Below are 57,671 nucleotides of genomic sequence, written 5' to 3'. Positions count from 1 at the left end.
AAAGAAAGTCCGATACAATTTCTGTATTCGTTTCAATGAGGAGAGGTTTTGTTTCATCGAGTTTTGTTTCCGACCAAGTAGGGGACGTTATGATAAGAATCAGAAATAAAAAACTAAGGACTTTGATTTGCAAAAATGTTTTGGAATGTTTCACGAAATCTTCTCCCTCCTTCTTTTCGAATCGGATCGAGGAGGATTGTTTCCGAATTTCCATTGGAAGTTAGGATAACCTTATATTCTTTTTTGTATAAAAACACATGTACATATTGTGCAAATGCTTCTGCATAGGTATCATCTGCATTTGTTGCTGCATATAACGAAACAAACCCAGTATTGGTTAGTTTTTTATAAATTAGTTTTCCTTCTGGAAATAAGGAAAGAGTTGGAGAACTTTGGTAAAATTTGATTTTGTTTCTTTCGGGAAAAAAAGTGGCTTCGTAGGGAGACTCAGTTTCCGACCACCATATTCCATCGAAGAGAGGAAATTTTCTAAAATCTCTTTGTGCTTCTGAAAAATCGGGGAGTTGTTTATAAACGATGGATAAAATATGGCCTAACTCATGTAAGATGATGAATCGAAGTGCAATTTCTTTGGAATTAGAATCATCTAAGTGGACTTGGATGGAATGTTCCTTAGAAGGTAAAAAAGCTGTAGATTCTTTTTTTGTGGCCCAGTCATTACAACCTTGGATGAGGAGACCCGAATCTAAAAATAAGATCCCACCGATTGGTTTTCCCTGCTCATCTCTGACAATCCCTGTGAGTCCTGTGGAACCTAAGTCTGTGACAAAAAATATTCCGTAAACATAAGAATCCAAAAGCCTACTGAGTTCTTTTGGCATGGATTGATTCATTTGGCCTAGTTCTTTTTTCCAGGGAGATAAATCCTTAGTGGGTTTGGGAACGTCTGCAATTCCATCGATGGCATTGATGTTTGTGAGAGTGTCCAACCGTTTGGAATCCAAAGGATAAACTCTTGTATTCCAACTGCCTTGGATCTGCGGAAGATTCTTTGATTGTAATCCAATATTATTTTTTGCCCAACTGGCATACGGGTTTTCGGGAAGGGAAAATGAATTGGGTGTGCAGACCCAAAAAAGAAAAGGAAAGAGGGATATGATGTAAGGATTCGTTCGCATTTGCCGATTGTATTTCTATATGAAAGGATTTGTTGGTCTATGCTTTTTTTTACCCGGAATCCTTTTCGCTGAAATCAATCCGTGGAATTTACGACCTGATGTTCGGATTTTAACTAGAAAAGAAGTCTCTCATATTGTAATGGAAAGGAGGCCCGACCATTACCGGGTGACACTCATTGTTTCCGAACGATTCCCCTACAATTATAAGGCCCTGTCTCACCCTTTTTTCTTCCGAATGGAAGATGAGAAAAAAGCGTTCGAACTTGCGAATCAAATGGACAAGTATTTGGATTCCGGAAAACCTTTCACCATCACCTTGAATGGATCAGAGATCCAAACTTTGGTATGGGGAGAACCCTGATTGACACGTTCGTTTTATTTATACTTTAAAGAAATCTTTCGTAAACCTACTAAATCAGAATGGGAGATTTTAAAGTTAGTAGAAGCCCGCTATGATAAAGAATATACCTTTTATATTTTTATCACTCATATCATTGTTTATTCCTTATTAATTGCACCTCCGTTTTCCGAAATCCAAATGCGAATTTTGCCGTATCTTCTTGGTGTATCGATCGCTCGGCTGATTCTACTATTACAGTTTTATACAAAAAATATTCCGATCCAAAGAGTCATTTACTTCAGTGGGTTTGTAGGAGATGGTCTTGTATATGTAGTTTTTATGTTGGGAATCCATTCCTTCCCATCCCTTGGGAGTTTTTATTTATTAAACTCCTATCTCATGTCTTTTATTTTTCCCATTCTTTTGTATAGCACAAGGCTTGATCCCAAGGCATGTATCCTGAGCGCTTTTTATTTTTCTATATTACATATTGTTTATATATTTAATTTACCTTCTTCTGTTTCTGATCAGTTTTCTTTTTTTAGTAAATACTTTTTGATTTTAGTGTATTGGGGGAGTGCGACTCTCGGAACTGTTTTTGTTTTAAACAAACGAAAAGACACAACAGACATGTACAATCTTTCGGAAGAAAGAAGGTTTATGTTACACGAGTTAGAACTTGCAAAAAAAGTACAAGATGCACTCTTCCCTGGTAATATCAAAATTCCTAGTCTTGCTTTTACTTATTATCGAAAAAGTCCCAATGTCATCGGTGGTGACTTCTTTGATTTTGTACAACTCCGGGAAGGAAACGTTGGAGTTTTTTTAACCGATGTGGCAGGTCATGGAATTTCTTCTGCGATGGTTGCATCCATCATGAAAGTCCTTGTATCCACCATTCCTTATCGTTTTAAAACAGCTCCAGCCAAACTCATGGATTATTTAGATGATCGTTTGGCTCATGACTTAAACAAATACCATGCCTCTGCTATTTATTTATTTTTTGATTTTATCGAAAAAAAATTAACCCTGGGAAATGCAGGCCATCCCTATTTGATTTTGGCACACAAAGGGGAAGACTTTCAGGAATTGGAAACCCAAGGTGCGATTCTTGGGTTCAATATTAAAATCCCTCCAATTTCCGAAAAAACAATGCCCATTGCTTCAGGTGATCGTTTTTTTATTTATACGGATGGTCTCATTGAATCGACAGATCCAGAAGGAAATTCCTTGGGAACTGAAGGCCTACTGGCACTTCTCAATCGACACAGACAAAGTTCTAATATCAAAGAACTGGAACTTAGGTTACTCACCGAATTAAAAACCAACTACGGACTCGATAGTTTTTCTGATGACACCATGTTTCTCATATTGGAAGTAGAAGAATAAGGAGAATTCATTTGTCTTTTTTAGATATCCAAATTAAATCCAATTTTGCTCTTGTTACCATCAAAAGGCCAGAGGCCTTAAATGCACTGAACGACGTAGTCATCACACAGATCGGTGAGATGGTGGAAGAATTGGAATCCAATCCAGCCGTAAGAGGGTTCATTCTGACTGGAGAGGGAAAAGCTTTTGTGGCTGGGGCAGACATTGCTAAAATGAAAGAGTTTAATGTTCGGGAAGGACAGGCTTTTTCTGAACTTGGACAAACTGTTTTTAGAAAAATGGAATTATCAAATCTTATCTCTATTGCTGCTATCAATGGATTTTGTTTGGGTGGAGGAATGGAGTTGGCTATGGCATGTGATATCCGTTATGCGGTAGCTTCTGCCAAATTAGGTTTACCTGAAGTGACACTTGGTTTACTTCCAGGATTTGGTGGTTCCCAAAGACTTCCTCGACTCATTGGAGTGGGAAGAGCTACAGAACTCATTCTATCCGGGGATATGATTTCTGCGGACGAAGGATATAGACTTGGCCTGATCAATAAGGTTGTCGACCCAGCAGAGTTATTAAACGAATCCGAAAAAACACTTTCTACTATTTTGTCTCGTGGACCTAACGCGATTAAGGCGGCAAAAACTGCTATTCGCCAAGGTTTAGAAACCAATATGGATCGTGGATTGGATTGGGAAAAACAACTTTTTGGTGGAAGGTTTGCCGACGAAGAAACGAAAGAAGGTCTTTCTGCTTTCCTCGAAAAAAGAAAACCAAACTTCAAAGGTTAATCTATGAAAACACGGATTGGAATTCTACTCGTTTTACTTATTCTTTCTGTTTGTAAACAGGCAGAATCCTTTCCGTCACAAACCAATACTCCCGAGGTTCTTTTCGGGAGTGTAGCTGACCGTGTTTTGAAATTAGAAATTGCCAACACTCCTTCTACGAGAGCCACAGGTCTTATGTATCGTACGAAACTCGGAGAGGATGAAGGAATGCTTTTTGTTTTTCCTCGTTCCGATTTTTTAAGTTTTTGGATGAAGAACACCCTTATCCCTTTGTCGATTGGTTATTTTTCAGAAGATATGCGACTTTTAGAATCATTCGATATGAAACCCAACCAAACCGAAGAAGTTTATAATGCAAGAAAACCGGCGATGTATGCTTTGGAAGTCAACCAAGGTTGGTTCGCCAAACATAAAATCGGGAAAGATGCAGTACTTACTTTGGAACGAAAGGTCAGCGCTCGCGATTAAAAATTTTCTTTTTACTTGAATCTCTTTCTCGGGTTCTTTACCATCCTTTAGCATGGTTGTCAACAATCCTCGTTTAATTACCCTTTTATCAGAAGAACAAAAAGCCGACTTGGCTTCGATGGAAAAACAATTTGCCCACCATTTGGAATATACCATTGGCAAAAACAGATTCAATCTTAAAAACGAAGATATATACAAAGCACTTGGACATACCATCAGAGACTTTTTAATCGATCGTTTGAATGTCACTCACGAACGTTATCGTAATGAAAATCCCAAACGAGTGTTTTATTTTTCATTAGAATTTTTAATGGGCCGCACTCTTATGAATGCTCTCATCAATCTGGGGTTATACGAAACCATCCAAGTGATGCTTCGAGGGATTGGTTTTGAACTAACGGATGTTTTAGAATTTGAAACCGATGCAGGACTTGGTAACGGTGGCCTTGGCCGGCTTGCGGCTTGTTTTTTAGATTCAATGGCCACACTGAATGTCCCTGGGTTTGGGTATGGAATTCGATATGATTATGGAATTTTTAACCAAATCATTGCCAATGGAAGCCAATTGGAAATGCCCGACCACTGGGATGCAGACGGGGTTCCTTATGAAGTGGTAAGGTCAGATATTTCCTTTTCTGTTGGTTTTTTTGGTCATACAGAAACAAGGGTTTCGGGGAAAGGAAAAATCCAACATGATTGGGTTCCTGATGAAACGGTTCTTGCTTCTGCACATGATTATCCCATCCCTGGATTTAACACGAGTACGGTGAACTATTTAAGGCTCTGGGCCGCCAAATCTTCAGAAGAATTTAATTTGGATTATTTTAACCACGGTGATTATATGAAAGCCGTACAAGATAAATCTATTTCCGAAAATATTTCCAAAGTATTGTATCCCAATGACACCACCGAACAAGGAAAGGTGCTAAGACTCAAACAACAATACTTTATGGTTTGTGCTTCTCTCCAAGATATTTTAATTCAGTATCGTGAATCGAATCAAAATCTGAAAGAACTTCCTAACTTTGTAGCCATCCAATTGAATGATACCCATCCAAGCATTGGGATTGCAGAACTAATGCGAATTTTTCTCGACAATGAAGAGATGGATTGGGAGCCAGCTTGGGAGATCGTCACTAAAGTTTTTTCTTATACCAACCATACGGTTTTGCCAGAAGCTTTGGAAACATGGCGAGTGGAACTTTTTGAAAAACTCCTTCCAAGACATTTAGAAATCATTTATGAAATCAACCACCGGTTTTTGACTGAGGTTCGGAACAAAGGGATTTTGTCCGATGAGGAAATCCAAAGAGTCAGCATCATAGAAGAAGGAAATGAAAAAAGGATTCGTATGGCAAACTTGGCTGTCATTGGATCTTATCGGGTCAATGGGGTTGCCGAACTTCATTCGGAACTTATCAAAAAAACCATTTTCCAGGCCTTTACCAAAGTTTTCCCTGAAAAATTTAATAACAAAACCAATGGGATCACCCCACGTCGTTGGTTACTCCAATCAAACCCAAGTTTGGCGAACCTAATCTCCAAACGAATTGGAAACGGATTTACGACTGATCTTTCGAAATTAAAAGAATTAGAATCCTTTGTAGATGAAGCCGATTTCCAAAATGATTGGCGAATGGTAAAACAGACTGCAAAAGATGAATTGTCGAAACTCATCAAAAGTGAAACAGGAATCACCATCGATCCAAAATCACTCATCGACGTACAAATCAAACGGTTTCATGAATACAAACGCCAACTACTCAATATTTTGAGAGTGATTGCTTTGTATAGGAGGATCAAAGAAAATCCATCTCGTGAAATGACACCACGAACCGTAATTTTTGGTGGTAAGGCTGCCCCTGGTTATTATATGGCCAAACTCATCATCAAACTCATCAATAACGTGGCATGGGTCATCAATCGTGATCCCGATGTGGCGGAAAGATTGAAAGTGGTTTTTTTACCAAACTACAGAGTGAGTTTAGCAGAAAAAATCATTCCAGGCAGCAATCTATCTGAACAAATATCAACTGCAGGAACCGAAGCCTCTGGAACCAGTAACATGAAATTTATGTTAAACGGTGCATTGACCATTGGAACTTTGGATGGGGCCAATGTGGAAATTCTTGAGGAAGTGGGGCCTGAAAATATTTACATCTTCGGACTCCATACAGAAGAAGTGTTTCGTTTGAAAGAAGCAGGATACCAACCAGCGGATTACATACGCAAAAACGATGAACTGCACCGGGTACTTCTCATGATCCGGGAGAATTTCTTCTCTATGGGTGAACCAGGAATTTTTGGACCCATTTATGATAGTTTGTATTATACTGACAATTATCTACTGATGGCTGATTTTAATGCCTATGACGAAACCCAAAACTTGGTGGCGAGAGATTATCTGGACGAAACCACTTGGACAAAAAAATCCATTTTGAATGTAGCCAGGTCAGGTAAGTTTTCTTCTGACAGGACGATTCGGGAGTATGCCAAGGATATCTGGAGGGTCCCTCTTCTTGACACAGTTCCACCAAAAACTATCTACAAATTGCCACAAAACTGAATCGACATAAAAGAACTAGGGTTGTATTGTTCCAAGGAAAGGGTCCCAAATGAGTAAAGGTTATATTATATGTGTCGATGATGAAGTATCGGTATTGGAAACGCTTGCAGAACAACTTCTGGCTCGATTTGGCGAATCCCATATCATCGAGACTGCCGGCAGTGCCGAAGAAGCACTTTCCCTCATCGACGAAATCATCAGTAGCAACGACATCGTAGAGTTGATTGTTTCTGACCAAGTGATGCCTGGAATGAAAGGGGATCGATTTTTGGAGCAGGTGCACCACCGTCTTCCTGATGCGATCAAAATCCTACTGACAGGCCAGGCGGGACTAGATTCTGCAATTTACGCCATTAATAACGGGGGACTTAGTCGGTATGTCGAAAAACCTTGGAACATTGAAGAACTCTCCAAAGACATCAAAGACCTACTTGATAAGTTCAGGCAAAACTTGGAAAACCAACATCTCATCCAAGCCCTCAACCGTCGCATCATCGAATTGGAATCTCAGCAGCAGTAAAAAAAATCTCTTCTTAATTTTATTGGCCTTTTTTTCTCTTTCCTCTGTTTGGGGGAAGGAGAAAGAACTCAGTCCAGAACAAATCACCAAAAAAAAAGATGTCCTTTCCAAAATGGTTCGTTATGGAACAAGCCAAGAAAGAAAACAAGCATTAGGTGAGCTCACTCGTTTTCCCAAAGAAAGTGCAGGTGAACTTTATACCTTAGTTGGTGAACAATTAAAAACAGAAAAAGACATGGGGATGAAAATTGTTCTCTTAAAAACCATTGGTGATTTGGATCTAAAAGAAAACAAAGACAGCATCATTGGTTTGTTTGAAGATGTAAATGAAGACGTTGCCAAACAAGCTGTCACTTCTGCTAAAAAAATGAAATTAGCGGAAGCCACAAACCCCTTACTCGAAAAAGTAAAAAAGGAAGATTTTACAAAAAATTCCAATTCACTGAGCCTCTACATCAGTGCTTTAGGGGAATTGCCAGAGGGAAAAACCGCTGCTCCTTTTTTGGAAACCAAGTTTCGTGAAAAATTTAATAACGCCGACATGCGTGGTCAAATTGCTTTGTATTTTGGATCAGTGCTTTATTCTGATGCAGAATCCGCTCTAATGGAAGTTGCATTTGATGAAATCCAACCGACTACTTTGCGATGTTATTCGATGAATACATTGGGGAAATTAAAATCAGAGACAGCAAAACCAAAGTTATATGAACTACTTGACTCTCTTAAAAAAACAGCAGGTAAGTTGGATGCAAAAAAAGCCCAATCCTTAAAAATTTATGCGATTGGCGCTCTTGTGACCATGGGTGACAAAGAAGTATTTCAGGAACTAAATGAATTTGCTCGTGATGATGATAGTATGGTGCGACTACGTGCCATCGAGTTTATGGGAAATCTAAAAGATCCCAAAGCTTTAGAATTATTGGAATACAAAAGAGACCGGGACCCAAGCCCGAAAGTGCAGAAGGCTGCCAAAAAAGCCATTGACCAAATCAATGGGAAAGAAACCGTTCCCGATGAAGAAAAACCATCGGAAGAAAAATCGGAAGAAGAACCCAAATGAATTGGAGAGTGTTCACTTCTTTACTGATTTTCCTTTTTGCATTTTCGGGAATTTCTATTGATGCAGAAGATGACGGTCGTTATACGGGGCCAATTTCCCGTTCTGAAAAAAGAATTTTGGATGGAAAATCAGAGTTCCAAAAATCGGGGACTTTTCCCTTGGAATGGAAATTGTTTTATAAGGGTAAACAAGGGGATTTTGTTGTTTTTTATGACTTAAACGGGGATGAAATTCATTACCGATACAGACGGAATAAATTCGATTTGGATGCTGAATTTTTTGTGAAGGATTTGTTTTTTGGCAATCCTTACCGAGTGAAAGGGGAATGGATCGGATATTATTTTTATTCAGTAGATGAAAGAGGAAGACGTTCTTCTCTGCCCACACCTAAAAAACTCCCCGCAGAACCAAAAGAATTTGCCGACAGACAATCGGTTCCTATCTTTAAGCTTATTGAATATATAGAAGTTAGAACCGATGATCTTCTCTATTAAAGATCAATTTTATGTAATAACTGAAAGTTGATAAATAAAATGGGATTGGGGTCATTTTCTTTTTCCGAATAACTCACGTTTAGTGAAATAAACGGACTCACCCATTTGAGTTTGATGATTTCTTGTCTATCGGTTAAGTTGATATTAAAATCAGTAGCATAAGTCCAGTTTTCAAACCATGCTCTAGTTTTTGGTTGCCCTTCTCTGAAAATACCACTGAACTCAAGTAAGTTACTAGTTCCAAAAGGAATCGCTAGTTTTCCTTCCCACTGGCCTCCATTCTCTCTCGATTCAAATCCAAAGGAAAGTACCGCTTTTTCCTTTCTCCATTCATAAAATGCAGCTCTTCCAATTTCATTCCAATGGTAGTTCCCTGACTCATTGTATTCCCGATACCGATAAATTAGGTTTCCCCATTCGCTTACGAAAAATGGAAAAAATCCTGACCTTCCATTTTCATACCGATGTCCTTCCATGGAACCTAAAAACTCTGATCCAACTAAATGTTTGAAACTCATTCTTGAGTAACCTAGGTTTTGTGGGATTTGTGGCCTCACTTCATCGGGTGATACCATTCCATAAAGAAGGGGTGAGTCCCTATACACGGTAGCATCAAGGAAGAATTTGGACTCAAGGAACTCTGATTTTAAATAAACAAACCCAACGGATTCTTGTTTGTTGTATATGGATTCGGATTGGATTCGGTGAGTACCGCAGTCTTTGGAATTCCAAACATCATTGATGTAGAAACTGGATTTGTTATCTCCGGCTGACCAAACACCCGAATAGGATTTGTTTGGTGATACAAAATAAAGTCCAGGATAAGATGAAAATGCATTTGCATGATAAATCCCAAGTTCATATTCTTTTGTATCTAATAATAACCGGTACCCGAAGAAATTAGAAAGTGTAATGGGTTGGGGGAGAGGAGAACCAGTTCGTTCCAATTGAGAATAAAAGTTTGGATCTTTTGCAAAGTAAAAGTGGGGAATTGGTTTATAACGATTCCCCGATGTGAATCGAAATGTTTGGTATGTTAGGTTGACTCCGTAAGAAAATTCTTCATCTCGTTTTTCCAAAATCCAAATTTGTCCTTTCCCTCGTCCGCCGAGAAACACGGAGGAATGATTTTTTTCTTTTCTTGGTAGATACCTTACATCTAAATTTTGGTAACTCATTCCAAAAAAAATTTCATAAGTAGGATCGAACCCTTCTTTGGTTTTTGTATTGTCTTCTTTCGAGAGGGAACTTTTGTTCTTTTTGAATGTTTTGTTACCAGCAAACTTTTGTTTGTTGTCGTAAAGTGTAATTTTTTGTTCTTTCCATACCTTGGAAACAAGGGCTGCCTCCTTTCCTTTGAGCGATTTTTTCCATTCTAAAAATTTTTCCGGGGGTTGTTTGGACTTTTCTTTCCAAGCAGCGGCCAAATGGGGTGGGAACCCTGCTTTTAAAAGTTGTGGGATGGTGACTTGGTCCGGCTTTTTTTCTACGCCAGACAAAGTCTGTACGAAAGAAATCCACAAAATTATCCCAATTTTCTGCCAATCCACCAGGATTGGGGTCTGAATTTTCCATTTTTTGCCCGAAGTCCGATTGCTTTTTTCTAAAAAGGGACATATTCTTAACCTCCCAGTGAAAAAAAATCAAACAAGGGCGGGTTTTGTCCCAGGGGAATGCTAAATTTATATATAGAAACCGATAAAGACGTGAAAAAAATATTGACTTAACTTTCCAAATGTTAAGTAGTGTAAACAAGCGTTTAGTATATTATTGGTATTATTTTTTAGTTTTATGTCGTCTAACATGATGACGGGGAGGAAAAACCTATGATCGTTCGATCCATCCAACAACCCGCTTACAACCGCCACAAGGACCAAGGCCTCGCAGGCCAGGGCCCGAAAAAGGGATTTTCCCAGAACCAAACTGGGAAGACCTTTGAAGAGTATTTACTGGAAGCTTTCCAAGGGGAAGTGGTTCAAAATGGAGAATGGGTGTCCCCATCTCTCTCCACTCTTGGCCAAAAGAACCTGAAAAGGATGTAGGACCAAAAACAGGCTTCCCGTTCTAGAACTGGGGGCCTATGGCCGACAATCAAAGTATGGAGAAAGTTTCCATACTTTGGGCTCTCGTTCGACGAGACTACGCACTGCAGTATGCAGGATCCTTTTTAGGAATCTCCTGGATGTTTTTGCAGAACCTAGTACTCATTAGTTTGTACGCACTGGTTTTTTTGGTGCTCAACTTAAAAACCCCCTCCACACAAGAAGATTTCACTGCTTATCTTTTAACAGGGCTCCTCTATTGGATCCCCATCCAAGAACTTTTGGTTCGTGGTACAGGGATTCTCACTGATAACCGAAGTTTACTCAAACGTTCCAGTCTTGGAATCGATTTGTTTTTATGGATTCCTTATGTTCAGTTTCTCATCCACAGTTTAGTCACTTCCATTCCAGTATTTTTATATCTGGCTTATTCTGGTAAACTAAACCTGTCTGGAATTTTTTTTGGGTATACCATTCTTGTTTTTGCCGGGTTGTATTTGATGTTACTTCTCCATTATCTTTCAAGGTTAAATATTTTGTTAAAAGATATATCACCTCTTATCCGTTTGGTGAGTCAGTTGATATTCTGGGGAATCCCGGTTTTATATTATCCTACTGGGTATTTAAAAGAATGGAATCGTTTTAATCCCTTTACCATTCCTTTGGATATCTTTCGAACCTCTGTCATTTCGGGTTACACTCCACAATTTGATTGGATTCAAATTTTACCTTTTCTCTTCTTTTTCCTTCTCGTATATTTACTTGCGAAACGTAAATTTCAGTCGGTCATTTTGGACCATCTTTGATCTATGCCTTCTGTTGTTTTAGAAAATCTAACTAAGGACTACCATGGATTTTCAAGACCTTGGAAACGAATATTAGCAGGAATCAGTTTCGGATATTTCGGCATTGATTTAAATTTTACCGCCATACGATCGTTAAATCTTCGTGTTGGTTCTGGCGAAATCTTAGGAATCATCGGAAAAAATGGAGCAGGCAAATCAACACTCTTAAAATTAATTACGGGTGTTATCAGTAAAGATAAAGGAAATCTGGTTGTGAATGGCTCGGTTCGGGCTCTCCTCGAACTCAGTGTTGGATTCAATCCAGAACTTTCTGGTGAAGAAAATGTATATTACAACGGCCTTGTTTGGGGATATAAACCATCTGAGATCAAAGAACTAATCGATTCTATTTTTGAATTTGCTGAGTTGAAAGAATTTCGAAATTCCCCTTTAAAGAATTATAGTTCCGGAATGGCTATGCGTCTTGGTTTTAGTCTCGCAACTGCAAAACGCCCAGACATCTTAATTGTGGACGAAGCCTTAGCCGTTGGTGATGCAAGTTTCCAACAAAAATGTTTGAAACGAATCAAAGAGTTTTCTAATCTTGGGTCTTGTATTTTGGTTGTGAGCCATGATCTTGGACTCATCTCTTATTTTTGTACAAGAGCAATCCTTCTGGACCATGGCAGTTTGTTGTTTGATGGAAGTCCAAGACTTGCCATCGAAGAATATATGCATGTCTTGGCCAAAAAAGCAGAACCTTCCTCAGTTCCAAATTCGGAATCGATCCAAAATGTTTTGGTTTCACTCCGGAATGATAAGGGATTGGACACAAACCATCACTTCCTGGGAGCCACAGCCACTCTGCGAATAGAATTCCAAACAACAAAAACGATAAGCGATGCTACCATTGGATTCCATATCGATAGTGAAAAGGGGATCCGTATCTTTGGAACCAATTCATACCACTTGGGCAAACGAAATGTGAAGATCCAAGAGTTGGAACGTATTGTTGTCGAATTCCAATTCCCCATCCAATTTAGTGATGGGAAATACAGTTTGGGAGTTTCCATCCATAAAGGAGAGACCCATATGGAAGGCAGCTATTTTTGGGCCGAATCCATTTTGGACTTTGAGGTAGAACGAGGAAAAATCGAAAAATTCGTAGGCCTTTGCCATTTACCTACGGAATTCCAAATCCAAACCGTTTCCAAATCGGAATAGAAAAACGGTTTCCCTCAAAGGAAAAACCTAAATTCTGGAAATCCTATGAAAGTTTGTGTGGTCGGAACCGGATATGTGGGCCTCGTAGCAGGTACCTGTTTTGCAGAGTATGGCAATGACGTCATTTGTATTGATAAAGATGAAAAGAAAATCAATGACCTAAAACAAGGGATCATTCCCATTTACGAACCTGGTCTCTCCGAACTTGTGGAACGCAACCACAAAGAAGGAAGGTTACATTTTTCCACTTCCTTGAAGGATGGAGTTGAGTCTTCGGAATTTGTATTCATCGCTGTTGGAACACCAACCTCTGACAACGGTTCTGCTGATTTGCGATTTGTTTTTGCCGTCGCAGAAGAAGTCGGTAAAACAATGAACGGATATAAAATCATTGTAGATAAATCAACGGTTCCTGTTGGAACTGCAGACCAAGTGAAAGCAATTGTTGCAAAAAACACAAAACACCCGTTTGATGTTGTGTCTAATCCAGAATTCTTAAAAGAAGGTGCTGCGATTGATGACTTTATGCGACCGGAAAGAGTTGTGATCGGCGCTGAATCAGAAAAAGCAGCCAAAAAAATGAGCGAATTGTATTCTCCATTTGTTCTTAACGGCAACCCAATCATTACAATGAGTATTCGTTCCGCAGAACTTACAAAATATGCATGTAACGCCTTCCTCGCCACAAAGATTTCATTCGTAAATGAGATTGCAAATTTATGTGATGCGTTAGGTGCAAACTATGATGATGTAAGAAAGGGAATGGGAACTGACTCAAGAATTGGACGTCAGTTTTTATACGCGGGGATTGGTTATGGTGGATCTTGTTTTCCTAAAGATGTGAGAGCCTTACTTCGAACCGCAGAAGAAGTAAAAGCACCTATGCATATCATTCAATCAGTGGAAGATGTAAACGAAAAACAAAAAACTCGTTTGACCGATAAAATTTTCGAACACTTTAAATCAACTGATATGAAAGGAAAAACGTTTGGTATTTGGGGATTGGCTTTTAAGCCAGGAACCGATGATATGCGGGAAGCACCTTCCATTCCTCTCATTTATGAATTACATAAAAATGGAGCAAAAATCCAAGTATTCGATCCAGCTGCTGCCGAAACATCAAAGTATTATTTTGATGGAAAAGTAGAATATAAAAAAGACGCATATTCTGCACTCCAAGGTGCGGATGCGATGCTTTTATTAACAGAATGGAGAGAATTTAGAGAACCTGATTTTAATAAAATAAAATCGCTTCTAAAAACTCCTCTTGTATTTGATGGAAGAAACCAATACAAACCAACTCTTATGAATGAGTTGGGTTTTACTTATTATTCAATCGGTAACCGATAAACTTTTAGTCCAACCAAGTTTAGTTTTGGTTGGACTAAAATCCTCTTTCTATTTCCGACAAAGCCTCGTTACACATAGTTTTATCTGTTTCTGAAACCAATTGTGGTTTTATCTCTGTAAGAATTGACTTTGCTAGTTTAGATTCACCTGCATCTTTTAACGTAAGTCCATAGTAAAGTTTAGCGGTCATTTTGCGGGATGAAGCTGGATATAATTCTAAATATTCTTTCCATGATTTAACGGCTGAGTCTTTAGGCCCATGGATGGATTTTACCAGGTTAAGGTTAAAATGTGCATTTTCTTTGAGAACTGGTAAAGATTTGGATTTTTGAATGGATTCAGTAAATTGTAATTCCGCTTTTTCGAATTCTTTGTTTTGAAAATACAGTAGGCCCAACCTAAAATGAATGTCGGGGCTGTTCTGATTTTTTCTCAGTTCTGTTTTGAGATAGGATTCCAAACTCGGTTCTTGGAGGATCCTTTTGGAAACGACCAGTATATCCTCTTTCGTGGCAAGTCCAGAAATCTTTGTGACGTAGTTCCCATCTCCGTCAATGAATAGGATCGTGGGATAACCTTCTATATTGTATTTTTTTCGAAGGTTTGGAAACTCTTCTCCATCTAACCGAACCCTAACGAATTGATCCAATACTTTGCTTACTTCTGGATCGGGGAAAATTTCCTTTTCCAAAACCAAACAGTATGTACACCAATCTGCAAATACATCAACTATAATGAACTTTTTGTCTTGTTTTGCTATTTCGAATCCCTTTTGGATTGAACTTCCCCAATTGGAATCTGCAAACAAGGAGCTTGAGAAAAGAAAGAAAAAAATTGGCAGAATCTTACGAACCATCAACTGAATTCTATTGTTTTCCCATTTGTTTGAACAGTCAATTTTCGCTTTTTCGAAATGGAATGGGCAGTTTCTATGGTCGCTAGAAGGTCGAAATATGGATTTTTTACTGAAATTGGAAGAACTACTCCGTAAACGTAAGGAAGAATTGCCTGAAAAGTCTTATACGGCAGAACTTTTCCGTGATGGAGTTGACCGTATTCTCAAAAAAATTGGGGAAGAGGCAGGTGAGGTGATCATCGCCGCAAAGAATCCTAATGAAAAAGAATTGATTCATGAAATTGCAGATTTGATTTTTCATTTAGAAGTGCTTATGGTAGAAAAGGGAATTAGTCTCTCTACCATTGCGAAAGAATTGGAAAAACGGCACAGCTAACGATTGTTTCCTGTTGGGAACACAATGAAAATATTCCTGTATCTACTCTATCCCTTTAGTTTGTTTTACCGATTTTTATTTTGGAGGCAACAAAAGGGGATTACATCCTTTCATTTGCCTAATGCGCTTGTTATCAGTGTTGGAAACATCACTGTCGGGGGAACAGGCAAAACTCCTTTCGTTCAATATTTGGTTCATTTTTTTAAAGAAACATACCCGAGTTATGCGATTACAATTTTATCTCGCGGGTATAAAGCAGAAAAAAGTAGGGAAGGAGCCATTCTTCAGATTGAATCAAATCCAAGACTTTATGGTGATGAACCAAGCCAACATAAAGAAACATTTCCAGACGTGCAGGTTATCATTGGCCGAGATCGAAAGAAAGCCTTTTTAAATTTCAACAAATTCCAATCTCCGAAACATATTGTGATTTTGGATGACGGGTTCCAACATAAAGCACTGCACCGTGATTTTGATTTTGTCTTATTGGATGCAAATTCTCCTTTTGGAAATGGTTTTACAATCCCTATTGGTTTTTTAAGAGAACCAGTCCATCATCTCAAAAGAGCCGATGCGATTGTGTTCACAAAACTAACTTCTAATAATCGAGAGAAGTTAGAGAAATATAAGAATTTACTAAACCACGTAGGCATCGAAACTCCCGTTTTTCATTCTAATTTTACAGCTTCTATAAAGGAAGTGATCTTTGGTCGAAGTTTTTTGCTGAAATCCTACGAGTCCAATCAAGATAAAAAATACTTTTTAGTGACTGGTGTTGGCAATCCAAACCATGTTTTTGAGACGGCTAAGTTGTCTTTGCAATCCGATTCTATTCGAAAAAAGTTTTTCCCTGATCACTTTGAATTCCACTCCGGTTCATTAGAATCCTTAATAGATGAAATCCAAGAAGGAGAAATCTTGGTAACTACTGAAAAAGACTGGGTTAAGATGCGATCGAATCTTCAATTTGTTCAAACATTGGAAAAAAAGAAGATTCGATTGTTGTTGATTTTGATTCAAGTAACTGTGGATGAAGATCAAGAAATAAAATCTATGTTAGCTGCTCTCGTTTCCACATACGAAGCAAAAATCGATCAGGTTTCAAAGATTTAGAAATAGATTCTGTAGTTACCTTCTGATCTTCAATCATTTCAGAAACCAAAATCTCCGCAGCAAATAATGCATGAGTGAGCCCTCTTGACCCAAGGCCATTTAGAATCCCTACAGATTTGTAATAAGGGATATCCATTTGTTTTTTCCCATTCCGCAATACGTTTTGGTATTTCACAGATAGATCCAGTTTTGACATATTGGGCAATTTCCCCACAACCGGGTGCCTATCTTGTGATTGGGTACGGTAACTGACTCTTGTTGGAAACAAACTTGGGTTTTGTGGTCCCCAAGGTTCTGAAAGATTTGGTAGCATTTTTGTTAGTTTTTGCCAAAGTAAAATTGATTCTTCAGGTCTTGGGTTTTCCTCAAGTTTGTATTCGTCGAATGTTGCACCTAATACTTGATAACCGTCGATTGCTGAAGTGATATAATCGCCATAGAGAATTCCATGAGTATTTGTTGGTTTTTTTTCAGGGAACTTTAGAATTTGTCCTCTCACCTTTTGTAAAGGTAACCAGTTTGAATGTGGATCGTTTGCAAATTGGTATCCTTGACTTAGAAATAAGTAGTCGCATTGGATTTCTCCATCTGAAGTTTGGCAAATGACTTTCTCTTCGTTTTCTGTTTCTTCCCAACTATGTAATTTACAAGAATACTTGGTTTCTGGATTGGAAATGGTTAGTATTTGTTTTGTTAGGTCCACAGGAGAAACAGATTTTCCGTTAGGGAAAAAAATTGCGGGCAAACTAGAGAACGGTTCGATTTTTTCACTTGCGACATTGTCTGGAATTTGATGAGATTTGATTGCGTTCGAATAACGATCGTAAGCTGTATCGGTGTCCATAAGAAAATAAATACCATCTGCATGAGGGACAAGTGATTTTAAATGGAAATCTTCCCAAATCGAAAGAAAATATTGAAAGGCTGCAAGCGAGAATTCTGATTCGGCTAGTTTGTGTTTTGTGAGGAAGGGATATACGACACCGATTGGATTTCCACTTGCATGTTGGGCAGGCCCCGATTCAGCATCGAGGAGAATGGTTTGGATATTTCTTTTTTTTAACGCAAAACAAATACTTGCCCCTGAAATTCCAGCTCCTACTACTACGGCTTTCTTCACGTTTGCGTTCATTTAGTTGATTCCAAATATCCTGAAATCATTTCTCGTTTGCGTCCAAATCCTTTTTTCTTTTCTACAACAAATCCAAGTTCGGCGAGACCTCTTCTCAGAAATCCAGCCGAGGAGAATGTTGCAAAACTAGTTCCTGGAATAGACTTTGTTTTTAACAATCGTAAGGATTCTTGGGACCACATATCTGGATTTTTTCCTGGCGAAAATCCATCCATATACCAAACATCAATTTCTGGGAATTGAGGAAGGCAATGTTTTATATCACCAAAAAATACTTTTAAATCAAAATGACTTCGAAGATTGGAATGTTCCCACCTATAAGTCCAGAGATTTCGGGAGTTATCGATTTGCCAAATTTCCAAAGCTTTCTCATAGGATAGGATCAATTCATCAAACCAAAGCTCCTTTTTCGGGTAACTATTGTTTAGCGATAAGAGAATTTCTTTTGGCAAAGGGTAACCTTCTAAACTAATGAACTCAGTTGGTCTAGGGTGATCTAACGACTTCCATATTTCTAGAGTTACGAACAAATTTAGCCCTGAACCAAATCCTAATTCTCCAATTCGAAATTTGGATTTTTCCGTTTTTTCTAGTTTTGCAGTAACTCTGTTCCCTTCGAGGAATACATAATTAGATTCTTCCCAACCACCTTCTTTGGAAAAATAGACATCATCAAATAACAAGGATACGGGGACTCCATCTTTGAACTCGATGGGGTTTTTTAGATTATTTCTGGGATTGACTGGTTCCATCAGGGGTCGGGGTCTATCCCATCTTCCTCAGTCCCGGTTGCATTGGAAACCGAATCTTTTTTTACCATTCCTGTAAAAGGTAACTCACTTACTTTTTGCAGTCGGTTTCTTTGGAAATTCACTAACAAAGGAAAATCGATACCTTTCGAAACTCAGTTTCAAAAGAAAGTGCCTTCCCAAAATGGCACTATGGAATCGACTTCTCTTTGTTGTTTCCCTTCAAAAGAAAATTCAACCCCTTGCACTAGACAAACCCACACTCCTTTGAAACCACTTTCCTTTGGAACCCATTCTCCAAAGAAAGTTAATTTCCCTTTGCCCTCCCTTTCTTTCGAAACTCACTTTCCCTTTCCTACTCTTTCCTGCCATTTTCAAACCTCATCCATCCTTCACACCGAAAACAAGTTCCCGGCTTCAAAGTTCCATTCGCTGCCGTCACCATACCCAACCCTGGGTTCTCTGAATTTATTATGTCTCATAAAAAAGGCTTTTCAAAAGGAGGGTACTCTTCATATTTTTCCCAGGTTCGGGGGATATTCTATGGATTTTGTAAAAATCCGAGGCAAAGACTTACAAGACTGCATCATGCAGATGAAAATGAAATACGGTCCAGAGGCACATCTCTATGACCAAAGGGTGATCACAGAAGGTGGGCTTTTTGGTACAGGGCTTATGGCCCAACGGATGTACGAAATTGATGTAGGTGTTCCCGAAAAACAAAATTCCAAAGAGAGAATTGAACGTAAGTTAAAGGATCTCAAAGAACTCATCAAACAAAAGCAGAAAACAGAATCCCTTCCTGAATCAAGTCTTGTTGGAATTGGATCGAACCAATCTTCTGCTGGAAATCTCCATCTTCGCAAAAAAAATATCGATGCCGTTCGTCCTTTTTCTGAGCGCCGTCGTAGACAAAATCCTCCTGTTTACGAAATTGAAGCGGAAGAAGAAAGACCAGTTGGTTTATCCATTTCGGAAGCAAAAGATTCCATACTTGAGGTGGCGACCCCATCAAAACCAAGGTCACCGGAAAGACACCCTCATATCCAAAGACTCATTGATCGTTTGTTAAACGAAGGGATGTCTTCCAATTTTTTAGATGAAATGGCGATCGCTTTAGAACGTAGGTTATCAGCAGTGGATCTCACTCGTTATGCGAATGTGACTGAGAAGGCTGTGACCTATCTAGAGGAAAGAATCCAAATCGACTCTGATTTGTTTAGCGGGACCCCTCGTGGAAAACGAAAAGTGATATTTTTTGTAGGACCGACTGGATCAGGAAAAACAACATCCATTGCAAAACTAGCAGCAAAGTACAGTTTGCACATGGGTAAAAAAGTTTCCCTGTATACGACTGACAACTATCGGATTGCGGCCATCGACCAACTTAAGTTTTATGCAGATGCGATGGGACTGCCGTTTTATGCAGCCAAAGATTTACGCAAATGGAAGGAGACCATTGTGCGCGATGGATCGGAACTGATCCTTGTCGACACTGCTGGTTATTCCCACAGGAAGTCTGAAAACCTAGAAAAACTTCAGGAATTCTACCAAGTTTTTGGGGAAAAGGATTATATTGAAACAGTCTTAGTGCTTTCCTCCACCGTCTCAAAAGACAATGCGCTCGCAGTTGCGAATGCCTATGAATCGGTCGGGTATAAAAGAATTTTATTAACGAAGCTGGATGAAGCAGAATTTTTAGGTTCTGTAGTGGAATTGGCCGATACTATTCACAGGGAATTCGCATTTTTAAGTGTGGGCCAGGATGTTCCTTTTGATATCCTAAATGCCTCGAAAAAACTTCTTGCCGAATGTGTGATTTTTCCGGAAAAATTGAAAGGGATAGCGGGGGAGGTCTTCGAGAAGACCGTGTAACCAACTTCGTTATCCTTAAGACCTAGGGGTAACGATGGACCAAGCTGCAAATCTTAGAAAGCTCACTGAATCTGGTGCTGGATTAAAACTTGTTCAACCCCAGGACACAGTGAAAAAAACCAAAATCATTGCGGTGGCATCTGGAAAAGGTGGTGTAGGAAAGAGTACAGTTTCTGTTAACCTCGCCATCTCTATTGCCAAGACAGGACTCAAAGTTTTAATTTTTGATGGTGACTTAGGTCTTGCGAACGTAAACGTCCTACTTGGCATCATTCCTAAATACAATTTATACCATGTGGTGAAAGGCCATAAGTCTTTAAAAGACATCGTCATCTCCACTCCAGAAGGGGTAGACATCATTGCAGGTGCCTCTGGGTATTCTCAACTTGCCAATCTCAACGAAACACAAAGAAACAATTTAATCAAAGGATTCGCAGAACTTGATCGTTACGACGTCATGATCATTGACACTGGTGCTGGAATTTCTGCCAATGTGATTGGGCTTGTGATGCCGGCAGATGAAGTTGTTGTGGTCACAACACCAGAGCCAACTTCCATTACCGATTCTTATGGCCTGATCAAATCCATTGTTTCCCAATCCAAAGACAAAAATCTAAAAATCATCGTCAACCGGGTTCGTTCTGCGATAGAAGGGAAAAAAGTTGCCGACCGTGTCATTGATATCTCTGGTCAATTTTTAGAAGTACAAGTGGAAAACTTGGGATTTATCTTCCAAGATGAAGAAGTAGAAAAATCGATCCGGGAACAAAAACCATTCATTATCGGAGCTCCTCGCTCTAAAGCAGCAGCTTGCCTGACTCGAGTCACTCACACCCTCTTACAAACCGAAGGTGGGTTTTCCGATGAAGAAGGACTCACAGGGTTCTTTAAAAAATTCTTTAGCTTTGTTGATTTCAAAGAAAAGGAAATGGATGAGAAGATGGAGGAAGACAACTAAGTGCTCATCGGATTTGTCCTGGGATTTGCGATTCTCGGAGCCATCATCAGTTCGGTTTGTGGGTTTCTTGTCGGGAATCGTCTCGGTTATATCTTCTTTGTCTCTCTTATCTCCACGTTTGCCTTTGGTGGTTTGGGATTTGGAGTTTTCAGTATCTTACAAAAGAAAGTCCCTGAATTTTTAGAGTTCCTTTCTGCCTTCTCTATAGGAGGATTTGGTGGGGAAAGCCACTCAGATGACCTAGACCACGAACACGGTGGGATGGAATCGTCACGTTCTGAATCGATGGGCTCAGATGACTTTGGAGTCCAACAGGTGGGGGATGCGGCCATGGATGCAAAACTTGCGATGGCCAAGTCTGGAAAATTTGGAGATCACATCATCGTGGACAAAATTGCGATCAAAAACGAGCCAAAACTCATGGCGGAGGCCATTCGCACCATGATGGCGAAGGATGACCCGCAAGAGGGTTGAAAAATTACTGTTTTTAGAGGACATAAGAAAAAATCCTCTTGTAATTTCCTCTTCTTTACGATTTTTTCTATAAAGTAAAGAGATTCCGTACTTCGGTTCCCTATGTCAAGATTGCTAGACAAATACAATCAGTTTGATGAGACAGATCTTTGGAAAAAATACCGTGTCACTAAGGATGCGGAGATCCGAAGTTACCTTGTTGAAAAATATTCACCTCTCGTCAAACACGTGGCAGGGCGGATTGCAATTGGTATGCCTCAAAATGTCGAGTTTGAAGACCTCGTCAGTTATGGCGTCTTTGGTCTGTTAGATGCCATTGAAAAATTCGACCCTTCCAGAGAAATTAAATTTAAAACATATGCGATGACCCGTATCCGTGGGTCCATCTTTGACGAACTTAGAAGTGTGGATTGGATTCCGCGTTCCATTCGTCAAAAAGCAAAACAACTTGAAAACATCATTGCCATGCTTGAAAACAAGGAAGGCAAAAAAGTGGATGATGAAGAGATCGCAAAAGAACTCGGCGTCTCCATGGAAGAATACAATTCACTCCTAGCAAAACTTTCTGGAACCTCTCTTGTGTCTCTCAATGATATTTGGTTTCTCGGTGATGAGAACGATGAAGTTTCCTTTATGGAAACTCTCGAGTCTCCGATGAATATGAACCCTGACAATATCATCGAAAAAGAAGAAATCAAAAACGTAATTGTAGAAGCCATTCAATCGCTTCCGGAAAAAGAAAAGAAAGTCATTGTACTCTATTATTATGAAGACCTCACTCTCAAAGAAATTGGTGAGGTTTTGGAAGTTACGGAATCAAGAATTTCCCAACTTCATACAAAAGCAGTCGCAAGGCTTCGTAGCAAACTCTCCAAAGTAAAATCCGCGATCCAGAAAAGGTAAACAGATATGTCTCTCTCTGAATTTCTTACAGAGGAACTGAAAGAGTTCGACCGTAAGGAAAAAGAACAAGTAGAAGTCATTGCTGATACCATCGAAGAGTGTCTAGCAATTGCATCGCAGCACTTGGGTCGTAAGGTTCACGAAATTGATTATACAGTTTTAAAAAGAGGAAAAAAATCCCTTTTCTTTTCTGAACCTTATCATATCCGAGCCTCCATCATTCCTGATGATTTATTATTAGATGAATTAAGTCTACTTGATGAACATCTAACGGGTGGTAGTGGGAAATTAGTATCCAAAGACTTAAAAGAACTTGTGACTCCTAAAAATAAAGATGGTCGAGTCACAGTAAAAATATATAGAACTGGCGTATTTTTAACGGTTTATCCTCCTACTGGGGAAGGGTTGGAAATGACCATGACAGATGTTTCCAAAAAACTTTCCTTTCGTGGTATTGCCGGTGTTGACCAAACATTGATCAATAAAATCCTCAAAGAAAAAAAAGGGGAACCTGCTCTTATCTCCAATCAAAAACCAAAGGCCGGAAACGATTCCAGTTGCAACGTAGAAATCGCTCAGGAAAATATGCGAGCTTTTGTAACTGTGTTTCCACCAAGGCCTGGTGGACGCGATTTAGAAGTCTCTGACATTGTTGCGGCTCTCAAAGGAATGGGCGTGGCGTATGGACTGAAAGAAGATGAAATTCGTAAAAATCTAGATGAAGATGTTGTGAACAAACCTTTTATTGGGGCCGAAGGTGATTTCCCTGTGAACGGTAAAAATGCGGAAATCAAATACTATGTTCGCACAGAAAAGAAAATCAACTTCAAGGAAGATCAATCAGGTCGAGTCGATTACAAAGATTTAGATATGATTGAAAACGTTGTCGTGGGACAATTGTTAGCCGAAAAGCTTCCTGCAGAAAAAGGGAAGTTTGGTCGCAATTTATTTGGAATGGTTTTGCCTGCCAAAGATGGTTTGGATACAGAACTCAAACAAGGAAAAGGAACCATCTTGTCGGAAGACAAAATGCGTCTCACTGCCGAGGTCAACGGACAAGTGTTATACGCTGCTGGCCGATTATCTGTGGAAACCGTTTACCGAATCAATGGAGACGTGGGAGTTCGTACTGGAAATGTTACCTTCCTTGGCTCTATCATCATCACAGGAAACGTGGAAGATAACTATTCTGTTAAAGCGGCAGGAAATATTGAAATTTATGGAACGGTCCAAAAAGCCATCGTCGAAGCCGATGGTGATATCATTGTGCGCCAAGGGGTAACCGGAAGAGAGGAAGCAAGAGTGGAGTCCACAGGGGGAAACATTGTTGCGAAATTCATTCAGAACGCTACTTGTATTACAGAAAAAGACATCATTGTCCAAGAAGGAATTTTACATTCCCATTTGATGGCAGGGGGAAAAATCTCCTGTAAAGGAAAACGAGGCCAGATTGTGGGAGGAACCATCCAAGCTGCCCAACTGATCTCTGCCAAAATCATCGGCTCCCAAGCCAATCCGCAAACCGACCTCATTGTGGGGAACAACCCCAAGATCTTAAAGCAGATCCAGGAATACGAAGAAAAACGAAACGAAAACCAGGATAAGTTGGACCAGCTGACAAAGACCATGCGCACTCTCAAGGCGAGAAAGGAAGCGGACCCGGCCAGTTTTACTGCCGAACAAGACGCCCATTTGCAGAAATTAGAAGCTGGGACCAAAAAACTGGAGAAACGGATCGCTGAGGCTGGAAAGGACATCCAAACCCTCACCGAGTATATGGACGAACAGGCTGCTAATGGCCGTATTTCGGTCGAGAAGACCATTTTCCCAGGAGTCACGATCCGCATCCGCAACGCAGAGTTCAAACTCCGCCACGAGACCAAGGCCAAAACTTTCTACGAAGAAGAGTCCCAGGTCCGTAGCGCGCCTTACGAAGATCCGGACGAAACGAAAAATGACTGGAGAAAAAAGAGAGGGCGTGGTAAGTCTAAGAATTAAGAGGGTTCCCGATGATTCTAAACGAAAACTTCGCGAGTATCGCCCACCACTACGATTTTGCACGTAGGGCTCAGGCAGAGAATCCTTTTACCCACCAAAACCAGGTGGTGGAATTGCAAAAAGTTGTGATCCAAACTCAGAATAGAGCCCAAACGGTTCCTGAGGCAAAGTCAGGTAACCAGGGTTCAGCGGCGAAACCGAAACAAGACAAAGAAAATTCGGTTCACGCTTATTCCAAAGAAGGAATCATTTATGATCGTCCTAGTTTGGAAAGAGGATCTCGTTTTGATTTAAAAGCTTAAAGTTCTCACTCCGGAATGTTGTTGGAAATGTTCTGCAGGAGAGCGACATGGAACTCTTTTCTCTCGTTTTAATCAATCTACTATTTTGTGGGATGATGTATGTTTTCATTTCTGCAAAAGTTCAAAAAGCAGTCTCGGAATATTACGATAAAAAACTAAACCGTGCGATTGATATGGCCACGGCAGAAACCATTCGTGAACTGGATGCAACTGTTGCAGTGATCGAATCTAAAATGGTGGCTCTGCGTTCGATGATGGAAAAGGGAGAGGTATTGGTAAAAGAATTCAAACATTACCAATCAACGGGACTCTCCATGAAATCAGAGTTAGTTCCTGAACCCACACTGGAAGAAGAAACAACTCTTGATATCAAAGAACAAAGAACAGGGATTGGAAAAATTTACCAGTCCAACCAAATTCCCGTTCCAAGTGACGATGTGGAAACAACAGAAGGGGCAGTGAACCAAGCCTTTGGAAAACTAGGGAAAGCAGTCAAAGGAATTTTTGGAATGGAAGCGGTGAATTCTCCTTCTGCAGAAGCAATAGATAATTTAGAAGTTCCAACGTTCCAACCTAAGATGAATTATACGGTAGGTGGAAATCCATTTGCAGAAGAAAAACCAACAGACTTAATTCGAAACGAACTCACCCAAGGTCAGAAAAAAAGGGAATTTTTAAACGAAGTATCAAAAGCAAATGACCCAGCCTTTGCCTCTTATCAAAAAATGAATTTAGATAAAGTGGATCTTTCGATTGAATCGGCTTTGGAAGAACTCACCTCTTCTGCAACAAAGATTGATAAAGTGGTTCATCTGATCAAAAAGGGATACAAACATGATGAAATTTCAGAAGCCATGAATATCGGCATTCATGAAATTCATTTAATAGAAACGATTCGACTTGATCGATCTAGAAGAATCTAAAAGTATGTTTCCATGTCTTCGTTTCCGATACTCAATGTTGGTTTTTCTAATGTAGTATTTGTATCGAAAATTCTTACTATCCTTCAGGCGGATTCTGCAGGTGCCAAACGACTGCGCTCTGAGGCAAAATCGGAAAGTCGACTCATCGATGCTACTGGTGGTCGGAAGACCCGTTCCGTCCTCGTTTTGGACTCCGGCCATATCCTTCTCTCAGCCATTCGCCCCGAAAGTTTGTCCAAAAGACTAGAATCAGGAGACAACCATATTGGTGAGGGAGAGGAGGAACAAGAAGATTGAACGTTCGTCCTAATTTGTATATTATCTCTTCCGTGGCTGGAGGTGGAAAGTCTACCATCATTGCAGCTCTCCTCAAAGAATTTCCTGATTTTTATTTTTCTGTTTCTTGTACCACAAGGGAACCAAGGCCGGGAGATGTGGAAGGCCAAACTTACTATTTTTTATCGACCGAAGAATTTCAAAAACGAATCGCAGCAGGCCAATTCTATGAATGGGCAGAAGTACATGGAAATTATTATGGAACCCCCAAGGATCCAATTTTAGAGGCCATTCGTGACCATCGTGTTGCTCTTTTGGATTTGGATGTACAAGGTGCTAAATCAGTGAAAGCCCTTCGGCCTGAGTCCGTGACCATCTTTATTGAACCACCGAGTCGTGAGATTTGGATTGAACGTTTGATCCGCAGAGGAACCGATTCCCAAACCAGTATCGAACGACGGATTGAAAATGGAATTCGGGAATTGGATGAAGCACCAAACTTTGATTACGTGGTTGTGAATGATCGATTGGAAGACGCCATTCGAGACGTCAAATCCATCTTGTTTGGAACCAAAAAATAAAACTAAAAAACTGATTCGGTATTGTTATTCCTTTTTAAACAAAAGATGTAACTTTTAAAACCATAGACACCATTTTTAAGGTTCGTCGTTATCCTCATCAATACTTTTACCGTAATTAGGAACATTTTTGGCTCCCGCATCCAACCACTTGTTGGAAATCACAGACCTTCTTTCTGCTGGAAATAAAGTGAGTAAGTAGGTAGTAATGGTTTGCCTTCCTTCTTCTTCCGCATCCCTGTCCATTTGTTCAAACACTTCGATGATGTCATAATCAGGCCAATTGATTAACATATCCCTAGCTGATTCTGGTGGCATGTTGGCGACTTTGTTGGCTAGGACTTTTACTTTTTCGGCACGTGCATTGTCCTTTTTTTGTTTATCCGCCATTTCTTTTTCTTTTCGTTGGATTCCTTCTTTCAGTTCTTCCAAACGTTCTTTGTCAGCGTGAAGGGAAGAAGATTTTTCTTCTAACTCCCGTTTCATTTGTTCCAATTCTTCGCGGTCAGCTATCAGTCTTTCTTTTGCTTTTTCCATTTCCAATTTTTCAAGTTCGGTTGGCGAAAGAAGGTCTTGGTTCACAAGGCCAGCTTGTTTTTTTAAGAAAGGTAAATAGTCTTCCGCATTGATGACTTGGAAATAATCGAATACAAAAAAACCAATGGCGATTAAGAAAAAAATGAGAACGATTAAGAAAAACGATCTTGTGCTATCGGTTACACTTGCCATTATGATTTGCCTTGTCCTAGGTAATATTTTTCATAAAAATCACGAAGAGTTTTGAAGTCGGATGTGAGTTCGTCACCCCCATCCTCTCTGTTCAGAATTTTGAAAGTTCTTGGCAGTTTTTTAGATTTTGAAGGTCCAAAACTTTCTGTCGAATCGAATAATGATTGTTTGCTTAGTTGCAAATTAAATTCTTCGACTTCTCTTCGTTCTGCTCGATTTCGTTTTTTCTTCCATTCGGCAAATCGTTTGTCTTTTAAAACTTCGATTACCTTTTTGTTCATCCGTGCCACCATCACATCTTTACGAACCAAATTCACTTCTTCGTTTTGTGCTGTGATCCGTTCCTGCAACTCTTCATTGCGACGCATCAGGCCTTGGATGTATTGTTCGATGGAAAGATAATCAGAGAGACTTGTCCCCACTTTGGAGGAGGCAAGGATCGCTTCGTAGGAAGATTCGATTTCGCGTTCATTGGAATCTTTTTCCCCTATGAGCGCATTGAGTTTTGAGACAACAAAAGATAGCCGACGGATTTCTTCTTCTTCCCGCCAACCCCTTAATTTGAGGACTGTCTCCAAACTAAAACGAAATCGTTTCACACCTGTCTATTTCTTCGGTTCTGAATAATTTTTGTACTCTTTTTTACTCGTATTTTTAAAAAAATGAGTAAAACTTGCAATATTGTCCTATAAATACTTACATCTTTTGGCTTCGGCCTGCCTTCTTTTCTGCCTGAGCTTTGGATCTTTGGTTGCATCTCCCGCAGAGATTGTGAAAAAAAGCCAGGGAAATCCAGTTCATTTGGAAGGGGAATGGGATTTTTATCCTCATACTTTCCTTTCAGAATCGAAAGAACTTCCTCAAACAATTCTCAAACTTCAGGTTCCAGGGATTTGGAATTCCGCTCTTGGTTCAGGAAACGGGTTTGGAACTTACCGTTTGGTTTTAGAACCACCAGAAGGAACAAGTCCGGACACAGTGTATGGAATCAAACTTGTGGATATGGCAACCGCTTCACGAGTGTATTGGAATGGAAAACTCCTTGGTTCTTCTGGAGTGGTTTCGAAAAATCCGGAAGAGTCCGAACCTTCCTACCAATTCCAGTTTTACCCATTACCTTGGAAAGAAGGACCTAACGAACTTTTGGTGGAGATTTCCAATTTTCATCATGACAAAGGAGGAATGTGGGAGCCACCTTATGTTGGCGAATGGAATAAACTTTTTAAAGCAAATGAAAAGGACCTTGCCTCTTCTTTATTTTTAGCGGGAGCAGTGTTTATCATTGCTTTATATCATTTTGGTTTGTTTTATTTTCGACGTTCTGATAAAGGAAATTTATTATTTGGTTTTGCAGCCCTTTTATTATCCTTAAGAACTTTGTTTACTGGAGAAAGATTCGGGTTCAATGAATTATCACCTTATATCAGTTGGAATTTTTGTCTTAGGCTTGAATATCTAACCTTTTATTTATCACCTTATCTTTTTTTCGCCTTTTTTCGTGAGTTTTATCCCAAATATTACCCACGTTTGATGGATCGCATTCTTTTAATTCCTACTTTAATTTTTATTAGTTTTTTGCTGGTATTACCAACTCCCATATATACAAAGTTAAATGGTTATTTTCAAATAGTATTTCTTTCCGGGGTCCTTTTGATATTACAAGGTGTGTTCCGGGCAGTCATCAATCGAAAAGAAAGTAGTCTTTTATTTGCCATTGGAATTATCTCCGTGGCAATTGCTGCCTTTATTGACTTACTCAATGCCTACCAAGTTGTTTATACAATTGAAGCAATTCCGATTGGAATTTTTGTATTTATTCTGGTGCAGTCCCTTACTTTATCTAGACGTTTTAGTCGTGCATTTTCTGACGTAGAATCTTTGTCGAAAAGACTTCTTGTTTTAGATAAATTAAAAGATGATTTTCTTGCGAATACATCACATGAATTAAAAACACCTCTCAACGGAATTATTGGAATCGCCGAATCAATGTTTGATGGAATAGGTGGAAAACTCAACCAAGAACAAAGACAGAATTTGGGGATGATCGTGAGTTCTGGGAAACGATTGTCTTCTCTTGTGGATGATATTTTGGATTTTTCCAAAATGAAAAATAGAGATTTGGATTTGGATCTAAAGGCCATTGACCTCCATCAAATTTGTGATCTAGTCCTTGTGATTTCTCGTCCTCTTTATGTAACAAAAAATCTCACAGTTCGCAATCATGTGCCGATGGATTTCCCGCCAATTTTAGGTGATGAGGCAAGGCTCCAACAAATCCTATTTAATTTGATTGGGAATGCGATCAAATTTACTGAAAAAGGTAGGATCGATGTATCTGCCGAAATTATGGAAAGGATGCTTGTTCTTTCAATTAAAGATACAGGGATCGGAATTCCAAAACAAAAATTTGCTGATATATTTAAATCTTTCGAACAAGGAGATGCTTCCACCACACGGAAGTTTGGTGGCACAGGTCTTGGTCTTGCCATTACCAAAAGACTAGTAGAATTACACGGTGGAACCATTTGGGTAGAATCGGTAGAAGGGGAAGGTTCCGTGTTTCGGTTTACACTTCCTTTGGCAAGGGAAGGGGAGATCCCAATGGAAAAACCTCCCGTAAATAAATCCGATTTATGGTTTGGAGGTGAATCTCCAGAATTTGAACCGATTGAAGAAACAACGGAAGAATACGATGGTGAAAAAATCAAAGTACTCGTTGTGGATGATGAACCTATCAATAGACAAGTTCTAAAGAACCATCTAACGCTCATTGGTTGTGATGTCCACGAAGCTTCTAATGGAGGAGATGCCATTCGGATGGTTCGGGATGACGGTCCATTTGAATTGATGTTACTTGATATTATGATGCCTGGTATGAGTGGATACGATGTTTGTACGGTTTTACGTGAGTCGTATTCATTATACCAACTTCCAATTTTATTTTTGACCGCTAAAAACCAGATTACAGATATCATTGCTTCCTTGGAAGCTGGTGGTAATGATTATTTAGCAAAACCTTTTGATAAACGAGAGTTAATCTCTAGGGCAAAGAATCTAATCACTCTCAAAAAAGCAGTCGAAGAACAAAACAAATTTATTGCCTTTCAAAATGAGTTAGGCCTTGCTCGGAAACTCCAAAGTTCCATCCTACCTGAAGAAGCACCTAATATTCTTGGGATCAAAACAGAGTTCTATTATGAACCAATGGAAAGTGTTGGTGGAGATTTTTTTGACTTTCATGCCATCTCCGAAACGGAACTTGGTGTTTTGATTGCTGACGTTTCGGGACACGGAATTCCAGCGGCTCTGATCTCTGCCATGTTGAAGATTGCTTTTTCTACACAAGTTAGGTTATCAAGAGAACCTGCCGGACTAATGACTCAAATCAATTCCACCTTACTTGGAAAAATGAAAGGAGCTTTTGTCACTGCTTCCTATATTTACATCAATCTCGAAACAAAAGAAATGGTCCATGCTCGTTGTGGCCATCCTCCACTCATCATCAATCGAAAAGGTGAGCCTAAACCGAAACTCAGTCTTCCGCAAGGAAAACTGATTGGTTGGATTCCTGAGTTAGACATCCAAGAAGATCGTCTGTCTTTGAAAGCAGGAGATAGGATTGTTTTGTATACAGATGGAATTACAGAAGCGACCAATGCAGACAAAGAAATGATCGGCCAGGAAAATTGGGAAAGTATCGTACAAAGATACAGTGGTTATCCGATTGCAGAATCCAAACGTTTGTTACTTGAAAGAATTAAAGAATTCACAGGGAATCGTTCTCCTGATGATGATGTGACTTTAGTAATTTTGGAAATTGAATGATCTAAAAATCGTCTTCTGTGCGAGTTGTCGATTGTAGAATTTTTGCCAGTCGATTGGTTGCATCGTTGTAAGTTGATTTTTCCTCAATCCTTTGTCTTAAATAATCATCAATTTGTGATTTTTTATCAATGGCCATATCTACTTTTTCATCAGCTCCACGGACATAAGCATTGAGCAAAATAATATCTTCGGAGTTTTTATACTTTGAGATGAGTTCACGAACAATGGAAGAACGCATATAGTGGTCTTCGTTCACAATCTTTTGCATAAGCCGAGATAAAGATGCAGGAACATCAATGGCAGGATAATGACTTTGTTCTGCTAATTTACGTGTCAGTACAATATGTCCGTCAATAAATCCACGGACTTTATCTGCAACAATATCATCCATATCATCTTCTGCATCAGTCAACACAGTATAAAAACCAGTAATAGAGCCACCGTTATGCGATGTCCCAGCCCTTTCCACAAGTTTTGCCATTTTGGTAAATACACTTGATGCATAACCTTTGGTCACAACAGGTTCTCCGATGGAAAGTTCTCTGAGTGCTTCCGCATAACGTGTGAGAGAGTCCATATACAAATTGACAGACATTCCTTTTTCACGAAAATATTCTGCGGCGGAACATGCTAAGTTAGCACAACTTACTTGTTCCATTTTAGAAGAATCGGAAGTCGCAACAAAAACAACAGATCTTGCGAGAGCTTCTTTTCCAAGTTCTACATGTAAGAACTCATTTACCTCTCGACCCCTTTCTCCAATCAACGCCACCACGTTTACATCTGCATTTGTATAACGAGCAATCATCCCAAGTAAACTCGACTTACCCACACCTGAACCGGAAAAAATTCCAATTCTTTGCCCACGGCCCACAGTGAGCATACCGTCAATGGCCCTGACACCTGTTTCTAAAATTTCAGTGATGGGAGGGCGATCCAATGGATTTAAAAATCTTGGTTCCGATGCTCGTTCTTCTCTTGTGATGAGGATTCCTTTGCTATCGATGGGTTTGCCAAGACCATTTAACACACGTCCTAAAAGTTCAGGACCTGCATTGAGAGTGATTTGCCTTCCGGATGAAAATACAAAGGCATGAGGAAATATTTCTTGAGTATCACCGAGTGGCATCAAGGTGTAAAGGTGGTCTTTAAATCCAACAAGGACGCAAGGGAGATATCCTTTGTCCGAACCACGTTCGACTTCTAAAATCTCTCCCACTTTGGAATCGGGGGGACCTTGTGAATAAATGACATTGCCCACCACGGATACAACGACCCCGCTTTTGCGAATGGGTTCAATTTTTTCGACGACATTCAGGTATTTCGAAATGGCATCGATATGTTCCGTAAATTTCTTTTCAATCATGGGGGCTTTTCACTCATCCAATCATGTGACATAATTAAATCAAGCGAATTGAGAAGGGGAAAAGGTTTGGGCCGATTCGTCTTCTGGATTCAGGAAGGCACCAACCAAGACTCCTTTGGGACTAAGGAGCCTTGGGGTTTCGTTCGTGCAAAGGAAGGGTCTAGATCCTTTCGGATCTAGCGACAGAGTTTGATTTGGTCGATATTGGAGATTTGACGAGGGGTGGGTAATTTTTTGCCCAGGATGACATTTCCGCCTTCGCCTAGACTTGCCGATTCATAGGCCCACTTGCCAAAGTTTGTGGAAACAGTAAAGCAGTCTGGGAAAGATTTGGTTTCTTCAATGGCAGATCCGGTCCAGAGAAGGATTCGGTCTGGGGTTCGGAGATAGAGTTTTTGTCCATCTTCTCCCCAACGAATTCCATAGAGAGGAAGGGCAGTCCAGAAGTTGATAGGAAAACTTTGGATTTTTTTATCGGAGAGTTGGATGATGTTGAGTTCAAATTCGGAAAACTCACCTTCGTTTGTGGGACTTGCTGTCACAAGGGCCACCAAGTTGCCGTTAGGGGAAGGAGCCATTTGGAAAATGATTCGTTTTTCTGGAGAGGCCGGATAGGAAAAGTCACCACCAGTTTCTGGATAAAGCGATAGAGTCTGGTTTAAAGTTCCATACTCATCATCTTTTCCATATAACACAAATAAAGTGGAAGAACCTGTGTGATAAAAAATTCCATCACCTAGGGACCAAGAAGGTAAGTCCCATTCTTTTATGGTTTTCCCACCAGTCGCCGTGTTTTTTACCAATTTGATTTTACTTTTGTAATTTCGTTTGTCAGTGGTTCCGTTTAAAGGATTCCAAGAATCTTTCTCTTCGTATGTAACTGTGAGAATTAAGTTTGTGTTTGGATCGTTGCTAGGAGAGACTTCTTCTGCCAATTGTGCTTGGCGCCAGACCATTTGAGAACATCCAATTAGGGTTAGGGCTAAAACTGGGAGGAGGAACTTCATGACAAAAAAGATAAAGGGCAGAGATGGTCTGTAAACAAAAAAGGGGACCAAAGTCCCCTCTTAGTTAGAAAAATGCGGCGAAAGGTTTATTTTCCTTTTTTTGCTTTTGCTTTTTCTTTGTTTTTTTGGTCAATTTCAGCTCTGTGAGTGTCACAAAGTCTGTAAAGAATTCCTGTTACGGGGTTTTTACGCGTTACTTTGGTTCCACAAACGATGCAAAGACCTTGCGCTCTTCTTCTTTTGTAGAGTTGTTGTACTCTTTCTGCGCCGGAAGCTTTGTATTTAGAAATTTGAATTCTGAAGCCTTTGAAAAGGTAATTTCCAATGGATTTTTCAGGATCTTTTTTCAAATCCTCTGCAATTTTGTCGATTTGTCCTGGGCCTACTTTTTGTGGTTCCATAGCTTTCTTTTTCCTTTAAATCTAGATTTTATCTTTTTTTTGACGAGGGAAATTCCCTTGCCCTAACAAGGGTATCTCTCTCCTCTCTGAAAAATTCAAGATATTTTTTTCATCGAATAACAATTTTTTGATGTTTTGCGGTGTTTTATTTTTTTCTAAAACGATTGATAGGCGATCGTTATTATTTTTTAAATTTGATTTGAATGGCTTTAGGAAAACTGGGGCAAGATTCAACACATAGCCCACAACCTGTACAAGATGATGATACAAAAGTCGGCAAATTCCCTTTAAATTTGACTGTTTTTTCAATAGGACATGTATTTAAACAAACATCACAAGTGGATTCACCAGTTTTTTCGTTAATACAATGTTCTGTGATGGCCTTCGCCTTACCGAAATTTGGTTTTTCGCCGGACAAATTGTACGGTAGGAGAGCCTCCTCAGGACAAACACTAATACAGGGCCAGTCGGAACACATATGACAGGCTTTTGCATTGGGATCAAAATGAGGATAGGACTTTTCCGATTCTTGTGTTGTAACAGGAAATAAGACGGCATAAGGACAGGCAAAAATACATTCATTACAACCAGTGCAAAGGGAAAAAAAATCAGGAGATGCTCCTGGAGGGAGGGCAAGTGTCTGGAACATTTTTGTCTTTCGTTTCCGGACAGTTTTTGGTTTCGATTTCGACTTTGATTTGTCAGATGGTCTTTGGGAACTCCTAGAGGATTTTCCCTTGGGAGTTTTTTCGTCCTCCCAAACTTCTTTGATGGCTTCGGTAATTTCGTCCGCTTTGGTGAAGGTAAACTGGAAAACAGATTTAAAACCTTCGCGGAAAAGATCCTTTCGTTTCATTTAATCAGAAACTCTTTCGATTTGAGCTCCCAAGGAACGTAAACGGGTATCAATCGATTCAAAACCTCTATCAATTTGAACAATGTTATGAATTTCACTTTGTCCTTCTGCACAAAGGGCAGCAATGATCATGGCCATCCCCGCTCGGATATCAGGACTTGCCACTCTTTGGCCGTACAAACGGTTGGCTCCAATCACAATGGCTCGGTGCGGATCACAGAGAATGATTTGTGCACCCATTGCGATGATATTGTCTACAAAGAAGAGTCTGGATTCAAAAAGTTTTTCGTGGATGAGAACAGTTCCCTTACATTGTGTTGCTGTGACAAGAGCCACAGAAGTCATGTCAGCTGGAAATCCAGGCCAAGGTGCATCATCAATTTTGGGTGTGGCACCGTGGTAGTCAGGAATGATTTCCATTTTTTGGTCGGAAGGAACAAGAATTCCATTTTCTGTAGGCCTTACTTCTATGCCCAAACGAGAATAGACCATTCGGATCATCCGAATGTCTTCTAAGTTAACATCAGTAATATGGATCTCGCCACCTGTTACAGCAGCAAGGCTGATAAAAGAACCAATTTCTAAATAGTCCGATCCAATCCTATGTCGGAGTCCACCAGCAGGGGACTGGAGAGAACTGACACCTGTGATGGTTAGGTGGTTTGTACCTACACCTTCAATTTTGGCACCAGCAGCAATTAAAAATCGACAAAGGCCTTGGACATGAGGTTCAGAAGCAGCATTACGAATCGTTGTTAGGCCCTCTGCATACACAGCTGCCATCACCGCATTTTCAGTGGCAGTGACCGATGCTTCATCTAAAAGAATGTCTTTTCCGACCAAACGATCTGCGGTAATCATATACCCATCTGGGAATACTTCGATTTTGGCACCAAGGGCCTCTAAAGCAAGTAAGTGGGTGTCCATCCGGCGCCGACCAATTTTGTCTCCCCCGGGTTTGGGAAGGAAAACTCTCCCTGTGCGCGCAAGGATGGGGCCTGCAAGAGTGACCGCACCTCTCAGTTGCGAACAAAGTTCATAGGGAAGGTCCGATTTCACTGGATTTTTTTTCTGAAATAGGTATGATCCTTTTGTATCAAGGGCAGTGATTTCCACTCCAATTTGGCGGAGGACTTCCATGAGTTTCAGGACATCGGCAATTTCCGGTAAGTTGTCCAGGATGACATCTCCTTCCCAAAGGAGGAGGGCTCCCAGAAGCGGGAGCGCTTCGTTTTTATTTCCTTGGGGAACTACTGTCCCGTTGAGAGGATTTTTGCCGATAATTTTGAAGTAGGATGAACTCACCTTGCTTCCATTCGACACAATACGGATATGAGGAAAAGTAAATTATGAATTTTATAGCACAAGTCGTTTGGATTTTTCCCAAATTTGATACGATCTACCTCTTTTACATCTTTTTAATGGGTGTTGCCGCCTTTATTTACGTGAAGGTGATGAATTATTTGCAAAACAAACAAACCAGTGTTGTCAACCATTGGGTTGAGTTCCAACGATATGCCGTGGCAAGAAAATGCAACCAAGTGGAGTTGAACATCCTCCATTCATTTTATGATCATCTAAATGAAGATGAACGTGAGATTTATCTTTTGCCTGAAAACAGAAACAAATTAAAAAATGCACTCTATCGCTATTTTTTAAAATCCAATGCCAATACCACTGAGAAAGAAGTAGATCTTTTTGATAAATTGTTCCGCTCAGGGGTAGAATTCAAAAAAGAAATTCTTTCCTTGAATGAACTAACAGTAGGGGAAGTGGCTGCATTAGAGGCTGATGGCAGAGAAGAACTTACCTATGTCATGCAAAAAACTACGGATGAACTCCTTCTTTCCATGAAGGGTCTTTCCAAGGATTTGTTAGTCCCAGGTAAAGAAGTAAAACTTTATGTGTTTAGACCAAGTAGCGGTGGTTATCTGTTGGAAGGGAAAGTGGTGCGAACCAATGAAAGTGGGATGATCTTTCATTTTAATGGAAAAATTGAAAGAAAGGGTGAGTCACATTTGATGTTAACAGACAGACTTTCCATCACTGTTTCCCCTTGGCCCCCACCTGATGAAAAAAAACAAGTTTTGGAATTGGATAAAAATAAACTTTTGTTAACAGAAGAAAATATTGATAAACAATTGGAAGTTTTGAAACGAATTGCCAAAGACCAAAAAGAAAATAACGAAAAACGTTTCGATATAAAAGAAACACCAAGACCTTTTATCACTCTTTCGGAAAGGCTTTCTGATCGAGGGATTTTATTTACGTTTCCTGTGGAGATTTCACCTGAAATTTGGAAACAACAAGATCTTTGGGAAGTGAGTTTTGGATTTGATAACGGGCCTATGTTTCATATCCGCGCAAAGATGATGCCCACCAAACAAAAGTCTGATTTGTATCTTCTTCGTTATGTGGATGCTGATGAAACTGTGCGGAAAACTTTGTATGAAGAAATCCGCAAACGAGGTGGTATCAGAGAAGTATTGTCTTAAGAACTATAACCTTTCGGGAAAGGCACCTTTTGATGGTGTCTTGGATCCTTTGGGTAATAAAATCAAATCCACTTTTGGAATTTCTTTTCCAGAAGTGAGTTTTTCGCCAAATGCTTCCCAAGATCCTTGGGTTAAGGAAAAAGAAAGTAAATATTGTAAATTTGGATGTTCCGGTAATTTGATAAACGGAGTTCCCCCATGTAAGACAACAAAACGTTTGTTAGGATATTTTTTTGCTAAGGCCGCAATGGATAAAACTTCGTTTTCGGAAGTCGAATCAAAAAGATAAGTAGTGATGGATTTATCTTTTATTTGGGTTTGGAAAGTTTTGAAAGTTACCGTGTTTATTTTTTTTGATTTGAGAGTTTCTTTCAGGCGATTGTTTTTTACAAAAGATAAAGTTTCAGTTGGTATGATTCCCGAAGTTTGGACAGATTTTGGATAAGCACGAATGGAGTCTTCATTGATTTCTTTCACAAAATTTTTGGATTCATTTAACTTTGTGTATCGTTTGTTTCTTTCCTCGTTCCAGTGGGTGAGAAATTCTTTTTGTTTTAGGTTGTCATCGTAGACAGTTGGTAAGATGGAATTTTCATCATAAAGACCAAGTTCCAATTTTTTGCGGATTTGTTTTTGTACCGCATCTTTTAGTTTGTCTTGTTCCTTTCCTTCTTTGTCTACATAACGAAACTCACCGTTTTTGTAGGCATCGGTTAATTGGGCTTTGAACCTTCTTGCTGTTTCTCCCCAACTTGTTAAGAGGACAATATTGGCTCCGGCTAGGATGGTAAGGACTCCAGGTCTGTCTTTTTCATAATTTTTGGCAATAGCATGCATCTCCATTGCATCGGTGATGATGATTCCATCAAAGTTTAGATTTTTTCGCAGAACGTCTGTTAAAATGGTTTTGGAAAGAGTTGCTGGAAACTTTGGATCAATTTTGGGATACACAATATGGGCCGACATTACAGCTTCTGCACCCCCTTCGATGGAACGTTTGAAAGGAATCAGTTCCAATGCTTCAAGTTCCGCTAAACTTTTGTTAATGATGGGTAGACCCAAATGGCTATCAACAGTGGTATCACCATGACCAGGGAAGTGTTTGATGACAGGTAAACATCCTCCAGCTCGTGCTCCTCTTTCATATGCAACAGCAACATCAGAAACTCTTTTGGAATCAGAACCAAACGAACGTGTGTTGATCACAGGGTTTAATGGATTGTTATTGATGTCGAGAACGGGTGCAAAAAGAAAATTGAGCCCGAGGTTACGAAGTTCATAGGAAGTGACAAAACCAACCACTTCACCCCATTCCGTACTTCCTGTTTGGCCAACTGCCATGGCACCTGGATATGGTGTGATTCCATCTTGGACACGGAAAACTCGGCCTCCTTCTTGGTCTGTAGAAATAAAAAAAGGAGGAAGGCCTTGGTCTTTGGCTGCGATTTGTAATCCACGAGTGAGAGAGAGGATTTCTTCTTTTTTGCCTAAGTTCTTTCCGAAGAGAATGATCCCGCCCGGTTTGGTCGCCGCAATTTCTTCCAAAGCTACAGCATCCACTGTCTTTTGTGGGATGGCGATGTGAATGGTTTGGCCCACAAGTTCTTCTTCAGACATTGCTTCGGTGATGGCCCAGGCCTTTGTGTCCAACCAAGTTTTTCGTTCATTGGCAGCAAGTTCGGTTAAATAAAATCCAAAACAATAAGAGGAGCCAAAAAATCCAAAAAGAAGGAAAAGGGAAAAGGATGTGCGAAGTAGAACTTGGTTCATAAGCTATGATGGTACGATCTACGGATGGCTTTTCCGAGACAACCAAGAAAAATTTCCACTTTAGATCAGAATCTATCGTCTGAGTTTTTGTGGATGACTTTTATAAAAACCTAACACCCAGTTCTAATTTTAAAAATTTATTTGATGGTGTGATGCCAACAAAAGTTCCTGATGATTGGTTTATACTCATCACCGATATTGTTGGATCCACAAAAGCAATTGAAGAAGGTCGGTACAAAGATGTCAACACTGCGGGTGGACTTACCGCCATAGCTGTTGCCAATGTGTATGGACATATGGATTTTCCTTTTGTGTTTGGTGGGGATGGGGTCACTTTTTTACTTCCTATCAATTTATTGTTTCCGATTCGTTCTGCCATTGCAGATACCATTTCGCAAGTGCGCTCTGCCTTTGGATTGGAAATGCGCGCAGGGATTGTTCCCGTCCAAGAGTTGTACCGCGCAGGAGCAGAATTATTCCTAAGTAAGTTTAGAGCCTCCGCTCACTATGTCCAATGTTCACTGTTTGGTGATGCATTGCCATTGGCAGAAACATGGATCAAAGAAGGGAAAGATGAATCTTATTTAGTCCGTGAAAATGAAAAAATTTTGCCTGCGGATTTTACAGGATTTACTTGTCGTTGGCAAGACGTTCCAAGTGAGAGAGGCGAGATTGTTTCTCTCATTGTAAAACCCATCCACAAAGATTTTGGAGTTTGTAAAAAAACGGTCACTCGTGTCCTTAATTTCATTCGTTCTGAATATGGAGAAGAGGGTGATTACCATCCCTTACGAGTGAACAACATTGAACTTGCTTCGGGTTCTTATTTACGCAACGAAGCCCTGGCTCGTGTGGGTAAATCCAGTGGTTTCCGATACTATTTAACATTAACGCAAATTTGGATCGAAAGAACGGTTATGGCTTTTGCTATGCGGTTTGGAATCCCTTTAAAGTCCGGTCACTACTCACTGGACAAACTAAAAGATTACCAAGTTCTTTCTGCGGACTTTCGTAAGTATGATGGAACTCTTAAGATGGTAATTGATGGATCTCATGAACATAGAGAAGCTCTTGTATCTTTTTTGAACCAATTGGAAACAGAAGGTCTCATCCGATATGGAATCTTTGTTTCCAATCGGTCACTGATGACCTGTGTATTAAAAGTTGCCTCTTCCGAAGAAGTTCATTTTGTAGATGGAGCTGATGGCGGTTTTGCTATGGCCGCCAAGATGTTGAAAGAGAAGTTAAAGGTGATGTAAGGGAAATTTTAATGCTAAATATACTTTAACTATGGCTAATAAAATATTTATAAATAGTCTTGTATTTTTGATATCCGCCTTTTTCTCTATTCACCCGTCCACCTCAAAAAAAGAAGTTTTGGATCATAAAACATGCGACCAAAAACTCCAAATTTGTTTCAAAAAATGTATTAATGATCATGAAGAAAGCCGATCAGCTTTTAGAAAAGGTATGTGTAAAGATGAATGTGCATACCATCTAAAAAACCAATACGGTTGCGTATTATATTACAGTTCGTCTTACAAATAAAAATAAATGGAACTTTCTTTAGATTCCATTAGGGTATTGATACTTTAAAGATGTTTTCTTTTATTGCTCAACACAGATGAGTTTTTTCTGTAAATCACACCTTCTCGCCGCACTTGATACAGAACCTGGGCCATTGCGCACCCAAATTTCTCCATAGAAATATGTAGCTGCATTCGTAGTACAGGTTTCATAGTTAAACCCGTGGCAGTTTTGTCGGTAGACAAGAGATGCGTCATTACAAGCGGTTAAATCTGGGTTTAACGCAGTTTGTGTAGCGGGGGTTAGAGATGCTGAATTTGTCATCCCAGTCCAAAATTCATCCGCTGCAGTTGTTGAAAAATCTCGAGACATAGAGGTTGGATTGAATAATGCAGATCCGTCGGCAACAAAGAGTCTTGTGTGTTCATCACTACAAACATTGTATCCAGAACCTGTACAACGGAAGTAACGATAATTTGATGAAAGTACCCAATTGACGCCGCCTGGAACCCTTTGGTTGGCAATGGAAGCGTCTCCGGCGCTATTGCTGACAATCAAAGCTTTATAGGTTCCTGAGACTCCAGAAGGTTTATTGTTATTACAAGTAAGGTCAGCTCCGAAGACACCATCTGTTCCCATTTCTCCCTTATAAGTTCCTGCTGTTGTGAATATTTTCTTTCCTGTTGGTTCATCGTCTTCATTGGTAATGGAATGGTCTGAAGGATTTGATGCGGCTGAGTAATTTGTATCTGTATTGGCAACCATCGCAAAACGAATGTCAAAGGATTGGTTTCCATCGGAAAATGTATCGTCTTGGCCAGTGACAGTAAATGACTGCTTTTTAGCAGAGTTGGCACAACCGGCATCAGAAGCGTTGGCTCCTTCAACTTCGCTATTCACTGGGAATGTGATGGGAGATGTAGTGATCGTTCCACACTCTCCATAAGCAGCTTCGCCAGAAGTATAGGTTTTACAGCTAATATTTAAAACTACTTGTTGGGTTGGGTTATTCCCTCCCAAACATACATGTACGGTAGCAACATTGACTGTACCTTCCCTCGTTGAGCCAGTGTGCGTAACGTAGAAAGCTTTTTCATCATCCGTAGTTCTTGCGTAAATCTCGATAGGGTCGTAGGACAACCCACCAGTAGAAACTGCTGTTGTGATTGTCCAATCCTGAATCAGATCAACTAAAGCATCGTCCACATGAGTCAGCGCAATTCTATTTGTCGCACCAGTTTCCATTGCATTATAGTTACTGGAATCGATGGTCACACTTCCAGGAACAGTTCCTTCTGTCAGATCACTGGACGAAAGTCCTACGGTGACTGGCGATGCGGGCGAACTTTGCGTGATGAGCCAAATTTGAGTAGATCCCCCTTCCTGTGCACTGAGTCGATTGCTCATTGTTCCTAAAGGTGAACCAGAATAGTTACAAGGTTGGATGAGGTGAGTTCCATCGTTGTCGCAAGAGCGAATAGAAAAATTAGGTTTGTATACGGTTGTGCTATAGGTTGAATCTGAAGAACTTACAGTAAAGGAAACTGTGTAATCTTGGTTTCCTGAATTTGCGGAATCTGTAGCTCCAATAGACCGAAAGGTTTGGTAAGTATTCCAATCCGTCGGTGTAAATACCAATGATGGTGTTTGGATTGTACACTTACTACCACAGGTGGATGTGAAATTTAATGTGACATTGTTTGTTGGTTTGGAACGTAATCGAATTTGAAAGTTTGCATACTTATCTCCGAATCGATTACTCTCATCAGTCGCAAATCCTTCAATGGTAGAAATACTTGAACTCGCAGAATTGATGGCACCACCACCGCTAAACTTTAGTATGTTAAATCCAGGGACACTTTGGTCTAGGTTATAAACTACGACATTCCTTGGTTTGATCCCATTGTATTCAGAATCAGCGCTGGTTGTTTTTCCCAATTCAATGGTGTAAGATTTTAATCCATCAAGTTCCAAATCATCAACAGAGGTGACGGTAACAGTTTGATCAACGTTAAAGTTTCCATTTGTAAATGTGAGTGTTTTTGGATTTGCAATACCTTCCCTGTTGCCGACATTCACTGCATCGAAAACATCATTGATAGGAATTGTAACATTGGCTGTTGGTGCCGTTCTCAGTCTGACTTTAAAAGTTCCAGTTGTAGTTGTTGCAGACGGACCTGGTTCTTCCATCACTCGAATATTAGAAACGCGAACCCCAGGTGCTTCGTCATCTTCTACAGATACAGAAATATCGCAGGCATCTTTTGCTGAATAAGTTCCAGATGTTACATTACCGCTTCCGTCTTTTTGAACCATCGTTCCTAAAACAACGGTCATTGGATCTACAACTGGACTTCTGTCGGTATCGTTAACAACCGTGAATCTTAGGCATTGTCTCGCAGCTAATCCGTTCCCAGTGAAGGTGAGTTTTGATGGAAGAGCAGCAGGTCCCGGAACTGATTGAGTAGAGGTAATCCGTGAACCATAGTTAGATGTTAATGAAACCGGAATTTCAACCGACCCTGTGAAAGGTGAATTTGGATAAATACAAGTTTCGAAACTACTATATCCAAAGTCGCTATCTGTCGGTGCAGGTGTAATTCCCGAATCTTCCGTTGTACTAAACGAGGCCGAAACATTTCCGTCTTCAACAAGCGAAACCGCCTTCGTAGTAATCGTCACGTCCGAAGAACAAGCAACCGTCGCTTCGTTCCCAAGCAGCCGATCAAACTTTTCGCTGAGTCCAAAAAGAAAAGTATCTCCTGCCGTAACTTGTCCACTGCAACTTTGGAATAGGGAAAATGAGAGAAATAGAATCAAAATTGAGGATTTTATCTGTTGGTAAAAGTTCATAATCATTTCCAGGTTCCAGCGTCTTTAGCTTGTCCAATTGTTTTCAACAATCAGATCGGAGCAACGAAAAACCAATTTGGAATTGATTTTGAATCGATCTCCATATATGTGTTAGTTGGTGATGAAAAAACAAGCAGTTTGTAGTGGAATCTGAGGGGAGATTCTAGTGTGAACTCCTAATGTATGTGTCAACTTTATGGTAGATTGATTTTCCTTTTTATTTCTAAATCTGTTAATTTTAGCTGAACTAATTTTCATTTGATTTTCCCAGTCACTTCTCAAGATGAGGACTGTTGGCTTTATGCGTAAAAGAATATACTTATCAATCCTAATCCATTCCACCTTCCTTTTGTTATTTGTTATCAATTGCAATAGTATTGTAAAACAAGAATGGAAGGATTCAGTTGCTTTCCAAAAATTTTGCGGATGTGTCACTCCTAAAGAGGAGAAAGCCGGCGACTATTTGGGGAGTTTACCCGTAGGTTCTTTGGATAAACTGGGAACTTCTGAATATTTGGAGAAATTGTATAAAGGTCTTCGCAGTGATTTTGAACACTCCGGAACTCCATTTGAAGAAGTAGGAGGAAGTCTTGTTGGAAAAGGGGTCGAACTCAAACGCATTGAAGATGATGAAAAAAGGTTACGAGAACTTTTAATTGTGATCGATGGGGACGTAGCTTTCCCATCTGGAAAATCAACTCTCACTCCAAAAGCAAAAGAACTCATCGCCAAAGTTGGGGACGCTATGGAAGCATACCCTGAAACCAATTGTCGAATTGGTGGACACACGGATAGTGTGGGTGCATTCTCAATGAACCTTAAGTTAAGTAAGGAACGTTCTCAATCCGTAAAACTTGAATTAAAACTAATTCACAGAATTGTGGAAGAACGTTTTAAGGAAGTGGATGGTTTTGCTGATTTACAGAAAATAGTAGATACAATGCTTGCGGAAAAGAAAAACCGTAGAACAGAAGTTTATGTTGGGACGGTTCGCATTGTTTATTAATTTCTGGAACCGTTTTTTTTCATCCTTACACTCCTTTGTATTTTTGATTTTCCTTTTGGGAATACTATTCCCTTTGTTTGCGGAAGAAACTTCTAAAGAATTGAACTCTCCTGAATCAAAACAAGAAGGAGGAGAGGTTGGAAACAAAACTTCTGTTCCCTTGGAAGATCGAGAAGATAACAAAACTAGAATGGATGTCTTCAACCAAGTGTATGAACATAGATTGATGTTCCGTGGTGGTTGGGGGATTGGAAAATTATCACCAGCCATTTTAAATGAAACAGGACCTGCTTGGTTTCAAAACTCTCTTTTTCGCCAAATCACAGAACCAGGGGCTCCTCTTTCGATTCCTTATAAACCAGCCAAAGAGTTGGGAGTGAATTCTCAATTTTGGGACATTCGGTACGGTTATAAAAACAAATTTGAAGTGCAGTTTGCAGAAGATACTTCGCTTGGTGTTTACAGTCGTGACCTTCCTGCATCCAATAACTTCTTTTCTCCAAGAACCGATACGTATTGGGCCAGTACCTTTGAAGGGAATCGGTTGCTTCGATTTGAAGGTGTAAGCCAACATTTACGATTTTCTTATACACATCCTTTTTCTAAAATCTTTATGATTGGGCCTTCCATCAATTTCCATCGTTATACGGAACGAAATAATATATCTTATGGTTCTTATTCGACAAGCCGGCCTGAAGCAGCTGTTCCCGATAAAGTCACTTGGTCCATCGGTGGGGATGCCAATGCGGAATATTCAATGAAAGGAATTTTACCTGGAATTTTTGCTAAATTTAAACTCCGTGATTGGTGGGAACTTCGGGCTCGTCTGGAATTGTTAGACCGAAAAGGCAACTTCTCCGTGTTAGGTTCTCAGATCATCCAAGAAGTGTTTTCTGATGGAAGTTCCAATTTAAATGTCGTGGTTCCTGCTTATGGTGGGAAGGTCAGAGACAAAGGAACCATTTTCAATTTAGAATCTTCCTTTCAATATTGTCGTTTTACTTTGGACATAGGAATGATCCGCCAAGATGTCAAACGAACCTATGATAGTTATTTAGGGGATACAATTGGGAACGTTCCAAGAAGTGATTATTCCGCAAGAAGTGTGTACATCGGGTTTGCAGAAATGTCTGATTCGATCAAACATACTGTGACGGAGTTTTATATTATGCCAGGTGTCTCTTTTTTCTACGACGAAGATAAAATTTACTAACAATATCCTTTTTCTCTATGCTCTTTGGTCCCGCTTTTCCAAATCCATCCGTAGGAGAGAAAATCACTCACTCTAAAAATGTTTGATTTTTCTTTCCATACAAACAATCTAATGGATGATGCGGTATTTTTTATTGATTAGTTTTTTTCTAATGATTGCTTGCGGAAATTCTTCTGACAATTCCAATCCCAACAAACAGGAATCAACAAGTTCCAACGACACAAAACGAATTATCTACTTTGGTGATTCACTCACTGCAGGGTATGGACTTCTTGATTTTGAAGACGCTTGGCCACATATTCTTACCAAACGAATCAAAGCAGAAGGTTATTCCTACCAAATGACAAATGCTGGCGTTTCGGGGGATACAACCAGTGGAGGCCTAGGGAGATTGGAATGGGTTTTGGCAGAAAAACCAACGGTTTTTGTATTAGAACTAGGTGCCAATGATATGTTACGAGGGATTAGTCCTTCGGTCACAAAAGAAAATTTACGTGCAATGATCCGACAAGTTAAATCCCAGTATCCTTCCACCAAAATATTGTTAGTTGGAATGTATGCCACTCCCAATATGGGAAAAAAATACGCTAAAGAGTTTAATTCCATTTATCCGGATTTATCTAAGGAAGAAGATGTTCCTTTGGTTCCATTTATTTTGGAAAAAGTAGCCTCCATTCGCAAACTCAACCAAAAGGATGGGATTCATCCAACGGAAGTTGGACACAAACTAGTGGCAGACACAGTTTATCCTTATCTGAAACCATTACTCGTAAAATAATTTGATTGGAGTCAAATAATGACTAGCCCCTTTCCTATCCCGAGTTTTGCCGAACGTTGTAAGTCATCCGCAAAACAATCATTTGGTGCATCTTTCTCTCATCCTTTTGTTCGTGCTCTTGCTGATGGATCTCTAAATCCCAAAATCTTTCGTTTTTATCAAATCCAAGATGCCAAATATTTAGAATCCTTTTCAGATGCCTGTGCCATTTTATCCACCAGGGTCACAGATCCGGAAGATAAACTTTGGCTGATTGATGCCGCAAGGATGGCCCTTGTGGTGGAAGGCCAACTTCACATGGGTTATGGAAAAACTTTGGGTTATGATGCCAAAACCATTGCCGAAACAGAACCAACTCCGAATAATTTAGCCTACCAAAACCATATGATTGCTTCCGTTGTCAAAGGGTCGGTGGTGGAAGGATTTGCTGCCATAACCCCTTGTCCTTGGCTTTATATTGACCTTGGCCAATATCTACTCAAAGAAAAAGGAAAGATTCCAGAAGACCATCCTTATGCTTCTTGGCTTCTCATGTATTCCGATCCTGGGTTCAATGAATATATGACAGGTCTTTTGAGTCGATTGCAAAAGTATGCCGACCTTGCCGATGAGGATTCCAAAAAAAGGGCAGTGCTTGCCTTCCAACAAAGTTGTAATTATGAGTGGATGTTTTGGGAACAAGCTTGGACAGAACAAAATTGGCCATCCCGCTAAATAACAGTTAGTTGGTTCTTGTTTTGCCTCTAAAAGTTTAGTTTGGAGGTGGGAGAATCCCTTATGACCTCCAATTTTCCTTTGCAATTTTCGACTTTTTTCCTTGCCGATTTGCTAAGATTCCAAATGATGGTTTCACAAACCTTCTGCGGGAATAGCTCAGCGGTAGAGCATCTCCTTGCCAAGGAGAGGGTCGCGGGTTCAAGTCCCGTTTCCCGCTAATGAAGGTACGCTTCTTTTTCTTTCCACTACACTCTCTTTATTTACACTGGATATAATACGATGGAATTTACGGCAAAAAAAAATAACAACGCAACCTGTGACTTAAGCATTCAATTTAGCGCTGAAGAAGTCCGAACTGCCTACTCTAAGGCTTACAAAAATGCATCTGAAAAAGTAAAAATCCCCGGTTTTCGTCCCGGAAAAGCACCACTGAATATGGTCGAAAAAGTTCTTGGTGATTCGGTTATGGATGATGCAGCCAACATTATGCTGAACCAAGCAATGGCAGACCTATTTGATAAATTGGAACACAAACCAATTCGCCTGCCACAATTCCAAATGGAAACATTTGATAAAAATACTGGTGCCAAAGCCAAAGCAACTTACGACACCAAGCCAGAAGTCACCTTACCAAAGTTAAAGAAGATTAAAATCCAACCCAAAGAAATTAAAATTTCTGACGCGGACATTCAAAAAGAATTGGAAGGGATCCAAAAAAATATGGCTCGTAACTCTTTGAAGGAAGAGGGCGAACCAGTGGAATCCGCTGACCTTTTAGAAATTAATTATAAGTTTAAAGAATCAGACAAAGAATACCCAGAACAAGGCCAAGTCGGAAAATTCCAAATGGGTGCTCCCCAAAACCCTCCTGGTTTTGAAACAAACCTCCTTGGAATGAAATTAAACGAAACAAAAGAGTTTTCATTCACATATCCTGACTCTTACCCACAATCTCCTGAATCTGCGGGAAAAACCATTGTTTATACAGTAACTGTTTCTGCGATTTACAAAGTCACTTATCCAGAGATCAATGATGACTTTGCATCCGAAGTTGATGGTTCAGCCAACTTACAAGAGTTAAAAGAAAAAACCAAAAAACAACTCGTTGAAATTTTTGGTAACGCACTCACTAAACGTGCCACTGATGATGCGTATAACGAAATCATCAAAGAATCCAAATTTATCATTCCTGAATCTTTAATTTACGAAGAAACAGAAACCGTTTTCCAAAACTTTATGCGTGAATTTGGCCTTCCTGTATCTTCGCTTGCTGACTACGCAAAACGATTGAACAAGGAAGAAAAAGAAGTTCGCGAATCTTTCTCAAAAGCAGCTGAAAAACGCATCCAAACCTATATTTTGAAGCAGAAAATCGCGGAAGACCACAAAATCCAGATTTCTGACGAAGAAGTAGAAGCGGGATACGAAAAAGAAGCGGTTACACAAGGAATTCCTGCCGAAACCCTTAAAAAAGAAGTCCAAAAACAAAAGGCGGAAACCTACTACCGTGACAAATTCCTGTTTGATAAAATCGACGAGTTTGTATACGCTGAGGTAGAAAAGAAGTCGCCTAAGACTATTTCAACGGAAGAAGCTGAGAAAATTCTTAGCGGGAAAGAAGAGTAAACTATGTCTACACTCATGCCTTATGTCATCGAACAAACAAGCCGTGGCGAACGCCAATATGATATTTTTTCACGGCTTTTGAAAGACCGGATCATTTTTCTTGGATCTGCCATCGACGAAACCTATGCCAATGTGATTTCGGCACAGCTTTTGTTTTTGGAGGCTGAGAACCCTGACCGCGACATTTATCTCTACATCAATAGCCCTGGTGGGTATGTGAGTTCTGGCCTTGCGATTTACGATACCATGCAACTCATCAAACCTGAGGTAAGAACTCTTTGTATTGGACAGGCTTCCTCTATGGCAGCACTCCTCCTTGCAGGTGGGGCCAAAGGAAAACGTTCGGCACTTCCCAATTCTAGAATTATGTTACACCAACCTTATGGTGGAGCAGGCGGACAAGCATCCGATATCGAAATTTCAGCAAAAGAAATCATAAAGATCAAAGACAAACTCATCGATCTTTATGGAAGACATACAGGAAAATCTTCTGACCAAGTCCGAAAAGACACAGAGAGAAATTTCTTTATGAGCGCCGACGAAGCCAAAGAATACGGCATCATCGACAACGTCATCCAAGAACGCAAACAGATGCCACAAGCTTAAAAGAGGGGCTCACATCATGACCAAACGTCCAAGCCAAACGGGTAATTCCAGAGAAAAATTACATTGTTCTTTCTGCGGAAAGGCCCAAGACGAAGTAAGAAGGCTTGTCGCTGGTCCTGGTGTTTATATCTGTGATGAGTGCATTTCTTTATGTAATGAAATCATCGCAGAAGAACCGCAAGGTGGTGAAAAAACTGCCATTGTCGGTGACATTCCGAAACCAACCGAAATCAAAAAAATCTTAGACCAGTATGTGATTGGCCAAGAACAAGCCAAAAAAGCTTTGTCAGTTGCCGTTTACAATCACTACAAAAGAATCTTTCATAACGAACGTAAGGCGGGAGATGTGGAATTGGAAAAATCCAATATCATGCTCATCGGTCCTACTGGTTCTGGAAAAACTCTTCTTGCCCAAACTCTTGCTCGTATCTTAAAAGTTCCATTTGCTATCGTGGATGCAACGGCACTTACAGAAGCAGGATATGTGGGAGAAGATGTGGAAAACATCATCCTGAAACTCATTCAAAATGCAGACAATGATGTCAAACGTGCTGAGATGGGAATCATCTACATTGACGAAATTGATAAAATTTCTCGTAAGTCTGATTCCGCATCCATCACTCGTGATGTGAGTGGAGAAGGTGTACAACAAGCTCTTCTTAAAATCATTGAGGGAACTGTTGCCAATGTGCCACCACAAGGCGGCCGTAAACACCCACACCAGGAATACATTCCAGTCGAAACCAAAAACATTCTCTTTATTTGTGGGGGAGCGTTTGTGGGTCTGAGTGATATCATCAAACAACGAGTTGGTGTCAAATCAATCGGATTCCATTCCAACGAAATCGTAAATGACAAAGGCCGTAAAATCGAAGAAGGGGAATCTGTGGTTCATCATGTGATTCCTGATGACCTAATGAAGTTTGGTCTGATCCCAGAATTTATTGGAAGACTTCCGATCATTGCCACTCTGGATGAACTCACCATAGAAAGTCTCAAATCCATTTTTACGGAACCAAAAAATTCCCTTCTCAAACAATACCAAAAGATGTTCGATATTGAGAATGTAAAACTTAAGTTCACTGAATCGGCGATTGAGGCCATTGCTCAGACCGCTATCAAACGAGAAAGTGGTGCTCGTGGACTTCGTGCCATCGTTGAAGAGATCATGATGGAGCTCATGTTCCAAATTCCTTCACGTAAGGATGTATTGGAAGTAGTTGTGACTGATGAAACAGTTCTGAAAAAAGAAGCTCCGATTACCATCCTCAAAGGTGATATCGAAAAAATCGCTTAGAGTTCCAAAAACAAACTCTGGATTCGAAATCTAAAATTTTGGATCTTGAGAAATGATAAAAAACCTATCGTAACGATAGGTTTTTCTTTTTAAGGAGTAACGTATGTTAGATTCCGATTCAATCCAAAACAGATTCCACAGATTCTCTCTGCCATCTAAAATTCGATTCCAAATGATTGTTTTACATTTTTGTTTAGGGTTCTCTTTTTCTCAGTGCCAACTTGGAAAAGTCACAGAACCAAATGCCACGGCAAAGGACCAAACTCAAATCCTAGATTCTAGTGTGTCTTCCTCGCATTTAGAGTGGCAAAAAATCAAAGAAACTGTTTGGATCCACCGCAGTTTTGGAGAGTTCCAAGGTCAGGTCTTTTCGGCCAATGGCCTTGTGATTCTTTTAAACAAAGGAGCTGTTGTCATTGACACACCTTGGACGGAATCACAAACAGAAGAATTATTTTCTGAGATCCAAACTAAGTTCCAAAAAGAAATTTTGTTTTTAATTGTGACTCATGCACATGACGACCGTATGGCGGGGGTTCCTCTCTTCCAAAAACGAAACATCCCAGTCTATAGCACTTCCTTAACAGCGAAACTCGCAAAGGAAAGAGGATTTGGAAAAACAAATCCTATCCTTGACATCCAAACAAGGTTTGCTCTGGGAAATGAATCAATAGAAGTTTTTTTTCCAGGGCATGGACATTCCGCTGACAATATTGTGGTATGGCTTGCCCAAACTCATATCCTCTTTGGGGGTTGTTTGGTGAAGGCTTTGGATGCAGAAAACTTGGGGAATGTAAAGGAAGCCGATTTAAATGAATGGCCAAATTCTGTGAAAAGGATTCTTTCTCGTTATCCAGATGCGGAAGTTGTGGTTCCCGGTCATGGCGACTGGGGGAAGTTGGATTTACTTCGCCATACGATTCGTTTACTTGTTTCGCCGAACCACTAAAATCGAAAGTTTTTCCATCGGATTTGTGAGATTTCGTTCCGCACCTAAAGCGCTCATCTTTTTGGCAATGGCCAGTAACATCTGTCTGGATGAACTTGGTTTTAAATCCAAAAGATAATCCACAAACTCTTCCATAATTTCAAAGGAGGTGAGCCCAAACTGTGTTAGAGTTCTGTCACTCGCCCAAACCAAATAATCTCCAATTTCAATCCCATCTGCAATGGAAAGCGGATGTTTGTGATTGGGATACCAATGGTCATCTCCACTTCCTTCAATCACTTGGATTCCGTGGTCAGAGAATTGAAAGATAGGCATGTCCATATAATGCAGAAAAGACATTTTATCTTCTCGGTTTGGTATCACAAAAGCTGAGATTTTTAATTTTAAAAAAGTAAACTGGTGGAGTGCCAGTTTTAGTTTTTCCAAAATTTCTTCTGTTGAAAAAATTCCATCACCAAAAGAAGAGATGATTCCATGAATAAAAACTTTTTCAGAGGATTCTAGGATCCCTGGTTCCAAATGCCCCGCGAGGATCCCAAAAATTCCATCTTTTGCTCTGACAATCCGAATGTAATCTGCTCCCGCATAACGCATGACAGATGGAAAAACGGAAACATCAAAACCGTGAATTTTTGGAATCTGAATGTCAGGGATTTGTTTGTTCACTGAAGCGGCTTGGTTGGTTTTCCAATCAAACTTGTTTTCGAATTGTTCTTCCCCTAAACTTTCATCTCCTTGGAGGAGTGTGAAACGAACAGATTTATATATTTTATATTCTTCAGTGTCTTTTTTTAAATTCCGGATGTCTTTGGGAAGTTCGTCATCTTGGATGTGGGCAATTAAATGCAAAATATACTGATATAAAAATCCAAGAAAATAATACGTTAAAAAACCAATGGACAAAGAGAAAACAAAAGAAGAATAAACACCAACCAAATTAAAGTTAAGTGCATTTTCACCTTTGGGATTTTGCCAATGGGTGAATGTAAATTCTGCAAATAAAAAATGAATGATAAAAAAAAGAAAACTGATGATCCCTAATAGTACGGGAAGTTTAACTCGAAAACTCATTTGCGATCTGTTGTTTCCAATACTTTCATAATGATGGCTGAAAGAAAGAATAGAAAACTAAGAGGAACCAGTAACATTAACATAGAAAAAACATCGGGGCCTGGAGATAAAACGGCAGACACAACCGCAATGATGAGAACTGCCTCTCTCCATCTAGAAATCAAAAACCTAGAAGAAAGGATTCCAATCCTACCTAGTAGGATGAGGACGATGGGCAATTGGAAGGAAGCACCAAACACTAGGTGCAAATTAAAAAACAAATCGTAGTATTCGTCAATCGGTAAATAAGGATCCACTCCATCGGGTCTGAGCACCACTAGGAAAACCCGAAGGAAGTTTTCAAAGACAGTAAACCAACAAAGGGCAAGCCCCGACCAAAAGAGTAAGGTGGAAAAAAGGATGATGAACTTTCCCCATTTTTCAGTCCTTGGGTCCACGGCAGGTGCGATGAATCCCCAAAGGATGTATAAGAGAAATGGCAAAGAAACAAGAACCGATAAGATAAACGAAGTTTTGAGATAAATCAGAAACGGAGCCATAAGCTGGATCTGAAAAAAATGGGCATCGGGGCCGAGGACCGATTTATAGGGTTGGATGAGAAAGGTATGGATCTCACTTCCAAAATACAATGTTCCTACCATAAAGGCAGAGACCACTAAAATGGAATAAATGAGTCTTTGACGGAGTTCTTCTAAATGATCCCCCAGGGACATGTATTTTTCCCTGGTTTCGGAATCCTCCGGCAGTGGCAGTGCGGTTCTTTTTTTCCCGGCCAAGGTTTCTTCTTATGCTTTTTTCTTTTTTCCGGATTTGGAAGCGCTTGTGGAGGCTGACTTTGGTTCTTCTTGTGGAAAACTAGTTTGAGATGGCTCGTCTTCCTGGCCTGTTAAGGATTTCCGAAATTCTTTGATTCCAGAACCCAAATCTTTGGCAAGGCTCGGGAGTCGTTTTCCGCCAAAAAAAAGTAACGCTAAGAAGACGATGAGTGCAATCTCCCATGGTCCCAAATTAAAAAAAGCAATAGGTGCTTGAAAAGAAAACGGATTGGATGGCATATTTCCCTCTTAAGGCAAGAGTTATGCAAACGAATCTAGAAGCAAGCGGAATGATAGAATTCTTTAAGGTCTTGCCCAATCTATTTTCCGGTGGGGTCTACTTAACAGATCCAAAAACTGGTCAGATTTTATTTTCAAACGATTTTTTTAAAAACAATTTGGGTTGTGATAAGTCAGGAGAGGACTGTCTGGAGTCGGATTTATTGTTATGGGTTGCCGAAGAAGACAAAACAAACTTTAAAGACCACTTTTTATCTCAAAACAAACATTATGATCGGGACACCATCACAGGAGATTACCGTTTCCTTATGCCGAATGAAGTTCTTGTTCGGTGGTTTCAATTTGAAAAGAGAAAAGTAAACATTCCGAATATGGATTCAGATTTACAAATTGTTTTTGTTCGTGATGTGACCAATGAAAAAACAAATGAAATCAATATTGTAGAGCAAATTCAATTTTTTCTTGGCCTATTTGAAAATGCATCGGTCGGAATGGCCTTACAAGATTGGGAAGGTGGATACTTCCGCATCAATCCAAGGTTTACAGAAATCACCGGTTATAGTTTTCAAAATTTAACAGATTTGAATATCAAACGAATCAAAGGGGAACCTATTTCCGAAGAAGAGATGGAATACTTTGGTTTTTTTAAAGAAGGGGCCGAAGAGTCAAGGTTAACTAGAAAAGACGGACGCCGAATCAGTGTTTATCGGCGAATTAGTGCCTTTCGTAACTCACAAGGCAAGCCTGATTTTTATTATGTATTTTTGGATGATGTGACTGAAAAAAAACAACTTGAATCTTATCAGTTACATTCTCAAAAAATGGAGACCATTGGAAGTTTGGCAACAAACATTGCCCATGACTTAAATAATTACCTCCAACCCATCCATGTTTTTTCTCAGTTAGGGGAAGAACAAATTCAATCAGGAAAATTTGATCAAAGTCGAATTTTGGAATATCTGGAAAAAATCAGAATGGGCGCAGATAACGCGCGTTCAATGATCCACAGGATTATTAAATACTCTAAAGTAAAAGATGAGAACTCTGCGACAAAAATAGAAATTTCATCCGTAGTAGAATCATCCATCCCTTTGGTGAATGCTGGATTGCCAAAAAATGTGGAAGCCCAATTTGATTTTTACAAATCTCCTTTGTATACTAAATTAGATGCAGTTCGGTTTTCTAAAATTCTTTGTGAATTGACTTCGGGTGGACTCCTTGTTTGGGATGATCGAAAAAGAGGGCTTGTTAGGATCCAAACATCCTCAGCAGATGAATTCAAACTATTAGTTTCTATGGAATTTACAGGCCTTTCCTTACCCAGTCTTTCTGGGCTGAATACACTTGATTTTGTCAATTTTGGTGATGAAGAATTCCAGTGGGCAGGAATGCACCTAATCAATCGTTATGTGAAAAACTGGGGTGGTGAGTTCTATATCGAAAAACCTGAACCAATGACAGTCCTCATTCATATTTTTCTTCCTTTGGAAGAAGGACAAATTGTTTTGGGGACTCCACCGCATTCCCACGGAAACAATCCAAAAGATGTATGGTCAGAGATTTCTAAAAAGGAAATTTGGATCGTAGAAGATGACGAGGCAGCAAGTGAAGCAATTTGTTTTGTACTTTCACAGAAACAAGTTGTTCCTAAAGTTTTTCGAAGTTCGTCTATGGCTTTGGATGGACTAAAAGATAAAGCTCCAGATTTTATTTTATCTGATTATCGAATGCGGGAAATGAATGGCCTAAGCCTCATCCGTAAAATTAAAAAAACAAATCCTAAACTTTCTGCAGTTTTATATACAGGAAATATGGATGGACTTGATTCGGAGGAATTGGATGCAGAAGGGATATTGGTCCGATCTAAACCAATATCCGTTGATGAACTTTACGAAACTATTTTGTTATCGTTTGGATTTCTTTAGTTTTGGAGCTTCTTCCGCTCCCGTACTGTCTTTAATGAATTGAATGAGTTCCTTTTCAATTAACTCTTTGTCAGATTTTACATACTTTGAAAGTAAAACATGCGAACCGTTTTCAATTTTTAACAGCTTATTTTTTGGGTTTGGATTTTGTCCCGATTGAATCAAATCATAAACATGTAACATTGCCGGAACGGAAGCAACAAAATCATGTTCACTTTCTGATTTGTAGTAGTACATAAGTAAGGTGGGAGCTGTAATTTTTGGATATGGATTGTTATGATCCATAAACCGTTTTAAATCCAAGATATTTTGAATGGCTCCATAATATTGGTCAAGATACCAATATTTGGCTGATTCATCTTTCGGATCTGTTTTGGAAATTCGCATCTCACCTTTGATGGCATTGATAAAAGATTTTCCCCAATGAAATCTGAATATATGTGCAGTTGGATCATCAAAATCATAAAATGGAGAAGCAAGTACTAGTGAATCCACAAGTTCAGGGTGTTTCGCTGCTAAATACGATGCGATGTTTCCTCCCATACTGGTTCCAATGAGAACTGTTTTTTGTCCGAGCTCTCTTGCGTAAATCAAACTGTCTTCGGCATCTTGGAGATAAGTTTGAAATTTTGTATTTAAGTGGTCTTCTGCATTTGTTCCATGCCCAGGTAATCTTAAGTAATAGGTATTGGCACCGAAGTATTCGGAAAGTTTGTTTGTAACTTCTTCTCCTTCCCCACGGCTTGCACCAAATCCATGAATATAGACAATGGCAATAGGAGTTTTTTCTTCTGAAACTCGCACTAGAAGTTCTTCGTTGTTTGGTCTTGTATTTTCTTTGGCACTGATCTGCAGTTCGTTTTGGTAAAAGGTGTCAAAATTTTCGAATTTCCGAGAGGAATCATAATTGTATTCACTGATAGACCAGTTGTAAGTGGATACGAGGAATGAAGATAGAATGAGAGTGATGGCAATCACCCATTTGATTATTATTCTCATCGAGGTTCTCTTGTTACGAAAGTTAAATATAACAAATGCAGGATTTCTGTTACTAATTCAAGTCAATTTGTTTGTTTTCTGTCACAAACCGACAGAGACCATCCAACTCTGGATGACACCACCGCCAGAAGTAGCAAAAACTGCCGCCGTGTATGGTGAAATTAGAAATCCTTTCGCGGTGGATGTGGAGATTCGAAACATTCTCTGCAATGATTACAAAATTGTTGAATTCCATGAGACCTCCATCGACAACCAAACCCAAGTGGCAAAGATGCGTAAGTTGGAATATCCTATCCTTTTAAAAACAAACCAGACAATCCAATTGATGAGATCTGGTAAACATTTGATGTTATATGAGAAAATAAAACGTTCGGAAAAAATGGAATTAGAACTGGAGTTTTCAAATGGAGAAAGAAGAGTCGTTATAGTAGAAGAGCGTTCTTTATGAAAAAAATGTTTATCTTAGTTTTGTTTGTTGGGTTTTTTTTGGTAGGTTGCGGATCTGCTTTTGAATTTACTGATCTCCCAATCGGTGGGAATGTCGATGCAAAAGATAAATCGGGAAATTTGGTTTCGTTTCGATCTTTCCCCGAACCAGTGTTACTTGTATTTTTTGGGTACACATATTGTCCTGATTTTTGTCCCAATACATTGGCCAAAATTAAAGCCGCAGTAGAACCTCTTACCGAAGAAGAAAAAACAAAATTTAAAGTGGTTTTTATCTCAGTAGATCCAGTGCGTGATTCTCCAGAGACAACTACCAAGTATGTGCAGTTTTATTTACCTCAATCGGTTGGACTTTCTTTTTCTGCAGATACAACAAACCAAATCTTAAAACAATATGCCGCATATGTGCAAAAAACAGAAGATGGCCAAAGTATTGACCATTCCACTTATATTTATGTTTTGGACAAGAATCGGAAGACTC

56 protein-coding genes and 1 tRNA gene (2 of these 57 cut by a window edge) are annotated in these 57,671 nt (G+C 39.7%); 38 read left to right on the top strand and 19 right to left on the bottom strand.

Going from position 1 to position 57,671, the window contains the following annotated elements:
* Both EHQ47_RS19250 and EHQ47_RS19245 read right to left on the bottom strand, forming a co-directional pair.
* Positions 1–154 carry the 5' end (the start) of a hypothetical protein gene (locus tag EHQ47_RS19250; RefSeq protein ID WP_135748659.1) on the bottom strand. It extends 1,175 nt beyond the left edge of the window, so 154 of the gene's 1,329 nt are visible here — the first part of the coding sequence; the start codon lies at positions 152–154; the stop codon falls past the left edge of the window.
* Positions 114–1,139: a hypothetical protein gene (locus EHQ47_RS19245; RefSeq protein ID WP_135777890.1), complete on the bottom strand. Its 1,026-nt coding sequence runs from the start codon at positions 1,137–1,139 to the stop codon at positions 114–116. The genes EHQ47_RS19250 and EHQ47_RS19245 overlap by 41 nt, the downstream gene beginning before the upstream one ends.
* Positions 1,140–1,278: 139 nt before the next feature.
* Here EHQ47_RS19245 and EHQ47_RS19975 point away from each other — a divergent pair, with 139 nt between their 5' ends.
* The 8 genes from EHQ47_RS19975 to EHQ47_RS19205 are packed head-to-tail and all read left to right on the top strand — an operon-like array spanning position 1,279 to position 8,758.
* Positions 1,279–1,500, top strand: a complete 222-nt coding sequence (locus EHQ47_RS19975; protein ID WP_425269592.1) for a hypothetical protein — start codon at positions 1,279–1,281, stop codon at positions 1,498–1,500.
* Positions 1,501–2,868 (top strand): PP2C family protein-serine/threonine phosphatase, encoded by a 1,368-nt coding sequence (locus EHQ47_RS19235; protein ID WP_135748661.1) that lies wholly within the window; start codon positions 1,501–1,503, stop codon positions 2,866–2,868.
* Between the two features lie 5 nt (positions 2,869–2,873).
* Complete coding sequence (locus EHQ47_RS19230) at positions 2,874–3,650, top strand: enoyl-CoA hydratase-related protein (RefSeq protein ID WP_425269593.1); 777 nt, start codon at positions 2,874–2,876, stop codon at positions 3,648–3,650.
* Between the two features lie 3 nt (positions 3,651–3,653).
* Positions 3,654–4,118 (top strand): DUF192 domain-containing protein, encoded by a 465-nt coding sequence (locus EHQ47_RS19225; RefSeq protein ID WP_135748663.1) that lies wholly within the window; start codon positions 3,654–3,656, stop codon positions 4,116–4,118.
* Positions 4,119–4,170: 52 nt separating this feature from the next.
* Positions 4,171–6,684: a glycogen/starch/alpha-glucan phosphorylase gene (locus EHQ47_RS19220; RefSeq protein ID WP_135777888.1), complete on the top strand. Its 2,514-nt coding sequence runs from the start codon at positions 4,171–4,173 to the stop codon at positions 6,682–6,684.
* A gap of 49 nt (positions 6,685–6,733) precedes the next feature.
* Complete coding sequence (locus EHQ47_RS19215; RefSeq protein WP_004786902.1) at positions 6,734–7,204, top strand: response regulator; 471 nt, start codon at positions 6,734–6,736, stop codon at positions 7,202–7,204.
* A 22-nt stretch (positions 7,205–7,226) separates the two neighbouring features.
* Positions 7,227–8,264 carry a HEAT repeat domain-containing protein gene (locus EHQ47_RS19210; RefSeq protein WP_135748665.1) on the top strand — a complete coding sequence of 346 codons (1,038 nt, stop codon included), beginning with the start codon at positions 7,227–7,229 and terminating at the stop codon, positions 8,262–8,264.
* Positions 8,261–8,758, top strand: coding sequence for an LIC_11959 family protein (locus tag EHQ47_RS19205; protein ID WP_135748666.1), 498 nt, complete (start codon positions 8,261–8,263; stop codon positions 8,756–8,758). Before EHQ47_RS19210 ends, EHQ47_RS19205 begins: the two co-directional genes overlap by 4 nt.
* Here the strand turns inward: EHQ47_RS19205 and EHQ47_RS19200 are convergent.
* Positions 8,755–10,281, bottom strand: a complete 1,527-nt coding sequence (locus tag EHQ47_RS19200; protein WP_135748667.1) for a hypothetical protein — start codon at positions 10,279–10,281, stop codon at positions 8,755–8,757. The genes EHQ47_RS19205 and EHQ47_RS19200 overlap by 4 nt on opposite strands.
* A gap of 303 nt (positions 10,282–10,584) precedes the next feature.
* On the opposite strand from EHQ47_RS19200, the gene EHQ47_RS19195 reads away from it, so the two are divergent.
* The 4 genes from EHQ47_RS19195 to EHQ47_RS19180 are packed head-to-tail and all read left to right on the top strand — an operon-like array spanning position 10,585 to position 14,159.
* Positions 10,585–10,800, top strand: a complete 216-nt coding sequence (locus EHQ47_RS19195) for an LIC12298 family protein (RefSeq protein ID WP_135692464.1) — start codon at positions 10,585–10,587, stop codon at positions 10,798–10,800.
* A gap of 56 nt (positions 10,801–10,856) precedes the next feature.
* On the top strand, positions 10,857–11,606 hold the full coding sequence (locus EHQ47_RS19190; RefSeq protein WP_135748715.1) for an ABC transporter permease: 750 nt from the start codon (positions 10,857–10,859) through the stop codon (positions 11,604–11,606).
* Positions 11,607–11,609: 3 nt separating this feature from the next.
* The gene (locus EHQ47_RS19185; protein WP_135748668.1) at positions 11,610–12,809 is read left to right on the top strand and encodes an ABC transporter ATP-binding protein; all 1,200 of its coding nucleotides are present in this window, start codon (positions 11,610–11,612) and stop codon (positions 12,807–12,809) included.
* Between the two features lie 45 nt (positions 12,810–12,854).
* Complete coding sequence (locus tag EHQ47_RS19180; RefSeq protein ID WP_135777886.1) at positions 12,855–14,159, top strand: UDP-glucose dehydrogenase family protein; 1,305 nt, start codon at positions 12,855–12,857, stop codon at positions 14,157–14,159.
* A gap of 34 nt (positions 14,160–14,193) precedes the next feature.
* Here the strand turns inward: EHQ47_RS19180 and EHQ47_RS19175 are convergent, their stop codons facing one another.
* Positions 14,194–15,015, bottom strand: a complete 822-nt coding sequence (locus tag EHQ47_RS19175) for a tetratricopeptide repeat protein (RefSeq protein ID WP_135748670.1) — start codon at positions 15,013–15,015, stop codon at positions 14,194–14,196.
* A gap of 97 nt (positions 15,016–15,112) precedes the next feature.
* On the opposite strand from EHQ47_RS19175, the gene hisE reads away from it, so the two are divergent.
* Entirely contained in the window at positions 15,113–15,391 is a 279-nt protein-coding gene (gene hisE / locus EHQ47_RS19170; protein ID WP_004786038.1) for a phosphoribosyl-ATP diphosphatase, read from the top strand.
* A gap of 24 nt (positions 15,392–15,415) precedes the next feature.
* Positions 15,416–16,504 (top strand): tetraacyldisaccharide 4'-kinase, encoded by a 1,089-nt coding sequence (lpxK, locus tag EHQ47_RS19165; protein ID WP_135777884.1) that lies wholly within the window; start codon positions 15,416–15,418, stop codon positions 16,502–16,504.
* Here the strand turns inward: lpxK and mnmC1 are convergent.
* Together mnmC1 and mnmC2 are read right to left on the bottom strand one after the other, a co-directional pair.
* A complete protein-coding gene (gene mnmC1, locus EHQ47_RS19160) occupies positions 16,443–17,636 on the bottom strand; it encodes an FAD-dependent 5-carboxymethylaminomethyl-2-thiouridine(34) oxidoreductase MnmC1 (protein WP_135777882.1) in 1,194 nt (397 codons plus the stop codon). The genes lpxK and mnmC1 overlap by 62 nt on opposite strands.
* A complete protein-coding gene (gene mnmC2, locus EHQ47_RS19155) occupies positions 17,633–18,388 on the bottom strand; it encodes a tRNA (5-methylaminomethyl-2-thiouridine)(34)-methyltransferase MnmC2 (RefSeq protein WP_135777881.1) in 756 nt (251 codons plus the stop codon). The genes mnmC1 and mnmC2 overlap by 4 nt, the downstream gene beginning before the upstream one ends.
* Positions 18,389–18,928: 540 nt before the next feature.
* On the opposite strand from mnmC2, the gene flhF reads away from it, so the two are divergent.
* The 9 genes from flhF to EHQ47_RS19110 all read left to right on the top strand — a co-directional run bounded on the left by flhF (position 18,929) and on the right by EHQ47_RS19110 (position 26,675).
* On the top strand, positions 18,929–20,260 hold the full coding sequence (gene flhF / locus EHQ47_RS19150; protein ID WP_135748674.1) for a flagellar biosynthesis GTPase FlhF: 1,332 nt from the start codon (positions 18,929–18,931) through the stop codon (positions 20,258–20,260).
* A 34-nt stretch (positions 20,261–20,294) separates the two neighbouring features.
* Positions 20,295–21,218, top strand: a complete 924-nt coding sequence (locus EHQ47_RS19145) for a MinD/ParA family protein (protein ID WP_135692473.1) — start codon at positions 20,295–20,297, stop codon at positions 21,216–21,218.
* Positions 21,219–21,692, top strand: coding sequence for a hypothetical protein (locus EHQ47_RS19140; protein ID WP_135748676.1), 474 nt, complete (start codon positions 21,219–21,221; stop codon positions 21,690–21,692).
* Positions 21,693–21,794: 102 nt separating this feature from the next.
* A complete protein-coding gene (whiG, locus tag EHQ47_RS19135; protein WP_004785020.1) occupies positions 21,795–22,595 on the top strand; it encodes an RNA polymerase sigma factor WhiG in 801 nt (266 codons plus the stop codon).
* A gap of 6 nt (positions 22,596–22,601) precedes the next feature.
* Entirely contained in the window at positions 22,602–24,593 is a 1,992-nt protein-coding gene (locus EHQ47_RS19130; protein WP_135748677.1) for a FapA family protein, read from the top strand.
* A gap of 11 nt (positions 24,594–24,604) precedes the next feature.
* Positions 24,605–24,895 carry a hypothetical protein gene (locus EHQ47_RS19125; RefSeq protein ID WP_135748678.1) on the top strand — a complete coding sequence of 97 codons (291 nt, stop codon included), beginning with the start codon at positions 24,605–24,607 and terminating at the stop codon, positions 24,893–24,895.
* A gap of 47 nt (positions 24,896–24,942) precedes the next feature.
* Positions 24,943–25,818, top strand: coding sequence for a hypothetical protein (locus EHQ47_RS19120; protein WP_135777878.1), 876 nt, complete (start codon positions 24,943–24,945; stop codon positions 25,816–25,818).
* A 12-nt stretch (positions 25,819–25,830) separates the two neighbouring features.
* Positions 25,831–26,115: a DUF370 domain-containing protein gene (locus tag EHQ47_RS19115; RefSeq protein ID WP_135748680.1), complete on the top strand. Its 285-nt coding sequence runs from the start codon at positions 25,831–25,833 to the stop codon at positions 26,113–26,115.
* Positions 26,112–26,675: a guanylate kinase gene (locus EHQ47_RS19110; RefSeq protein ID WP_135748681.1), complete on the top strand. Its 564-nt coding sequence runs from the start codon at positions 26,112–26,114 to the stop codon at positions 26,673–26,675. The genes EHQ47_RS19115 and EHQ47_RS19110 overlap by 4 nt, the downstream gene beginning before the upstream one ends.
* A gap of 75 nt (positions 26,676–26,750) precedes the next feature.
* On the opposite strand, the gene EHQ47_RS19105 is transcribed toward EHQ47_RS19110, so the two are convergent.
* Positions 26,751–27,401: a periplasmic-type flagellar collar protein FlbB gene (locus EHQ47_RS19105; protein ID WP_135692480.1), complete on the bottom strand. Its 651-nt coding sequence runs from the start codon at positions 27,399–27,401 to the stop codon at positions 26,751–26,753.
* Positions 27,401–28,000 (bottom strand): flagellar export protein FliJ, encoded by a 600-nt coding sequence (locus EHQ47_RS19100; RefSeq protein WP_135748682.1) that lies wholly within the window; start codon positions 27,998–28,000, stop codon positions 27,401–27,403. The genes EHQ47_RS19105 and EHQ47_RS19100 overlap by 1 nt, the downstream gene beginning before the upstream one ends.
* A 172-nt stretch (positions 28,001–28,172) precedes the next feature.
* Here EHQ47_RS19100 and EHQ47_RS19095 point away from each other — a divergent pair, with 172 nt between their 5' ends.
* Entirely contained in the window at positions 28,173–31,226 is a 3,054-nt protein-coding gene (locus tag EHQ47_RS19095) for a SpoIIE family protein phosphatase (RefSeq protein ID WP_244290418.1), read from the top strand.
* Between the two features lies 1 nt (position 31,227).
* Here the strand turns inward: EHQ47_RS19095 and EHQ47_RS19090 are convergent, their stop codons facing one another.
* The 5 genes from EHQ47_RS19090 to murA form a co-directional block, all read right to left on the bottom strand.
* Entirely contained in the window at positions 31,228–32,592 is a 1,365-nt protein-coding gene (locus EHQ47_RS19090; protein ID WP_135777874.1) for a FliI/YscN family ATPase, read from the bottom strand.
* A 176-nt stretch (positions 32,593–32,768) separates the two neighbouring features.
* Positions 32,769–33,548 (bottom strand): hypothetical protein, encoded by a 780-nt coding sequence (locus tag EHQ47_RS19085; protein WP_135777932.1) that lies wholly within the window; start codon positions 33,546–33,548, stop codon positions 32,769–32,771.
* 137 nt (positions 33,549–33,685) lie between these two features.
* Entirely contained in the window at positions 33,686–34,000 is a 315-nt protein-coding gene (locus EHQ47_RS19080) for an LIC10235 family protein (protein WP_002973161.1), read from the bottom strand.
* A gap of 181 nt (positions 34,001–34,181) precedes the next feature.
* Positions 34,182–34,856 (bottom strand): 4Fe-4S dicluster domain-containing protein, encoded by a 675-nt coding sequence (locus tag EHQ47_RS19075; RefSeq protein ID WP_135748686.1) that lies wholly within the window; start codon positions 34,854–34,856, stop codon positions 34,182–34,184.
* Positions 34,857–36,161, bottom strand: coding sequence for a UDP-N-acetylglucosamine 1-carboxyvinyltransferase (murA, locus tag EHQ47_RS19070; protein ID WP_135748687.1), 1,305 nt, complete (start codon positions 36,159–36,161; stop codon positions 34,857–34,859). It lies immediately after the preceding gene.
* Between the two features lie 44 nt (positions 36,162–36,205).
* Here murA and EHQ47_RS19065 point away from each other — a divergent pair, with 44 nt between their 5' ends.
* A complete protein-coding gene (locus EHQ47_RS19065) occupies positions 36,206–37,351 on the top strand; it encodes a hypothetical protein (protein WP_135748688.1) in 1,146 nt (381 codons plus the stop codon).
* A 3-nt stretch (positions 37,352–37,354) separates the two neighbouring features.
* Here the strand turns inward: EHQ47_RS19065 and EHQ47_RS19060 are convergent, their stop codons facing one another.
* Complete coding sequence (locus EHQ47_RS19060; protein WP_135777872.1) at positions 37,355–39,121, bottom strand: glycoside hydrolase family 3 protein; 1,767 nt, start codon at positions 39,119–39,121, stop codon at positions 37,355–37,357.
* Positions 39,122–39,210: 89 nt separating this feature from the next.
* On the opposite strand from EHQ47_RS19060, the gene EHQ47_RS19055 reads away from it, so the two are divergent.
* On the top strand, positions 39,211–40,380 hold the full coding sequence (locus EHQ47_RS19055; RefSeq protein WP_135748690.1) for a DUF3095 domain-containing protein: 1,170 nt from the start codon (positions 39,211–39,213) through the stop codon (positions 40,378–40,380).
* 349 nt (positions 40,381–40,729) lie between these two features.
* Here the strand turns inward: EHQ47_RS19055 and EHQ47_RS19050 are convergent, their stop codons facing one another.
* Positions 40,730–43,501 (bottom strand): DUF1554 domain-containing protein, encoded by a 2,772-nt coding sequence (locus tag EHQ47_RS19050; protein ID WP_135777870.1) that lies wholly within the window; start codon positions 43,499–43,501, stop codon positions 40,730–40,732.
* A gap of 301 nt (positions 43,502–43,802) precedes the next feature.
* Here EHQ47_RS19050 and EHQ47_RS19045 point away from each other — a divergent pair, with 301 nt between their 5' ends.
* The 9 genes from EHQ47_RS19045 to bla all read left to right on the top strand — a co-directional run bounded on the left by EHQ47_RS19045 (position 43,803) and on the right by bla (position 51,693).
* Positions 43,803–44,507, top strand: a complete 705-nt coding sequence (locus tag EHQ47_RS19045; protein ID WP_135748692.1) for an OmpA family protein — start codon at positions 43,803–43,805, stop codon at positions 44,505–44,507.
* 100 nt (positions 44,508–44,607) lie between these two features.
* Positions 44,608–45,720 carry a hypothetical protein gene (locus tag EHQ47_RS19040; protein WP_135777930.1) on the top strand — a complete coding sequence of 371 codons (1,113 nt, stop codon included), beginning with the start codon at positions 44,608–44,610 and terminating at the stop codon, positions 45,718–45,720.
* Positions 45,721–45,835: 115 nt separating this feature from the next.
* A complete protein-coding gene (locus EHQ47_RS19035; RefSeq protein ID WP_135777869.1) occupies positions 45,836–46,498 on the top strand; it encodes an arylesterase in 663 nt (220 codons plus the stop codon).
* Positions 46,499–46,516: 18 nt separating this feature from the next.
* Positions 46,517–47,212 carry a TenA family protein gene (locus EHQ47_RS19030; protein ID WP_135748694.1) on the top strand — a complete coding sequence of 232 codons (696 nt, stop codon included), beginning with the start codon at positions 46,517–46,519 and terminating at the stop codon, positions 47,210–47,212.
* Between the two features lie 148 nt (positions 47,213–47,360).
* A tRNA-Gly gene (locus tag EHQ47_RS19025) sits at positions 47,361–47,432 on the top strand.
* 62 nt (positions 47,433–47,494) lie between these two features.
* Positions 47,495–48,841 carry a trigger factor gene (gene tig / locus EHQ47_RS19020; protein WP_135777867.1) on the top strand — a complete coding sequence of 449 codons (1,347 nt, stop codon included), beginning with the start codon at positions 47,495–47,497 and terminating at the stop codon, positions 48,839–48,841.
* A gap of 3 nt (positions 48,842–48,844) precedes the next feature.
* Positions 48,845–49,447 carry an ATP-dependent Clp endopeptidase proteolytic subunit ClpP gene (gene clpP / locus EHQ47_RS19015; RefSeq protein WP_100791427.1) on the top strand — a complete coding sequence of 201 codons (603 nt, stop codon included), beginning with the start codon at positions 48,845–48,847 and terminating at the stop codon, positions 49,445–49,447.
* A 16-nt stretch (positions 49,448–49,463) separates the two neighbouring features.
* Positions 49,464–50,744 carry an ATP-dependent Clp protease ATP-binding subunit ClpX gene (gene clpX / locus EHQ47_RS19010; protein WP_135692497.1) on the top strand — a complete coding sequence of 427 codons (1,281 nt, stop codon included), beginning with the start codon at positions 49,464–49,466 and terminating at the stop codon, positions 50,742–50,744.
* A gap of 103 nt (positions 50,745–50,847) precedes the next feature.
* The gene (gene bla / locus EHQ47_RS19005) at positions 50,848–51,693 is read left to right on the top strand and encodes a subclass B1 metallo-beta-lactamase (RefSeq protein WP_208727472.1); all 846 of its coding nucleotides are present in this window, start codon (positions 50,848–50,850) and stop codon (positions 51,691–51,693) included.
* Here the strand turns inward: bla and rktP are convergent.
* The 3 genes from rktP to EHQ47_RS18990 form a co-directional block, all read right to left on the bottom strand.
* Positions 51,670–52,764: an Arg-Lys translocation region protein phosphatase RktP gene (rktP, locus tag EHQ47_RS19000; RefSeq protein ID WP_135777865.1), complete on the bottom strand. Its 1,095-nt coding sequence runs from the start codon at positions 52,762–52,764 to the stop codon at positions 51,670–51,672. The two genes, bla and rktP, sit on opposite strands and share 24 nt — an antisense overlap.
* Complete coding sequence (gene tatC, locus EHQ47_RS18995) at positions 52,761–53,477, bottom strand: twin-arginine translocase subunit TatC (protein WP_135777863.1); 717 nt, start codon at positions 53,475–53,477, stop codon at positions 52,761–52,763. Before tatC ends, rktP begins: the two co-directional genes overlap by 4 nt.
* Before the next feature lie 72 nt (positions 53,478–53,549).
* Entirely contained in the window at positions 53,550–53,819 is a 270-nt protein-coding gene (locus EHQ47_RS18990; RefSeq protein WP_135777861.1) for a Sec-independent protein translocase subunit TatA/TatB, read from the bottom strand.
* Positions 53,820–53,842: 23 nt separating this feature from the next.
* Between EHQ47_RS18990 and EHQ47_RS18985 the strand changes: the two genes are divergently transcribed.
* Positions 53,843–55,744: a hybrid sensor histidine kinase/response regulator gene (locus EHQ47_RS18985; RefSeq protein WP_135748700.1), complete on the top strand. Its 1,902-nt coding sequence runs from the start codon at positions 53,843–53,845 to the stop codon at positions 55,742–55,744.
* On the opposite strand, the gene EHQ47_RS18980 is transcribed toward EHQ47_RS18985, so the two are convergent.
* On the bottom strand, positions 55,724–56,743 hold the full coding sequence (locus EHQ47_RS18980) for an alpha/beta hydrolase (RefSeq protein WP_135748701.1): 1,020 nt from the start codon (positions 56,741–56,743) through the stop codon (positions 55,724–55,726). The two genes, EHQ47_RS18985 and EHQ47_RS18980, sit on opposite strands and share 21 nt — an antisense overlap.
* Before the next feature lie 10 nt (positions 56,744–56,753).
* On the opposite strand from EHQ47_RS18980, the gene EHQ47_RS18975 reads away from it, so the two are divergent.
* The gene (locus EHQ47_RS18975; protein ID WP_244290417.1) at positions 56,754–57,191 is read left to right on the top strand and encodes a copper chaperone PCu(A)C; all 438 of its coding nucleotides are present in this window, start codon (positions 56,754–56,756) and stop codon (positions 57,189–57,191) included.
* Positions 57,188–57,671, top strand: partial view of an SCO family protein gene (locus EHQ47_RS18970; RefSeq protein WP_135748703.1) — the 5' portion only. 86 nt of this gene lie beyond the right edge of the window; only the first 484 of its 570 coding nucleotides appear in the window; it begins with the start codon at positions 57,188–57,190; its stop codon lies off the right edge, out of view. Before EHQ47_RS18975 ends, EHQ47_RS18970 begins: the two co-directional genes overlap by 4 nt.

Origin of the sequence: Leptospira bourretii (assembly GCF_004770145.1) — a bacterium.
GTDB classification, from domain to species: Bacteria; Spirochaetota; Leptospiria; order Leptospirales; family Leptospiraceae; genus Leptospira_A; species Leptospira_A bourretii.
Note: the sequence above shows the minus strand (reverse complement) of the source record. Positions and strands in the feature narration are given on the sequence as shown.

What these genes read in the sequence shown, in the direction of transcription:
- EHQ47_RS19035 (WP_135777869.1), top strand. Translation starts at nt 45,836, where the DNA reads ATGATGCGGTATTTTTTATTGATTAGTTTTTTTCTAATGATTGCTTGC.
- EHQ47_RS19050 (WP_135777870.1), bottom strand. Translation starts at nt 43,501, where the DNA reads ATGAACTTTTACCAACAGATAAAATCCTCAATTTTGATTCTATTTCTC.
- EHQ47_RS19195 (WP_135692464.1), top strand. Translation starts at nt 10,585, where the DNA reads ATGATCGTTCGATCCATCCAACAACCCGCTTACAACCGCCACAAGGAC.
- lpxK (WP_135777884.1), top strand. Translation starts at nt 15,416, where the DNA reads ATGAAAATATTCCTGTATCTACTCTATCCCTTTAGTTTGTTTTACCGA.
- rktP (WP_135777865.1), bottom strand. Translation starts at nt 52,764, where the DNA reads ATGAGTTTTCGAGTTAAACTTCCCGTACTATTAGGGATCATCAGTTTT.
- bla (WP_208727472.1), top strand. Translation starts at nt 50,848, where the DNA reads ATGTTAGATTCCGATTCAATCCAAAACAGATTCCACAGATTCTCTCTG.
- EHQ47_RS19120 (WP_135777878.1), top strand. Translation starts at nt 24,943, where the DNA reads ATGGAACTCTTTTCTCTCGTTTTAATCAATCTACTATTTTGTGGGATG.
- EHQ47_RS19215 (WP_004786902.1), top strand. Translation starts at nt 6,734, where the DNA reads ATGAGTAAAGGTTATATTATATGTGTCGATGATGAAGTATCGGTATTG.
- clpP (WP_100791427.1), top strand. Translation starts at nt 48,845, where the DNA reads ATGTCTACACTCATGCCTTATGTCATCGAACAAACAAGCCGTGGCGAA.
- EHQ47_RS18990 (WP_135777861.1), bottom strand. Translation starts at nt 53,819, where the DNA reads ATGCCATCCAATCCGTTTTCTTTTCAAGCACCTATTGCTTTTTTTAAT.
- clpX (WP_135692497.1), top strand. Translation starts at nt 49,464, where the DNA reads ATGACCAAACGTCCAAGCCAAACGGGTAATTCCAGAGAAAAATTACAT.
- EHQ47_RS19045 (WP_135748692.1), top strand. Translation starts at nt 43,803, where the DNA reads ATGCGTAAAAGAATATACTTATCAATCCTAATCCATTCCACCTTCCTT.
- EHQ47_RS19190 (WP_135748715.1), top strand. Translation starts at nt 10,857, where the DNA reads ATGGAGAAAGTTTCCATACTTTGGGCTCTCGTTCGACGAGACTACGCA.
- EHQ47_RS18985 (WP_135748700.1), top strand. Translation starts at nt 53,843, where the DNA reads ATGCAAACGAATCTAGAAGCAAGCGGAATGATAGAATTCTTTAAGGTC.
- EHQ47_RS19105 (WP_135692480.1), bottom strand. Translation starts at nt 27,401, where the DNA reads ATGGCAAGTGTAACCGATAGCACAAGATCGTTTTTCTTAATCGTTCTC.
- EHQ47_RS18980 (WP_135748701.1), bottom strand. Translation starts at nt 56,743, where the DNA reads ATGAGAATAATAATCAAATGGGTGATTGCCATCACTCTCATTCTATCT.
- EHQ47_RS19225 (WP_135748663.1), top strand. Translation starts at nt 3,654, where the DNA reads ATGAAAACACGGATTGGAATTCTACTCGTTTTACTTATTCTTTCTGTT.
- mnmC1 (WP_135777882.1), bottom strand. Translation starts at nt 17,636, where the DNA reads ATGAACGCAAACGTGAAGAAAGCCGTAGTAGTAGGAGCTGGAATTTCA.
- flhF (WP_135748674.1), top strand. Translation starts at nt 18,929, where the DNA reads ATGGATTTTGTAAAAATCCGAGGCAAAGACTTACAAGACTGCATCATG.
- EHQ47_RS19060 (WP_135777872.1), bottom strand. Translation starts at nt 39,121, where the DNA reads ATGAACCAAGTTCTACTTCGCACATCCTTTTCCCTTTTCCTTCTTTTT.
- EHQ47_RS19115 (WP_135748680.1), top strand. Translation starts at nt 25,831, where the DNA reads ATGTCTTCGTTTCCGATACTCAATGTTGGTTTTTCTAATGTAGTATTT.
- EHQ47_RS19145 (WP_135692473.1), top strand. Translation starts at nt 20,295, where the DNA reads ATGGACCAAGCTGCAAATCTTAGAAAGCTCACTGAATCTGGTGCTGGA.
- hisE (WP_004786038.1), top strand. Translation starts at nt 15,113, where the DNA reads ATGGATTTTTTACTGAAATTGGAAGAACTACTCCGTAAACGTAAGGAA.
- whiG (WP_004785020.1), top strand. Translation starts at nt 21,795, where the DNA reads ATGTCAAGATTGCTAGACAAATACAATCAGTTTGATGAGACAGATCTT.
- EHQ47_RS19130 (WP_135748677.1), top strand. Translation starts at nt 22,602, where the DNA reads ATGTCTCTCTCTGAATTTCTTACAGAGGAACTGAAAGAGTTCGACCGT.
- EHQ47_RS19065 (WP_135748688.1), top strand. Translation starts at nt 36,206, where the DNA reads ATGAATTTTATAGCACAAGTCGTTTGGATTTTTCCCAAATTTGATACG.
- EHQ47_RS19085 (WP_135777932.1), bottom strand. Translation starts at nt 33,548, where the DNA reads ATGGTCTGGCGCCAAGCACAATTGGCAGAAGAAGTCTCTCCTAGCAAC.
- EHQ47_RS19030 (WP_135748694.1), top strand. Translation starts at nt 46,517, where the DNA reads ATGACTAGCCCCTTTCCTATCCCGAGTTTTGCCGAACGTTGTAAGTCA.
- EHQ47_RS19245 (WP_135777890.1), bottom strand. Translation starts at nt 1,139, where the DNA reads ATGCGAACGAATCCTTACATCATATCCCTCTTTCCTTTTCTTTTTTGG.
- EHQ47_RS19975 (WP_425269592.1), top strand. Translation starts at nt 1,279, where the DNA reads ATGGAAAGGAGGCCCGACCATTACCGGGTGACACTCATTGTTTCCGAA.
- EHQ47_RS19175 (WP_135748670.1), bottom strand. Translation starts at nt 15,015, where the DNA reads ATGGTTCGTAAGATTCTGCCAATTTTTTTCTTTCTTTTCTCAAGCTCC.
- EHQ47_RS19185 (WP_135748668.1), top strand. Translation starts at nt 11,610, where the DNA reads ATGCCTTCTGTTGTTTTAGAAAATCTAACTAAGGACTACCATGGATTT.
- EHQ47_RS19080 (WP_002973161.1), bottom strand. Translation starts at nt 34,000, where the DNA reads ATGGAACCACAAAAAGTAGGCCCAGGACAAATCGACAAAATTGCAGAG.
- tatC (WP_135777863.1), bottom strand. Translation starts at nt 53,477, where the DNA reads ATGTCCCTGGGGGATCATTTAGAAGAACTCCGTCAAAGACTCATTTAT.
- tig (WP_135777867.1), top strand. Translation starts at nt 47,495, where the DNA reads ATGGAATTTACGGCAAAAAAAAATAACAACGCAACCTGTGACTTAAGC.
- mnmC2 (WP_135777881.1), bottom strand. Translation starts at nt 18,388, where the DNA reads ATGGAACCAGTCAATCCCAGAAATAATCTAAAAAACCCCATCGAGTTC.
- EHQ47_RS19220 (WP_135777888.1), top strand. Translation starts at nt 4,171, where the DNA reads ATGGTTGTCAACAATCCTCGTTTAATTACCCTTTTATCAGAAGAACAA.
- EHQ47_RS19205 (WP_135748666.1), top strand. Translation starts at nt 8,261, where the DNA reads ATGAATTGGAGAGTGTTCACTTCTTTACTGATTTTCCTTTTTGCATTT.
- EHQ47_RS19125 (WP_135748678.1), top strand. Translation starts at nt 24,605, where the DNA reads ATGATTCTAAACGAAAACTTCGCGAGTATCGCCCACCACTACGATTTT.
- EHQ47_RS19180 (WP_135777886.1), top strand. Translation starts at nt 12,855, where the DNA reads ATGAAAGTTTGTGTGGTCGGAACCGGATATGTGGGCCTCGTAGCAGGT.
- EHQ47_RS19075 (WP_135748686.1), bottom strand. Translation starts at nt 34,856, where the DNA reads ATGAAACGAAAGGATCTTTTCCGCGAAGGTTTTAAATCTGTTTTCCAG.
- EHQ47_RS19090 (WP_135777874.1), bottom strand. Translation starts at nt 32,592, where the DNA reads ATGATTGAAAAGAAATTTACGGAACATATCGATGCCATTTCGAAATAC.